The organism is Allobaculum fili (assembly GCF_020969955.1).
Lineage (GTDB): Bacteria > Bacillota_I > Bacilli_A > Erysipelotrichales > Erysipelotrichaceae > Allobaculum > Allobaculum fili.
This window is the reverse complement of the sequence record NZ_JAHDSX010000010.1, coordinates 1-57,671: the sequence shown is the minus strand read 5'-3', so window position 1 is coordinate 57,671 and position 57,671 is coordinate 1. Positions and strand designations below refer to the sequence as shown.

General features: G+C 51.0%; 51 protein-coding genes, 2 tRNA genes, 1 other RNA gene and 1 pseudogene (1 of these 55 running past the window's edge). 11 read left to right on the top strand and 44 right to left on the bottom strand.

What is annotated here, in order from left to right:
• From Afil_RS03965 to Afil_RS03900, 14 genes are all read right to left on the bottom strand, one after another.
• Window positions 1-160 carry the 5' end (the start) of a F0F1 ATP synthase subunit delta gene (locus Afil_RS03965; RefSeq protein ID WP_230267222.1) on the bottom strand. 374 nt of this gene lie to the left of the window's left edge, so 160 of the gene's 534 nt are visible here — the first part of the coding sequence; it begins with the start codon at window positions 158-160; its stop codon lies off the left edge, out of view.
• Window positions 154-669, bottom strand: a complete 516-nt coding sequence (gene atpF / locus Afil_RS03960; protein ID WP_230267221.1) for a F0F1 ATP synthase subunit B — start codon at window positions 667-669, stop codon at window positions 154-156. Before atpF ends, Afil_RS03965 begins: the two co-directional genes overlap by 7 nt.
• 17 nt (window positions 670-686) lie before the next feature.
• Window positions 687-932, bottom strand: coding sequence for an ATP synthase F0 subunit C (gene atpE, locus Afil_RS03955; protein WP_230267220.1), 246 nt, complete (start codon window positions 930-932; stop codon window positions 687-689).
• Window positions 933-1,085: 153 nt separating this feature from the next.
• Window positions 1,086-1,793: a FoF1 ATP synthase subunit A gene (locus Afil_RS03950; protein WP_230267219.1), complete on the bottom strand. Its 708-nt coding sequence runs from the start codon at window positions 1,791-1,793 to the stop codon at window positions 1,086-1,088.
• Window positions 1,790-2,170 carry a hypothetical protein gene (locus Afil_RS03945; RefSeq protein WP_230267218.1) on the bottom strand — a complete coding sequence of 127 codons (381 nt, stop codon included), beginning with the start codon at window positions 2,168-2,170 and terminating at the stop codon, window positions 1,790-1,792. Before Afil_RS03945 ends, Afil_RS03950 begins: the two co-directional genes overlap by 4 nt.
• A gap of 5 nt (window positions 2,171-2,175) precedes the next feature.
• A complete protein-coding gene (locus Afil_RS03940; RefSeq protein ID WP_230267217.1) occupies window positions 2,176-2,376 on the bottom strand; it encodes an AtpZ/AtpI family protein in 201 nt (66 codons plus the stop codon).
• 3 nt (window positions 2,377-2,379) lie between these two features.
• Complete coding sequence (gene upp / locus Afil_RS03935) at window positions 2,380-3,000, bottom strand: uracil phosphoribosyltransferase (protein ID WP_230267216.1); 621 nt, start codon at window positions 2,998-3,000, stop codon at window positions 2,380-2,382.
• 109 nt (window positions 3,001-3,109) lie between these two features.
• Window positions 3,110-3,472, bottom strand: a complete 363-nt coding sequence (locus tag Afil_RS03930; RefSeq protein ID WP_230267215.1) for a hypothetical protein — start codon at window positions 3,470-3,472, stop codon at window positions 3,110-3,112.
• 61 nt (window positions 3,473-3,533) lie between these two features.
• Window positions 3,534-4,559 (bottom strand): MBL fold metallo-hydrolase, encoded by a 1,026-nt coding sequence (locus Afil_RS03925; protein ID WP_230267214.1) that lies wholly within the window; start codon window positions 4,557-4,559, stop codon window positions 3,534-3,536.
• A complete protein-coding gene (gene dnaB, locus Afil_RS03920) occupies window positions 4,549-5,898 on the bottom strand; it encodes a replicative DNA helicase (protein ID WP_230267213.1) in 1,350 nt (449 codons plus the stop codon). Before dnaB ends, Afil_RS03925 begins: the two co-directional genes overlap by 11 nt.
• 6 nt (window positions 5,899-5,904) lie before the next feature.
• Window positions 5,905-6,357: a 50S ribosomal protein L9 gene (rplI, locus tag Afil_RS03915; RefSeq protein WP_230267212.1), complete on the bottom strand. Its 453-nt coding sequence runs from the start codon at window positions 6,355-6,357 to the stop codon at window positions 5,905-5,907.
• A 2-nt stretch (window positions 6,358-6,359) separates the two neighbouring features.
• Window positions 6,360-8,309, bottom strand: coding sequence for a GGDEF domain-containing protein (locus tag Afil_RS03910; protein WP_230267211.1), 1,950 nt, complete (start codon window positions 8,307-8,309; stop codon window positions 6,360-6,362).
• Window positions 8,310-8,462: 153 nt separating this feature from the next.
• Window positions 8,463-9,401 carry a hypothetical protein gene (locus Afil_RS03905; RefSeq protein ID WP_230267210.1) on the bottom strand — a complete coding sequence of 313 codons (939 nt, stop codon included), beginning with the start codon at window positions 9,399-9,401 and terminating at the stop codon, window positions 8,463-8,465.
• A 206-nt stretch (window positions 9,402-9,607) separates the two neighbouring features.
• The gene (locus Afil_RS03900) at window positions 9,608-10,096 is read right to left on the bottom strand and encodes a DUF5684 domain-containing protein (RefSeq protein ID WP_230267209.1); all 489 of its coding nucleotides are present in this window, start codon (window positions 10,094-10,096) and stop codon (window positions 9,608-9,610) included.
• A 376-nt stretch (window positions 10,097-10,472) separates the two neighbouring features.
• Here Afil_RS03900 and Afil_RS03895 point away from each other — a divergent pair, with 376 nt between their 5' ends.
• Window positions 10,473-11,837, top strand: a complete 1,365-nt coding sequence (locus Afil_RS03895) for an AAA family ATPase (RefSeq protein ID WP_230267208.1) — start codon at window positions 10,473-10,475, stop codon at window positions 11,835-11,837.
• Window positions 11,838-11,971: 134 nt separating this feature from the next.
• Here the strand turns inward: Afil_RS03895 and rpsR are convergent, their stop codons facing one another.
• The 4 genes from rpsR to Afil_RS03875 all read right to left on the bottom strand — a co-directional run bounded on the left by rpsR (window position 11,972) and on the right by Afil_RS03875 (window position 14,427).
• On the bottom strand, window positions 11,972-12,202 hold the full coding sequence (gene rpsR, locus Afil_RS03890) for a 30S ribosomal protein S18 (RefSeq protein ID WP_230267207.1): 231 nt from the start codon (window positions 12,200-12,202) through the stop codon (window positions 11,972-11,974).
• 27 nt (window positions 12,203-12,229) lie between these two features.
• Window positions 12,230-12,832, bottom strand: coding sequence for a single-stranded DNA-binding protein (locus tag Afil_RS03885; RefSeq protein WP_230267232.1), 603 nt, complete (start codon window positions 12,830-12,832; stop codon window positions 12,230-12,232).
• Window positions 12,833-12,847: 15 nt separating this feature from the next.
• Window positions 12,848-13,141, bottom strand: coding sequence for a 30S ribosomal protein S6 (rpsF, locus tag Afil_RS03880; protein WP_230267231.1), 294 nt, complete (start codon window positions 13,139-13,141; stop codon window positions 12,848-12,850).
• A 377-nt stretch (window positions 13,142-13,518) separates the two neighbouring features.
• A complete protein-coding gene (locus tag Afil_RS03875) occupies window positions 13,519-14,427 on the bottom strand; it encodes a hypothetical protein (protein ID WP_230267206.1) in 909 nt (302 codons plus the stop codon).
• A gap of 686 nt (window positions 14,428-15,113) precedes the next feature.
• Here Afil_RS03875 and Afil_RS03870 point away from each other — a divergent pair.
• Window positions 15,114-15,641, top strand: coding sequence for a hypothetical protein (locus Afil_RS03870; protein ID WP_230267205.1), 528 nt, complete (start codon window positions 15,114-15,116; stop codon window positions 15,639-15,641).
• Window positions 15,642-15,770: 129 nt separating this feature from the next.
• Here the strand turns inward: Afil_RS03870 and Afil_RS03865 are convergent, their stop codons facing one another.
• Both Afil_RS03865 and Afil_RS03860 read right to left on the bottom strand, forming a co-directional pair.
• A complete protein-coding gene (locus Afil_RS03865) occupies window positions 15,771-16,667 on the bottom strand; it encodes a DegV family protein (protein ID WP_230267204.1) in 897 nt (298 codons plus the stop codon).
• On the bottom strand, window positions 16,642-17,529 hold the full coding sequence (locus tag Afil_RS03860; RefSeq protein ID WP_230267203.1) for a DegV family protein: 888 nt from the start codon (window positions 17,527-17,529) through the stop codon (window positions 16,642-16,644). Before Afil_RS03860 ends, Afil_RS03865 begins: the two co-directional genes overlap by 26 nt.
• Window positions 17,530-18,135: 606 nt before the next feature.
• Between Afil_RS03860 and Afil_RS03855 the strand changes: the two genes are divergently transcribed.
• Complete coding sequence (locus Afil_RS03855) at window positions 18,136-18,837, top strand: ABC transporter ATP-binding protein (RefSeq protein WP_230267202.1); 702 nt, start codon at window positions 18,136-18,138, stop codon at window positions 18,835-18,837.
• Complete coding sequence (locus Afil_RS03850; RefSeq protein ID WP_230267201.1) at window positions 18,837-22,202, top strand: ABC transporter permease; 3,366 nt, start codon at window positions 18,837-18,839, stop codon at window positions 22,200-22,202. The genes Afil_RS03855 and Afil_RS03850 overlap by 1 nt, the downstream gene beginning before the upstream one ends.
• A 274-nt stretch (window positions 22,203-22,476) precedes the next feature.
• On the opposite strand, the gene Afil_RS03845 is transcribed toward Afil_RS03850, so the two are convergent.
• From Afil_RS03845 to Afil_RS03800, 11 genes and pseudogenes are all read right to left on the bottom strand, one after another.
• Window positions 22,477-23,832 carry a sodium-dependent transporter gene (locus tag Afil_RS03845; RefSeq protein ID WP_230267200.1) on the bottom strand — a complete coding sequence of 452 codons (1,356 nt, stop codon included), beginning with the start codon at window positions 23,830-23,832 and terminating at the stop codon, window positions 22,477-22,479.
• 402 nt (window positions 23,833-24,234) lie between these two features.
• Complete coding sequence (locus tag Afil_RS03840; RefSeq protein ID WP_230267199.1) at window positions 24,235-28,509, bottom strand: beta-N-acetylglucosaminidase domain-containing protein; 4,275 nt, start codon at window positions 28,507-28,509, stop codon at window positions 24,235-24,237.
• A 406-nt stretch (window positions 28,510-28,915) separates the two neighbouring features.
• Entirely contained in the window at window positions 28,916-30,847 is a 1,932-nt protein-coding gene (locus tag Afil_RS11345; protein WP_369413420.1) for a discoidin domain-containing protein, read from the bottom strand.
• A gap of 54 nt (window positions 30,848-30,901) precedes the next feature.
• Window positions 30,902-32,989: pseudogene (locus Afil_RS11110) on the bottom strand (beta-N-acetylglucosaminidase domain-containing protein); the annotation flags it as partial.
• Window positions 32,990-33,561: 572 nt separating this feature from the next.
• Window positions 33,562-33,804, bottom strand: coding sequence for a hypothetical protein (locus Afil_RS03830; RefSeq protein WP_230267197.1), 243 nt, complete (start codon window positions 33,802-33,804; stop codon window positions 33,562-33,564).
• A 35-nt stretch (window positions 33,805-33,839) separates the two neighbouring features.
• On the bottom strand, window positions 33,840-34,073 hold the full coding sequence (locus Afil_RS03825; RefSeq protein WP_230267196.1) for an InlB B-repeat-containing protein: 234 nt from the start codon (window positions 34,071-34,073) through the stop codon (window positions 33,840-33,842).
• A gap of 57 nt (window positions 34,074-34,130) precedes the next feature.
• Window positions 34,131-34,529 carry an InlB B-repeat-containing protein gene (locus Afil_RS03820; protein WP_230267195.1) on the bottom strand — a complete coding sequence of 133 codons (399 nt, stop codon included), beginning with the start codon at window positions 34,527-34,529 and terminating at the stop codon, window positions 34,131-34,133.
• A 76-nt stretch (window positions 34,530-34,605) separates the two neighbouring features.
• Window positions 34,606-36,024 carry a pyruvate kinase gene (pyk, locus tag Afil_RS03815; protein WP_230267194.1) on the bottom strand — a complete coding sequence of 473 codons (1,419 nt, stop codon included), beginning with the start codon at window positions 36,022-36,024 and terminating at the stop codon, window positions 34,606-34,608.
• Between the two features lie 70 nt (window positions 36,025-36,094).
• On the bottom strand, window positions 36,095-37,057 hold the full coding sequence (gene pfkA / locus Afil_RS03810) for a 6-phosphofructokinase (RefSeq protein WP_230267193.1): 963 nt from the start codon (window positions 37,055-37,057) through the stop codon (window positions 36,095-36,097).
• 203 nt (window positions 37,058-37,260) lie between these two features.
• Window positions 37,261-37,728: a peroxiredoxin gene (locus Afil_RS03805; protein WP_230267192.1), complete on the bottom strand. Its 468-nt coding sequence runs from the start codon at window positions 37,726-37,728 to the stop codon at window positions 37,261-37,263.
• Between the two features lie 413 nt (window positions 37,729-38,141).
• Complete coding sequence (locus Afil_RS03800; RefSeq protein ID WP_230267191.1) at window positions 38,142-38,825, bottom strand: Fic family protein; 684 nt, start codon at window positions 38,823-38,825, stop codon at window positions 38,142-38,144.
• Between the two features lie 726 nt (window positions 38,826-39,551).
• Between Afil_RS03800 and spx the strand changes: the two genes are divergently transcribed.
• Window positions 39,552-39,983, top strand: coding sequence for a transcriptional regulator Spx (spx, locus tag Afil_RS03795; RefSeq protein WP_230267190.1), 432 nt, complete (start codon window positions 39,552-39,554; stop codon window positions 39,981-39,983).
• A gap of 255 nt (window positions 39,984-40,238) precedes the next feature.
• Here the strand turns inward: spx and Afil_RS03790 are convergent, their stop codons facing one another.
• Together Afil_RS03790 and Afil_RS11105 are read right to left on the bottom strand one after the other, a co-directional pair.
• Window positions 40,239-41,231: a Type 1 glutamine amidotransferase-like domain-containing protein gene (locus Afil_RS03790; RefSeq protein ID WP_230267189.1), complete on the bottom strand. Its 993-nt coding sequence runs from the start codon at window positions 41,229-41,231 to the stop codon at window positions 40,239-40,241.
• 273 nt (window positions 41,232-41,504) lie between these two features.
• Window positions 41,505-41,966 carry a LexA family protein gene (locus Afil_RS11105; protein WP_288339064.1) on the bottom strand — a complete coding sequence of 154 codons (462 nt, stop codon included), beginning with the start codon at window positions 41,964-41,966 and terminating at the stop codon, window positions 41,505-41,507.
• Window positions 41,967-42,737: 771 nt separating this feature from the next.
• On the opposite strand from Afil_RS11105, the gene Afil_RS11100 reads away from it, so the two are divergent.
• Together Afil_RS11100 and Afil_RS03780 are read left to right on the top strand one after the other, a co-directional pair.
• Window positions 42,738-42,863: a hypothetical protein gene (locus tag Afil_RS11100; RefSeq protein ID WP_255658196.1), complete on the top strand. Its 126-nt coding sequence runs from the start codon at window positions 42,738-42,740 to the stop codon at window positions 42,861-42,863.
• 393 nt (window positions 42,864-43,256) lie between these two features.
• Window positions 43,257-43,466, top strand: a complete 210-nt coding sequence (locus Afil_RS03780) for a hypothetical protein (RefSeq protein WP_230267187.1) — start codon at window positions 43,257-43,259, stop codon at window positions 43,464-43,466.
• 174 nt (window positions 43,467-43,640) lie between these two features.
• Here the strand turns inward: Afil_RS03780 and Afil_RS03775 are convergent.
• The 7 genes from Afil_RS03775 to Afil_RS03745 all read right to left on the bottom strand — a co-directional run bounded on the left by Afil_RS03775 (window position 43,641) and on the right by Afil_RS03745 (window position 49,157).
• A tRNA-Ala gene (locus tag Afil_RS03775) sits at window positions 43,641-43,716 on the bottom strand.
• 67 nt (window positions 43,717-43,783) lie between these two features.
• Window positions 43,784-44,160: a transfer-messenger RNA gene (ssrA, locus tag Afil_RS03770) on the bottom strand.
• Window positions 44,161-44,298: 138 nt separating this feature from the next.
• The gene (gene smpB, locus Afil_RS03765; protein WP_230267186.1) at window positions 44,299-44,769 is read right to left on the bottom strand and encodes an SsrA-binding protein SmpB; all 471 of its coding nucleotides are present in this window, start codon (window positions 44,767-44,769) and stop codon (window positions 44,299-44,301) included.
• Window positions 44,770-45,051: 282 nt separating this feature from the next.
• Window positions 45,052-45,273 (bottom strand): helix-turn-helix domain-containing protein, encoded by a 222-nt coding sequence (locus tag Afil_RS03760; RefSeq protein ID WP_230267185.1) that lies wholly within the window; start codon window positions 45,271-45,273, stop codon window positions 45,052-45,054.
• A 577-nt stretch (window positions 45,274-45,850) separates the two neighbouring features.
• Window positions 45,851-46,288, bottom strand: coding sequence for a hypothetical protein (locus tag Afil_RS03755; protein WP_230267184.1), 438 nt, complete (start codon window positions 46,286-46,288; stop codon window positions 45,851-45,853).
• A 69-nt stretch (window positions 46,289-46,357) separates the two neighbouring features.
• Complete coding sequence (locus Afil_RS03750) at window positions 46,358-46,960, bottom strand: PTS glucose transporter subunit IIA (protein WP_230267183.1); 603 nt, start codon at window positions 46,958-46,960, stop codon at window positions 46,358-46,360.
• Window positions 46,961-47,366: 406 nt separating this feature from the next.
• A complete protein-coding gene (locus Afil_RS03745) occupies window positions 47,367-49,157 on the bottom strand; it encodes an ABC-F family ATP-binding cassette domain-containing protein (protein WP_230267182.1) in 1,791 nt (596 codons plus the stop codon).
• Window positions 49,158-49,506: 349 nt separating this feature from the next.
• On the opposite strand from Afil_RS03745, the gene Afil_RS03740 reads away from it, so the two are divergent.
• Both Afil_RS03740 and Afil_RS03735 read left to right on the top strand, forming a co-directional pair.
• Window positions 49,507-51,267 (top strand): ABC transporter ATP-binding protein/permease, encoded by a 1,761-nt coding sequence (locus tag Afil_RS03740; RefSeq protein WP_230267181.1) that lies wholly within the window; start codon window positions 49,507-49,509, stop codon window positions 51,265-51,267.
• Window positions 51,245-53,377, top strand: a complete 2,133-nt coding sequence (locus Afil_RS03735; protein ID WP_230267180.1) for a nitrous oxide-stimulated promoter family protein — start codon at window positions 51,245-51,247, stop codon at window positions 53,375-53,377. Before Afil_RS03740 ends, Afil_RS03735 begins: the two co-directional genes overlap by 23 nt.
• Before the next feature lie 180 nt (window positions 53,378-53,557).
• Here the strand turns inward: Afil_RS03735 and Afil_RS03730 are convergent, their stop codons facing one another.
• The 4 genes from Afil_RS03730 to Afil_RS03715 form a co-directional block, all read right to left on the bottom strand.
• Window positions 53,558-53,773 carry a hypothetical protein gene (locus Afil_RS03730; RefSeq protein ID WP_230267179.1) on the bottom strand — a complete coding sequence of 72 codons (216 nt, stop codon included), beginning with the start codon at window positions 53,771-53,773 and terminating at the stop codon, window positions 53,558-53,560.
• 614 nt (window positions 53,774-54,387) lie between these two features.
• Window positions 54,388-55,335 (bottom strand): DNA-directed RNA polymerase subunit alpha, encoded by a 948-nt coding sequence (locus Afil_RS03725; RefSeq protein ID WP_230267178.1) that lies wholly within the window; start codon window positions 55,333-55,335, stop codon window positions 54,388-54,390.
• 77 nt (window positions 55,336-55,412) lie between these two features.
• A complete protein-coding gene (gene infA / locus Afil_RS03720; protein ID WP_230267177.1) occupies window positions 55,413-55,631 on the bottom strand; it encodes a translation initiation factor IF-1 in 219 nt (72 codons plus the stop codon).
• A 173-nt stretch (window positions 55,632-55,804) separates the two neighbouring features.
• A complete protein-coding gene (locus tag Afil_RS03715) occupies window positions 55,805-56,776 on the bottom strand; it encodes a rod shape-determining protein (protein WP_230267176.1) in 972 nt (323 codons plus the stop codon).
• Between the two features lie 61 nt (window positions 56,777-56,837).
• On the opposite strand from Afil_RS03715, the gene Afil_RS03710 reads away from it, so the two are divergent.
• Entirely contained in the window at window positions 56,838-57,296 is a 459-nt protein-coding gene (locus Afil_RS03710; protein ID WP_230267175.1) for a hypothetical protein, read from the top strand.
• Between the two features lie 28 nt (window positions 57,297-57,324).
• Window positions 57,325-57,400 (top strand) — tRNA-Gln (locus tag Afil_RS03705).
• Window positions 57,401-57,671 lie beyond the last annotated feature (271 nt).

Below are 57,671 nucleotides of genomic sequence, written 5' to 3'. Positions count from 1 at the left end.
CAGAGGGGACTGCAGGATGAGAAAGCCAGGGCTCGAGCTCCGGGTTTTCATCCATCACCGTTTCCATCTGCTCAAGGTCATGGAAAACGGCATCTTCCTCATGATTTTCCTGGGCAAGAGAAATCAGAGCCTGAGCATAAGGAAGGGCGGTATCTACCATTTGCCTTCACCTGCTTCATCAATCAGATCGTCCAGAATCTTCTTCTGTTTATCGGCATCAATTTCCGAATCCAGGATCTGTCCGGCAGCGGCAATGGCGACATCGGTAATAGCGGCTTTCATTTCGCCCTGCGCACGCAGGCGTTCCTTTTCGATGTCTTCCTTGGCCGCCCGTTCTATGTTGGAAGCCTGTTTCTGTGCCTGATCCAGAATCGAATCCTTTTCCACCAGCGCTTCGCGTCTTGCCTGGTCAATGATTTCATTGGCACGGCTGCCCGCAGCAGCGAGCTGACGGTCGTATTCTTCCTTTTCCTGAAGCGCTTCTTTTTTCAGCGTCTCGGAACTGTCGATGTTGTCCTGAATCAGTTTCTGACGCTTGTTGATAAAGGCCAGAATCTTATCCCAGAAAAAATGTTTGCAGAAGAGAACGATGATGAGTGATGAAATGCATACCAGCAGAACATCCTGCCAGGAAATCCGCAGGTAGTTATCAATATTGAAATCAATCATCGGATCTCACCAGCGGCCTAGCCCTTCACGAAGATGAGCAGAATGGCGATGATCAGCGAGTAAATACCTGTGGTTTCAGCCAGCGCGATACCCAGTACCATGATGGACTGGATTTTACCGGAAGCATCCGGGTTGCGGCCTACGGCTTCCGCACCTTTGGAAGCGGCAATACCCTGACCGATACCAGGGCCAAGACCAGCGATCATGGCGATGCCGGCACCCAGGCAGGCCATTCCTCTTACGAAATCTGCATTGAATTCCATAAAACTGTATTCTCCTTTTCAAATTAAATGGATGGGGATCGAAAGCGCGATCCCGGGGCGGTTCATGCACAGCCATAAAGCTGTGCGCTTTTTCTGTATGTGTACTGTCGTATGTCTGCCCGTGTTTGTGCAGTCCTGACAGCCCTCAAAGGATCAGTCTTCCTGTTCAGCGGTCTGCTGACCGAGGAAGTACGTGCCCAGCGTAAAGAAGATATACGTCTGAATTACGCCGGAGAACACATCAAAGTACATGTGAAGGAACGGCGTAATGGTCAGGCCAAGATATCCCCATGGGGCGATCGATTTGATCAGCGTGTAAATCAGAAGCGAAATAATCGTTCCGGCCAGAATGTTGCCGAAAAGACGCATCGTCAGCGAAACCGGCAGGGCCAGTTCACCGATGATATTCAGCGGCGTAAGCAGCCACATCGGCTCGGTCAGTTCTTTTAAGCGGGCCTTGAGGCCAGCCTTGGTGATTCCGTGAAACTGAATCATCAGAAAGAACATCAGCGCGAGCGTTGCGTTGAAGGAAACATTGGAGGTCGGGTTCTGAAATCCGATCAGACCGGTGAGGTTGGACAGCAGCATGCAGACCATCAGGGTGCCGAACATCGGCAAATAGTGGATGGTCGTTTCTTTCAGGTTGCCCTGAATGACATACAGACACAGGTTGTAAAGCTCTTCAGACCAGTAAACGATGCCTTTTGGAGCTTTGGACGGGTCCGCTTTTTCAATTTTCTTTCCTGCGATCCAGGCGACAATGCCTACGATCAGGCAGATCACAAGCCATACGAGAATGGACTGGTGCAGGGAGAAGTTGAACGAACCGAAGTGAAAAACAATCTGACTGACTTCGCTCATTCAGTCTCCTTTCCGCCGCGCCTGGCGTAAAGCACCAGGGTGGCTTTCTGGATTGCGATGCCTGCCATCAGCCCGAGTACGGGAAGACCTGCAAAAGCCCCCGCAAAAAGCAGGACGGCATACATCAGATACCGAAGCATGTACGAGCCATAGCCTTTGCTCTTCTTGCCCGCGTCCGCACCGGAAAGGTTCCGGGTCGAGAGGGCAATCATGTAAAGGGAAAGCATGGCGCACAATGCTCCATAAAAAATCGCGAACGCGCAAAAAATCCATTGTCTTCCCTGGACAATGAAAAGACTGACTGCGCACGCGACGGCACAAAGAATCAGGGTGGCCTTCCCGCTGTAGCGGAAAAGCTGCCGAAGATCCGGGGACATGGCGTCTATTCCTTTCCGGAAGATTTCTTCTTGTCTTTTTTCTTGTTGCGATACAGCAGAACTAAGAAGCTGCCGATAATCGCATACAGCGTAAAGACAATAATCCAGACAGGGGACATGTTCGTCCAGGAATCAATCAGATACCCGAGCCAGATGCACACGAGCAGATTGACCAGGAGAAACCCGCCGAATTTCATCGGATTCATAGGCTACTTCGTGCCGAAAATACGGTCTCCCGCATCTCCGAGTCCTGGAACGATATAGCCGTTCTCATTGAGATGGTCATCGAGAGCGGCCAGATAAATGTCCACATCCGGATGATGCTTTTCCACCTCGGCTACACCTTCCGGCGCACCGACCAGGCACACCAGCTTGATGTTGGTCGCGCCCTGCCGCTTGACCATGTCAATCGCGGCACAGCTGCTTCCGCCGGTTGCGAGCATCGGGTCAACAACGATCGTCACAGCCTCCGGCATGTTCTTGGGGTACTTTTCAAAGTAAACATGCGGTTCCAGCGTCTTTTCGTCACGGAACAGACCGATGTGGGCCACTTTGGCCGTTGGAATCAGATCGAGAATGCCCTGAGTCATTCCAAGTCCCGCACGCAGAATCGGCACGACAACGACATCCTTGGCCAGCTTGTGACCGGTCATGGTCGTAATCGGCGTTTCGATTTCTGCGTCGTGAAGAGGAAGATCGCGGGTCATTTCATAGACCATCAGCGATCCGATTTCATCAAGGTTATCTCTGAAGTCTTTTGTACTTGTGTTTTTATCACGCATGATCGAAAGCTTGTGCTTGATCAGCGGATGATCAAAAACAGTAAGCAAAGTGAATCACCTTCCTTTATCGAAGACATTATACCAAAACCCGCTCAATTCCCCGGAGATAGCTCAGGGTAAGCAGAGTGAAATTCTTCCATCTCCGATACGGATATTTTTAATACGAATCCATTATGATTATTGCCAGTTTGCCTGTACTTAAATCGTTTTGAACTTTTCTGGAGCGATTGCGGCGCACTGGCCAGTTTCCGATTTTTGCCCAGAGGCAGACCAGCGCGGGGCAAAAGCGCTCGCCATCTCCGGTTTCCAGGCGAAAGCCCGACAAAATCCGCCCGGCTTCCTTCCGTCCAGACAAATCGGAAAAAGACAAAACGGGAAAAGACAAAGCAGGAAAGAACAGGCCGGAAAAGCCGGGGCGGACAAAGATACGGGCATTGGCGAACAAAGTCCGGCTATAAGAAAAGCGGCAGCCTTCTGGAAAACCAGAGACTGCCGCAAAACGGCAAGCCGCTTTAGACAAGCAGCTTTATGAACGAAAATGAGACGATTTCCTGTTGGAAAAGAAAGCATGCGATTTCGTTTCAGGCAGCATGTGACGATTCGCCATGACCCGCCAAAGCGGCTTTGGAACGTGAGCGTTTGGAAGCAGCTTTTTGAGGCGCAGGCAAAGCCGCAGGCGAAGCATCCTCTTTTCGATCCGGAAAAGACGTACTGTCCGTGTTTTTCGCTTTGTCTGCCGGGTCTGTCAAATCCGACAAATCCGACAAATCCGACAAATCCGACAAATCCGCCGAATACGCAGCCGCCGTTTCGTCAGCCGCCTCATCATCTTCCCGGATCTCGCCAAAATGGAGCGGTTCAAACTGCTTTGCAGCTTCAATCACAAGCTGATCGTGATGAACGTGCGCATACTCGAGCCGTTCAAACAGAGCGCCTAGCGCCAGTTCGGGCGTATTGGCTTCTTCGGAAAGATGAGCCAGAACGATATGGCGGGTGCGCCGGGTCATGCAGCTGCAGAGAATGCGGGCGCTGTCCTGATTGCACAGATGACCGGTATCGGAGGCGATGCGCATTTTCAGAGCGAACGGCCGGTCGGTCTGGTTGAGCTTTTCCAGATCGTGATTGCTTTCAAAAATGTAGTAGTCCGCATCCGAAAGATCGCCAAACAGCGCTTCAGGCACGTAGCCGGTATCGGTCATGTATACGAGCTTTTCGTGTTCGGACTTAATGACAAACCCCATCGACGGACCCGAATCGTGCGAGGTTGGCAAGGCGAGAATTTTCAGGTCCCCTACCTGAAAGCGGACAGGCGGCAGAACCTGACGCAGATCGAGAGTCACCGGCTGCTTTTTATAGTTTTTGGGATGAAGGGCGCAGCAGGCGTATACCGGCAGGCCGGTAAAATGCGAAAGCTGCCGGATATGGTCGCTGTGGCTGTGGGTAATGAGCAGGGCATCCAGATCGTCCGGACTTACCCCTGCATCATCCATGGCGTTTTTGAGATAGCGCCAGGACGGAGGTCCGCAGTCGATCAGAATCTTCGTATTGTTATGCCGGACCAGACAGGCGTTGCCTTTCGATCCCGAGCAGAGCAGATCAACCCGCATAGCCAGGCACTCCGTCATGCGCCAGAGAAGAAAACAGCGAATACGACTTTTCGAACACGAGCTGAACTTTACCGGTTTCACCGTTTCGATGCTTTTTCAGGGAAAGATCGACAACTTCGGTTTCCGTCTGCTGATCTGGATCCGAATTGTAGTACTGCTCACGGTAAATGAACATGACGATGTCCGCGTCCTGCTCGATCGATCCAGATTCACGCAAGTCGGAAAGCTGCGGTTCATGGTTGGTACGCTCTTCGACTTTTCGGGACAGCTGGGAAAGCGCGATAACCGGGCAGTCCATTTCCTTGGCGAGAATTTTAAGGTTTCGCGAAATGTCCGAAACTTCCTGCTGACGCGAGTCGGTACGGCCGCTTCCGCTGATCAGCTGCAGGTAGTCGATGACGATCAGAGAGAGCGAACCGGCCTGGTTTTTCAGCTTGCGGCATTTCGAGAAAATCTGGCTGACTTTGACCATCGACGTATCGTCGATAAACAGTTCCCGGTCTGACAGCTGAGCGCACGCATCAGAAAGGCCGTTCATTTCGCCGTCGTCGAGCTTGCCGCTGGTGAGCTTGCCGCCATCGATTCTGGATTCCGAGGCAATCAGACGCTTCATGAGCGAAGCCGCCGGCATTTCCAGCGAGAAAATGGCGACCGCGCCCGGGTTGCGTCGGGCAACCTGGTTGGCGACATTGAGCGCGAACGCCGACTTACCCATCGCCGGTCGGGCGGCGAGAATAATCAGATCACCGCGGTGCAGACCGTTGGTCATCCGGTCGAGATCGGTATACCCGGTCCGGATGCCGCTGATGCCGCTCTGTTCGCGCAAAATGGAAATTTCATTTTTTACTTCTTCGCAGATTTCCGCCGAAGAACGAAAGTCCGAACCGCGACGGCGCCGGGTGACGTCCATGATGGACCGTTCGGCGTCATCGAGAATGGAATCGAGTTCGAGCGAAGATCCCGAAGCTTCTTCCGAGATCCGATCCGCAGTACTGATCAGGCGGCGCAGCTGCGCCTTGGCCTGAATGGTCTCAATATAGCGGCCCGCGACCGCGCCGGAGACAGCACCGTCGACGAGTTCGGAAATATAGTCCATGCCGCCGCTGCTTTCGAGTTCTTCGTTTTCCTGCAGGCGGAGCACAATATTTTCAAAATCAACCTGACGGCCGGCGGACGCGAGCGCCAGCATGGCGGAATAAATCTGCTGGTGAGCAGGAACAAAAAACTCGGCTGCCGTAAGATCCTCGTCCCGGCACTTGGACAGGACTTCAGGGTCGATCAGTACGGCACCGAGCAAGGCCTGCTCCATGCGGCTCGCATTGGGCAGTTCCTGAATCATGACAGATTAAGCTCCTTTCGCGCTGACATGGACGTGAATGGTTCCGATGATTTTTCCTTTGTACAGATCCACTTTCACGTTCGTGGTGCCTAAGGAATCTACCGGCGTTTCCATCATGATTTTGCGCTTGTCGACGACAATGCCTTTTTCCGAAAGGGCATGGGCGATCTGCTTGGACGAAATCTGGCCAAACGTGTTGCCGCCTTTTCCGGTGTTGAGGGTGAACTCGAGCTGCATGTTTTCCAGCTCTTTGGCGATGCGCTCAGCTTCCTGACGGTTCTGGTCGTCTTCTTCCTTGCGCGCGGCGATGCGCTCGTCCAGGGCACGGGTGTTTTCCTTGGAGCAGACCACAGCCAGACCGTTCTTGATCAGGTAGTTGCGGGCGTATCCGTCCGAAACTTCCTTGACTTCATCTTTTTTTCCGACTTTGCGGACATCGGTTAACAAAATTACTTTCATTTCTACTCCTCCTCTTCATCGAGAAGATCCTGCAGCTGGGCAGCGACTTCTTCGACCGTTGCGTTTTCTCTCTCGAGGGCCGCGGCCGTGAAATGGCCGCCGCCGTTCATTTTTTCCATAATTTTCTGCACGTTGACGCTTCCGTCGCTGCGTGCAGAGACAGCTACGCTGCCGTTGTTTTCGTTGATTCCGATGGTGAATGCCGCGCTGCAGCCTTTGAAGCTGAGCAGCTCATCGGAAATTTTGGAGAGCATCGTCCGGCTGACCGGCTCATCCAGAATATCAATGAGATATTTATCGCGATACAGCTTTGCTTTTTCAATCATCTGCGCCTTGCGGCGATAGGCGGAATAATCCACCTGCAGAGCCTGTTCGGCGCGGTTGGCGTTCGCGCCCCAGGAGCGCAGCGTCGCGGCAGCCTGGAACGTCCGCTCGGACGTGTGCTGCTTGAAGCGGCTGGTGTCGACAACGATACCAAGATACATGATTGTCGCTTCCATTTCATAGATTGGAATGGAGACCGTCGAGGATTCCAGCAGTTCTGTCATAAGCTCGCAAGTCGAACTGGCTTCCGGTTCGATGTAGCTGACCAGAACATTTTCCTGGCTGGCTTCCGCGTTGCGGCGGTGATGGTCAATAATGACTTTTCGAATATCCCGCTTGAGCAGTTCCTTGCCCGATGAAATGGCCGGGTTGGAATGGTCGACCAGAACGAGCAGATCTTTCTTATCGTCCGCCATTTCCAGTGCCTGCTCTTCGGTAATGCAGCGATGCCGGCTGAGAATGGTGCTCGAGTAGGCGTTCATCGTATCGGACAGCTGCGAATCGCGCGGCACGTCCTTTAATACGATATACGGATCCTTGCCCAGCGCGCGAACCCAGTTGGAAGCGGCCAGCGCGGCGCCCATGGCGTCGTAGTCGGTGTTAACGTGACCCAGAATAAACACCTTCTGGGAAGAGCGAATGACATCCTGCAGGCTGGCGCCGACAGTGCGGACGCGCGCCTTGGAGCGCTGGGTGGATTTTTCGGAATTGCCGCCGATGAATTCGACCGGATTTTCCCCTTTTTTAATGGCGATCTGGTCGCCGCCGCGCGACTGAACGAGTTCGGTCAGTTCGTTGAGCAGACGGTCGATTTCCAGAAAGCTCGGCTGGTCGCTGACGAAGGCAGCGGAAATGGTCATCGACAGATCGGACTTGTTGGCTGCGTCCTTGATTTTCTGAAGAATCGGGAAGTTCTTCTTGCGCATGGACGTGAGGATTTCAGAGTCCAGAACGAGCAGATAGCGGTCCGAGCGCGTACGGCGCATTAAAATGTGCATCTCCTTGGCCCAGGCCAGAAGAGGCGTGCGAATGCGCGTGTTGATGTCGTTGATCAGCGCTTCGTTGTCGTAGGACAGATACTCGGAATAGTTGTCGAGTGTCAGCGTTCCGACGACGATGCTGTTTTGCGCAATCATCTTTTTATAGCGTTCGAGTTCCGAAATGTTGCGCGCAAACAGAACCGAACTGTCTTCCTTATGAATGAATTCGAACGTGTTGCCGTTATACATGCAGACGACCGAATCAATATCGCTCTGAAACAGGTCCTTAATGCCGTCAATCACCACGGTGAGCTTGTGATTGACCAGATTCGGGAAAAAGGGGCGCAGATAGTCCGAAACCCAGGTGGCTTCGTATTCTTCGTTGTAGGTGATGATGCCGACTTCGCCAATGGAGAGCGCCTCTTTGGCGTCGCGCCCCAGAATGCGGCTGATCTTGGCATCGGACTGGATGCCCTTCCTTCTTAACTGCAGCCAGAACGCGGTAATCAGAAACAGAAATCCCGCATCCAGCAGCAGAAGCAGGGCGAACATGATCCATTCTCCCGCAATCGCCTCGTAGACAGTCATGACACCGCCAAGCGCAAGCAGGAAATAGAAAGCAAACAGCCATTTCCCGTATTCTTTCATGATGTGCTCCTTTGTCTTTCCATACCTCCTGCAGGTTTCAAGAAGCCAGCAGCTTCTCTTGCCGCACACGGATCGATCGTTTTTCGAACAAAGAGCGTCTTTTTCAAAACAAACGGATCGAATCTTACTTTAGCGGGCGGTTGCGTGCAGGACTTACGAACCTTTCTTTCTGGCAAAGGTACGTAAGACTAAATTATACATCCCTGTCAATGCCGTATACACATTGAGCAGAGGCATCAGCGAAAGGAAGGTCATCCAGAACAGGCGGTTCTGAATGGCTTTTCTTTTCTTTTTCAGTTTCGACGGATGGTTTTGTACGGAGGGATCGTCACGCAGTTCGTCCATCGCCGTTCTGGCTTTTCGAAACTGCAGCAGATAGCCCTGCCAGACCATCAGTAAAAAATCAAGAATCAGAAGACCGAGCGCCAGATCGCGCCATACCGTGAGCGCCGGATTGTTCTGGTAAACCAGAATTTCCCATACGCCCCATAAAACGAGCAGCAGCCAGAAACACCACGGAGAAACGTCCCAGTTTTCCGGCAGCTTGAACGGCACCGGCCGGTGCAGAACCCGCTGGCAGAGAACGACGCAGCCCAGCGCCGCCACCAGCGTTTCCAGCAGACTTTCAATAAACGCCAGCAGGATCAGAATCATCATCGGCGAGACCATCCACAAAAACGGTCCCATGACGGACAGTTCTTCCTTAACGTCAAAACCAAAGACTGCGGCAAAGACGGTCATAGAAAGCAGATCCGTCACAAACAGAATGAGCATGGTCGCCAGACAGAGAACAAAAAGATTTTTCTGGCGTATGGCGCCGCGGCCAAACACATACCCGCATACCAGCATTGATCCGGCGACCAGCCAGGTCGTGATGCCGGAGAGCATGAACATAAGTAGAAACATGGCCAGAAACGCGCAGAGCGGTACTTTGGAATCCCGATCGCAGATCAGACAGCACAGCAGAATCGGCAGTCCGAAAAAATACGGAAAGAGCGATTCGACCCACAGTCCGCCAAGCGTGTTCAGAAACAGAAAGACGCCAAAAACCGCGGTGAGCATTCCGGCCCGGACAATAGACTGAATTTTCATATACACGTATATCTTAGGCTGATTTGGCTGTGCGCTCCATATTTCTGACAAAATCACATACTTGCCGGCCGTATTTCCCGGCGCACTTGCGGTAAGTCTGCGGTGTGTTTGCCATTTTCTTTTTACTGATCTTTGCCCTCGTCCATACAAAAAGACCCTCTGTTCAGACGGCCTTCCATTTGAAATAAATTGAAAAACAATTTCGATTACGAGCGGCTGCCGCTTGTATAGCCTTCGTAGCGGTTTCCAATGTAGCGGCTCGAACCGAAGCCGATGATCGGATAGAACAGGAAATCCAGCAGATAGATGCCCAGAAAATAGCCGATGCCATGGCCGTACGCCAGCGAAACGTTGTAGCAGAGGCAGGCCTGAATAATGGCCGCTACAATCGAAAGGCCATAGGCGAAATACAGGAATGCGGAATTGAACGTTCCAACCGCCAGATAGTAGAAAATACCAGCGAACAGTTCCGTTCCCAGGCCAAACCAGAACATCTTCGTCTGCCAGCTGATCTTGTAAAGCAGATACAGATTGTAAACCGGAATCAGCGCTTTCCAGCCAGCCACGTTCGCCTTTTCAAACATTTTCCAGAGGCCGACGACCTCCAGAATGATGCAGGCAATGCCCAGCCAGGCCGTAAGACCGATGTTGAAGTCGAGTCCATACGAATAAGGGGCCAGAATTCCAAATAACATAAAATCACCTCAATGCTTCCTTGCGAAGTCTTTCTATCCCTATTGTACGAAGCCTCGCAGTATTTCATTTTGATTTGCCCAGCCAAATATTTTGACAGACAAGGCCACAAATCGAGTGAAAAGTCATTCGGATTGCCCAAAGTGCGGCAGCTGCAGGCGAGACACGTTTTGGATCCGCCGGTCTGTATGCCCGCATAAGGCGGCAGGAAATACCGGCAGCGAAAATACCGCAGTGGAGATATGGAAAGAAGAAATGCGGGAAAGACAGGCAGAGACGATACGCCTCACTGACATACGGTGAAGACTGGCAGTGAAGACATACCTTGAAGACAGGCATAAGGGACGGTTTTCCTTTCTTCGCTTTTATAATGAGGGCATGACTGTTGAATCTTCTTTGCGCCAGAATCTGCTGACCGCTTTAGGAACGTGCGATTTCCTGCATGAGCTGACTGGCTGGGACATGCGCCGAAAACTGGGATATACGCTTATGATGGGCGTCTGGAACCGGACCCGCTCCGAAAGCGCCGTTCAGAAATTCATCGCCTTCTTTCCCAGAGAAAGCCGGCCGGAGAGCGCATGGATTCATGAGAATCCGACTGTGCTGAATACAAATGTTTTCGACGATTCTGTTTCACTCGATGAGGATTTTCAGTTTGCGGACCATTTCTTTCAGATTGCTGATCCAGACTTCCCCAATGCCAATCAGGATCTGCTTCACGCCATTCACGATCAGATCGATACGCTTTTCGATCCAGGTCGAACCGATTTGGATTCTTCGGATGCATCTATGTCGAATTTGTCTGCCAAACAATTCGCAGAGGTCTCACAGGCGCCCGCTGGAAACAAAGAAGACCAACGCGAAGACGAGTCTGCAACCGGCAAAAAAGAAACAAAGTCCTCGCCGGACGATTCTTCGCTTTCCTCCAGTGCACTGCAGGAAGATTTACGACAGCTGGATGCGCTGACCGGTCTGGAAGAAGCGAAAAACGAAATCCATACGCTTTGCGACCTGCTCCAGATCAGCCGGCTGCGTCAATCGCGCGGGCTGAAAAGCGCACCGGCCGCCCGCCATCTGATCTTCTCCGGCAACCCCGGCACCGGCAAAACGACTACCGCCCGGATTGTCGCCCGCATTTACAAGGATCTCGGCTTTCTTTCGCGCGGAACCTTTGTGGAATGCACGCGCGGCGATCTGGTCGGCGAATACATCGGCTCTACGGCGATGAAAACGAAAAAGGTCATCGATAAAGCCATCGGCGGCGTTCTCTTTATCGATGAGGCGTATGCGCTTGCCCGCTCGTCCGAACGCGACTTTGGACACGAAGCCATCGAAGTTCTTTTGCGCGAGATGGAAAATCACCGCGACGATCTTGTCGTTATAGCAGCGGGCTATCCGGCGGAAATGGACCGCTTTCTCGACTCCAATCCGGGGCTGCGCTCCCGCTTTACGACGTGCATTCACTTTGAAGACTTTCTGCCTGACCAGCTGTTTTCCATATTCGAACACATGGCCAGAGCGCTCGATTACACACTGAGTCCGGCAGCCGCAAAGAAAGCAGGCGCCTATTTCCAGCAGCTGACCCGTCCGGCCCCCAAAGGCTTTGCGAACGCGCGGGATGTACGGACGATGCTGGAAAAAGCCATCTCCCGACAGGCCGTACGGCTCGTCAGAAATCCGGATCTTCTTCAGCTCTCCAGCAAGGAGCTGCAGACGCTCGAAAGCGAAGATCTCCCCTTCTGAAAATCGAACATTCCCCATTCATGGAAAAAGGCCGTTCTGTTCTCAGCAGCAGAAAGGCCTTTTGTGCGGGATTGAAAAAAGACAGGCGAGCCGAAGCCAGCCTGTCTGAATGGGTATGGGTAAATTAACCGAAATTAGTCTGCAACGTAAGGCAGCAGAGCCATCTGGCGTGCGCGTTTGATGGCAGTAGCAAGCTGTCTCTGGTAGCGGGCGCGAGTTCCAGTAACACGTCTGGGGATGATTTTTCCGTTCGTGTTGATGAAACGCTTCAGCAGTTCAACATCTTTGTAATCAATTTCCTTGATTTTGTTTTTTGTAAAGTAGCAGACTTTTTTACGGCCCATGCGCTGTTTTTTGAATGCCATGTGTCGGATCTCCTTTCTTGAATTCGTTTAGAACGGCAGATCGTCGGAAGAAATGTCCAGGGTGGACGAATCGTCGACGATGCCGCTTGTGTCATTGTCGGGTGAAGCAGAAGCAGCTCCAAATCCTGTGTTTTCGCTCTTCGCGTAAGGATTGGATGCCTGCGAACCATAGCCGTAGCTCTGGTTCGAATAACCGCCAGAATAGTTCTGGCCTCCCGAAGCGTCCTGACTGCCGTAGCCGCCGTAGCTCTGGGAATTATCCGAATAACCGCCATTGTAGCCGTAGCCCTGATCCTGAACGTATCCGCCTCGAGCGTTTCTCGGTTCGAGGAACTGTACGTTGTCCGCAATGACATCGGTCGTGTAGACTTTCTGTCCCTGCTGGTTAACGTAGGATCCGGTCTGAATGCGTCCTTCGACGCTGATCAGCGAGCCTTTATGCAAAAAGCGAGCCATGTTCTCCGCTGTTTTGCCAAACGCCGTGCAGCTGATGAAGTCAGCTTCCGGCTGTCCAGGCTGTTTATAGCGGCGCTCTACAGCAAGAGTAAACCTGAGCATGTTATTACCTGACTGAGTCCGGCGAAGTTCCAGATCTCTCGTCAGTCGACCAATTAAATCAACGCGGTTCATCATAGACGGTACCTCTTACTTTTCTTCTTCTTTTTTGATAACCATGACACGAATTACGCTGTTGTTGATACGACACAGACGCTGGAATTCTTCAATTCCTTCGTTGTTAGCGGTGCAGTACATAACCACATAGTGGCCTTTTTTCATGTGATTGATCTCGTAGGCAAAATCTTTTACGCCCCAGTTGTCCACTTTGTCAACGGAGCCGCCGTTCTCAATGATTGGAGCATACAGTCTTTTTTCAAGAGCTGCGAACTGTTCGTCATCGAGCGATGCATTCACAATGTACATAACCTCATACTTTTTCATCATGTACACCTCCCTCTGGTCTGTCGGTCCTGTCATCAGGCAGGACAGGAAGCAAGATAGACTTGCCGAAATACCTTATCAGAAAAGGAGAAAATGCGCAAGTCTGTCCTTTTTTCAGATTCAAAACCGGGTAGTCTGACGATCTGTTTTTCAATCTGAATCTTTATACGGCTGCCCGACTGTCTTCAGGGAAATATTCCAGATGCCGTGCGGCCAGTCCGCTCTGCCGTCTCAAGCACCGGGATTCTATTCTCCTGCCTGTACATCGATATCCGCTCTTTTCCCATAAAAGAACCGGATCGATTAAAAGAACCGGCTCGATCTGTACGATCGGCCGGTCTAAAGTCATTTTTTTCGAATGCGGAAACTATTCTTCCTCAATAAAGCGTTCCATCGTCATACAGAGGCGTCCGAACGGCGTAAAAGGCAATATCGTCATCGACTTTCCATAAATCTCCATAGGCGCGCCAGTCATGGTACTTTGTTGTATACAGATGGCGGGACTTCCCGTTGATTTCTGCCGTCAGACAGTACACAGGAATGCCTTCTTCGGTATCGGAAGTCATTTGAGAAGCCTCTTCCGTCCATCCCTTTTCGAGCAGGCGATCTGCTTCTTCCGAATCGACCGTATAAATCCGATCGCCGTCTTCCGGATTGTAGAAAGCACGCACTTTCGTGCCCGAATCGGCTGACATCACAAACATTTCTTCCACCTGCTCCCATCCCTGATCGACCAAAGCGGTGCAGGCCGCACGATCATCCACGAGACGGTATTCTTCCGTTTTCGGATTTCGGAGCGTATAGACAGGATAGTCTTCCGTTACATACACATGGAACCGATCCGTCTTCGGCAGCTGCAGAGCGATATCCGGATCCAGACCTCTTTCCTTCATTTCTTCCAGATCCCAGTCCTGCAGCCGCGTAATACAGTCTTCTCCAGGTTTTACCGCTTTCCAGCTTCCGTCTTTCTTAAAGGAGATCGTTCCATTCTCCGAAACATAGTGCAGGTCGGCCGGTGCTTCAAAGCCATAATTCAGATCGGCATGGGTGATCATATGACCGCCTTCACCCGGGCGGCAGTACTGCAGCCTGGATGCGATCGTGTCATTTTCCATCACCCACAGCTCCCCTTCTGAGCTCGAAGAAATGGTCTGCATGGCGGTGCTGGAAGAAGAAGGCTGCACCGTGCCGGCAGTGCTCGATGAAGAATCAGTACAGCCCGAAAAAACAAGAATGCCTAAGCACACGCACAGAGCCTTTTGCAAACCAAATCGTTTTCCTGTCATATTCAACAGCTCCTTTCTCTGTTCCTTCACAGGATGCCGCTCAAAGGGCGGCCATCCTTTCGAATAAAGATCCTCCTGAAGCTTTCAAAATCTGAGAGCTAAAGCCTTATTCCATAATGAAAGATCCGGTTTCTTTCTTCCATTTCTCCATTCCATGAAAAATGCGTTCAATTTTTCTGTCTGGATTTGGCGCGTGCGGTGCTTTTCTCTCCTTCTGATTGTAGACAGGGAATGGTTTGCGAAATCTAAAGAAAAATCAAGTTTTGTTCAATCAATTTTCAAAGATGGTATTTGGAATTTACACGCGTTTTCAGTCGTCTGTGATCCGGAAGAAAGCGCTTTTCCAGTTCAGAACAGACAAAACAGGAATGGCTTCTGCATCCTTCTTTTTTTATGAAAACAGACGCTTTTCTTACACGCTTTCAGCGTGTCATTTTCATTACGTTTTCATCATTTTTGCGCTTGCCTTTAGCCGCAATCAGTGACAGTATTGTGTCTTGCGCAGAGGTCGTCTTTTTTTATTTTCTCCGGTCTTTCCCCGCATCTTTTGCAGACCGGTACCGTTATTGAAATTGGCTGCGCAAGGCAGGAACATCATGTATTTCAATCCGATTCAAGCACGCCGGGCCCGCTCGGCTAGAGCGCGTCGTCGATTTTATCAGAAAAAACGTCGTTTCTTACTTCATATGCGGCAGTCCCAGACGCCGCGTCTTGTACTCAGCTCCATTCTGGCGATTACTGTACTGGCTGTTTTTTCCAGTCTGTTCAACCCGCTCATGGCTTCCGAAGCGATTACCTTCAAAAAGGAAGTAAGCCCCGTCGAAGCCGGTTCGGACTATTCGCTGTATGACATGATCGATAAGATTCATTACGAAACTGAAAGCACACCCGTCTGCTCGACCAACCTCAACATCAATAAGGCCGGCAGCTATACCGGAGCCTGCACGATCGACGGGCACCAGTCCCAGGTCGACATTCAGGTTGTGGATACGACTGCGCCGAAACTCGAAGTGCAGAATCTGACCGTCGGCGTCAGCGACGAAGTGGACGCCCAGAGTTTTGTAACCAAGCTCAGCGACTGTTCGCGCTGCAAGCTCTATATTCTCAATCCGTCCATGCTGATCCACGAACCCGGATCGCGCATGGTACAGATTCGCGCGCTCGACGAATACGGAAACTTCACCGTACGAACCGCGCTGCTGACCCGCAAATAAATTCACAGACCGAGTTTCCTCGGTCTTTTCTTTTTGAAAAACGCGAAATGCCGCCGCAGGTTTTCCTCGCCTGCAGCGGCATTTTATTGTCTCTCCAATTTTTAATTTCGTTTTCGTACGAAAGTCGCATTAAATGCGGATCGTATCTTCGTCGGTATAAACCATGACCGGATAGCCGGCTGGATCAAAAACCTGAACCGCCAGGCAGTTGAGTCCGGTATGAATGCCGACGGCGCTGACCAGATCGATTACGCGAACCGTAGCCCCGTCAAAGTTTTCCTTGATCTTGCGGGCGAACGCCTTCGCGCTTTCGAGAGAATCCACGTGAGCGACGGTAAAGTCATAGTCCTTATTGGTGCCCATATCCTTGAGCAGGCTGATCGTACGATCCTGCGCGCGGGACATCGTGCGGACTTTATCGACCGCGTCAACGCGGCCTTCAGTCTTGCGGTTGACGTGAAGGATCGGCTTGATTTTGAGCAGTCCGCCAAGAGCGGCTGCTGTTGCGGTCAGACGGCCGCCGCGGCGCATGTGCTGGAGGTCGTCGCAAAGAACGAACGTATCGCAGTTTCCCGCAATCTGTTCGAGCTTTTCCATGATTTCCTCAATGCTCTTTCCCTGCTCATACATCGTTTTGGCGGTGATAATGCAGTGGGACTGGGTTACGGCTGTCGTTCCGCAGTCAAACCCGTAAAAGGCCAGATCCATCTGGTGCGCAGCGGACTCCATGGCATTCAGGGTGCCGGAAAGTCCGCGGCAGATCGGAACGCAGAATACGCCCTCATATCCGTCTTTTTTGAGCTGTTCAAAGAGATCTTCGATTTTTCCAAGCGAAGGCAGCGAGGTCTTCATCAGTTTCTGCTGGTGAAGGTTGTCAATGACCTGGGCATAGGAGATATCTTCAAACTCGTCGTAGGTGTTCTGTCCTTCTGTAATCTGCAGAGGTACGGAATAAATTCCATGCTTTTTCCAGTATTCACTGCTGAATCCGGTTCCGCTGTCAGTCACAAATGCGAGTTTCATCATATTCCACTCCTTCAATTTTCGGGATGTACTGTACGCCGACCGAGCCAAGTCCGGTGTGCGCCGCGATGACCGGGAACATGTTCAGCACATGAACCTTTGTTCCAGGACGCAGCGCCGCCATCATTTCTCTTGCCGCCTCTGCCGAAGCATCCGCGTTGCCGTTCAGAACGAACAGTTCGTAGTCGACGCCGTCCACAAGACCCTTGGCTACCTGTTCTACGCCGCGGCTGACCGCCTTATGGAAGGTGCGGACTTTTTCAAAGGAGTCGACTTTGCCCTGCGTATCTTTGGAAACGCGCAGGACCGGCTTAATCTTGAGCATGCCGCCAAGTTTGGCAGCAAGCGGCGTCAGACGTCCGCCTGCGGCGAGATGGTCGAGATTGTCGACCATCAGATAACCGGCTGAACCGTCGACTGACTTGCGCAGCGCGTCGACGATGGCTTCCGGATCCCTGCCCTGTTCGAGCAGCTGCTGGGCCGCAATGACCAGATACTGCTGCACGGCGAGGGTCGTATAAATATCGAGCGTATGCACGACGATATCGAAGCGTTTTGCGGTCGCCTGGATGATCTGGTTGGTTGAAGAGAGGCCGTTGGACAGATTGATGACAATCACGTCCGTTACGCCTTCGCTTTTCAGCCGTTCGAAAAGCTCTTCTTCAAGAAGAAGAGGCGGCTGGCTGGTCGTGGGCATTTTGCCTTCATCGAGAAGCTCATACAGCTTTTCGCAGGTCAGATCCACGCCGTCGAGATACTGTGTCTCGTCGACGAGAACCTGCAGGGGAAGAAATTCTATTCCTAAGGATTCGGCCTGCTTCTGCGTTAAGCCGCTGCCGGAATCCGTAATGACTTTTACTTTCATAATTGATCTGTTCTCCATTTTGCGGGAGCCATCGTTTCATGGTCCGCCTACATTTTAGCGGACCATGCTCCGTTTTCCACTAATCGGACATGACTGAAATATACAGATCGACAGCTGTGTGTGCAAATGGCTTTGGCAGGCCGAAAATACAAGGAGAGAACAGATCGACAGACGCCATAACCAAATCCGCACAGAAATCCATCCGCATTTCATTCGTCCAGAAAACATGGAGCAGAAACACAGGAAAACAGGATCTATTTAAGTAATTTGGAATATTCTTTCATCTGGTTTTAAAAGCAAGATGCCATTGCTTAGTATATCAGATCGTTTCATCCTGTCTGTACAGGCCGGCAACAGTTTCCTTTTTCGACAGTCTTTGCATCGTTTTGTCCGGATTTTTCCATTTTTCCTCTCGGGATAGAATCCGGCCTGAAAAACGCTTTCCAGCCGCTTTGGTCCTCTCTTTGGCCCCGGCTTTTCGTATTGCTGCCAAACGGTCAAAAGAGAGGCAGGAAATGAAGGTTTTCGCACAGTCCTGCTCAAAAGCAGGTCATAATAAAAGATAACTAACCTTCCCTATTTAGAGACTTCAGGAGGTGTTCTGCGATGAGTTTTATTGAATTCAAGGACGTCCGCAAGGACTATCAGATGGGTGAAGTATGCATTCATGCCCTGGACGGCGTCAGCTTTTCGATTGAAGAAGGCGAGTTTGTGATTATCGCCGGCGCCAGCGGGGCTGGAAAATCCACCATTCTCAACCTGCTTGGCGGCATGGATACCGTCAGCTCGGGAACCATTCGCGTCGGCGATAAAATCGTCAGTGATTTTGATTCGAAGCAGCTGACGCTCTATCGGCGCGATGACGTCGGGTTCGTCTTCCAGTTTTATAACCTGATTCAGAATCTGACCGTCCGCGAAAACGTCGAACTGGCGGCCCAGATTTCCAAAAGCCCGCTCGATATTACCGGAACGCTGAAATCCGTCGGACTGCTCGACCGGGAAAACAACTTCCCTTCCCAGATTTCCGGCGGGGAACAGCAGCGTGTCGCAATCGCCCGCGCGATTGCGAAAAATCCGCGCCTGCTCCTTTGCGACGAGCCGACCGGCGCGCTGGACTACCAGACGGGCAAGCAGGTTCTCGAAGTCCTGCAAAACATCTGTAAAAAGGAAAAGACGACAGTCGTCGTCATTACGCATAATCTGGCGCTGACACCGATCGGCGACAAGATTATTCGAGTGCGTTCCGGAAAAATCGAAAGCATTACCCGCAACGAGCATCCGATGAGCGCACGGGAGATTGAATACTGATGACACCCGCACTATGGAAAGACCTGTTCCGTGAAATCCGCCATTCCCTGGGGCGCTACCTGTCCATCCTGGCCATCACCGCTCTGGGCGTCTCGTTTTTTGCGGGCATCAAAGCCAGCGCGCCGGATATGAAAAATTCGGCCGACGTCTACTTTGACCGCTACAACCTGCAGGATATACAGGTGTACTCCACCGTCGGCTTAAGCGACAAGGATCTCGAGGCGCTGAAAAAGGAACCTGGCGTGAAGGACGCGCAAGGTCAGTTTTCCGCCGATTATCTCTGCCGCAAAGGCAGCCGGGAAATGACCGTTAAAGTCCTCTCCTATACGGACGGACAGACGATCAATACGCCGCGTCTGGTCGAAGGCCGCCTGCCGCAAAACGACAGGGAGTGCATGGTGGAAGGCGACAGCGCCACGGGAAACATTTTCGGGTCTTTTGAGATCGGGGATACGGTTCATCTGTATTCCGGAAACGACACGCCGGTCAGCGACGATCTCAAATACGACACCTACACCATTACCGGCAAAGCCTATTCTCCAAACTACCTGTCCTACGTACACGGCTCTTCTTCGATCGGTTCCGGTACAGTCGATACGTATTTCTTTATCCCGCAGTCCGCGATCAAGGCCGACTACTTTACGGAAATCGATCTGACCGTCGACGGGGCCAAAGAAGCGGATACGTATTCCGACGCCTACTTCGATCTGACCGATCCGGTCGTCGATGAAGTCGAAACGCTCGCCGACAGCCGAACCGTCCTCTGGAAAGACGAACAGCGTCAGAAAATTGACGACCAGGAAAAGGAAGCCCAGGACAAGCTCGCCGATGCGAAAAAGAAGCTCGACGACGCGAAAAAGAAACTCGAGGATGCCGCGCTGCAGATTGCGGATGGCGAAAAGCAGATTTCCGATAACGAAGCGCTTCTGGCCAGTTCAAAAACGCAGCTCGATCAGGGACGCAGCGCGCTCCAGTCCGGAAAGCAGCAGATCGCCGACGGCCTTGCTCAGATTGATGCCGGGCTGGCTCAGCTGCAGGGCATCGATACGACCGCCAGCGATCTGATTGCCAGGCGAGATGCGCTCACGCAGGCCATTCAGGGCGTCCAGTCCATCGATCAGGCCATTTCCGGAATCGAATCGCTCGATCAGGGTATCCAGACGCTGAGCCAACAGATTGCCGCGCTCGAAAGCGCCGATCCCCAAAATACGCAGCTGCCGGCTTTAAAAGAACAGCTTGCGGCGCTGCAGGCACAGCTGCAGGGCGTACTGGCCCAGGCAGTGCCCGGCGCGCCCGACGCAGCTTCCGCTCTAGCTGCGCTGAACACGCAGAAAAGTTCTATTCTCACCTCGATTGGCGGATCGCTCGATGCCGCAAACGCCTCTCTTACTGCCTTAAATGACGGAATTGCTCAGGCGCAGAGCGCCATCGTACAGCGCGACGCCTTAGTCAAACAGCGTCAGGAACTTGCGGCCCAGCAAAATGAGCTGGCTGCGAGTGAAACGCAGCTGGCCGCAAACCAAAAAACGTATGACGATGGCGTAGCCCAGCTCAATCAGGCCCAAAACGATCTGGCAAAAGCCAGAAGCGATTACGCCAGCGGTCAGAAAGAATACGAAGACGGTCTGGCCGAATACAATACGAACAAAAAAGAAGCCGAAGACAAAATCGCGGACGCGAAAAAGCAGCTCGACGATCTCGAAGCCAAATGGATCGTGCTCGATCGCAACTCGCATTATTCCTATAAAGACTACGAAGCCTGCGCCGACCGCATGGACGGCATCGCCTCCGTCTTCCCTGTCTTCTTCTTTCTCGTCGCCGCGCTCGTCTGCATGACGACAATGACGCGCATGGTCGATGAGCAGCGCAACGAAATGGGAACCCTCAAGGCCCTTGGCTACTCCCGCCGGCAAATCGCCGCGAAGTACCTGCTCTACGCGGGATCCGCTTCCGTTCTTGGCAGCATTCTCGGCTGTGCCGTCGGCATGTACGTGTTCCCGATGATCATCTACTCCGCCTGGAACATCATGTACAACCTGGAAGCCATTCAGTTCCGCTTCCAGCCGGGTCTGATGCTCTTTGCGTCTTTAAGCGTTACCGGCGTCGTGCTGCTCGCTGCGCTCTTCTCCATTATTAAGGAACTGCGCGAAGTGCCGGCCCAGCTCATGCGGCCAAAAGCCGCAAAGGCCGGCAAGCGGATTTTGTTAGAACGCGTCGGCTGGTTCTGGTCAAAGCTTTCGTTCATGCATAAAGTCACATTGCGCAACCTCTTCCGCTATAAGAAGCGCTTTTTCATGACCGTCATCGGCATCGCGGGCTGTTCCGCCCTGCTGGTCGCCGGCTTTGGTCTGAACGACTCCATCAGCGATATCGTTCCGCGCCAGTTCCAGGCGATTTACCACTTTGATGCTGCCGTGGATGCCAAAGAAGAAGACGGACGGCAGCTGGCCGCCGATCTGAAAAAGGAAAAGGGCATCGAAGATACGTTCAATCTCGAAACCCTTCCTGTTACCGTTCACTATGACGATAAGGATGTGTCCGCCACGCTCAATATTGTCGAAGATCCTGAAGCCTTCGAAGAGTTCATGACGTTTATCCCGATGGACGGTTCCGAACGTCTGTCTTTAAACGACGGCGTTCTCGTTTCCGTCAAGACGGCCGAGAAAATGCACCTGTCCAAAGGCGATACGATCCTCTTCAAAACGGCGGACGATGAAGAAGTAGATCTTCCGATCGCCGGCATTTTCGAACAGTACACCGGCCACATGCTTTACGTAACGCAAAAGACGTTCGACCGTCTCCATGTTCAGGAAGAGCCGGACGCGCAGATTCTGCTGCTTAACGACGATACGTCTCCGGAATTTGAAAGCGAGCTGGGCAGCTGCGTTCTCCAGCACGAGGGCGTCCGGTCCGTCACCTTCTATTCGGCGACAATCGACAACTTTGAAAACATGATTTCCTCGATCAAGTCGATCGTAGTCGTTCTCGTTCTGTCGGCGGCGATGCTGGCGTTCGTGGTACTTTACAACCTTTCCAACGTCAACATTTCCGAACGTCTGCGTGAAATTGCGACCATCAAGGTCCTTGGCTTTACCGAAAAGGAAGTCAACGCCTACATCAACCGCGAAAGCATAATCCTTGCCCTCATTGGCGGACTCGTCGGTCTGCTGCTGGGCATTTACCTGCACGATCTGATTATGAACCTTGCCGAACTCGATACGATCCGCTTTGGCCGCACGATTTTCTGGCAGTCCTATGTCTATTCCATCGGTCTGACCATGCTTTTCGCTCTGCTCGTCAACTGGATCATGAAATACCGTCTGCGCAAGATTCAGATGGTAGAATCGCTCAAAGCGGTCGAATAAATCCGATCGCCTTACCGGCTATTTCCTGTCTCTCAGACGGAGCCCCGGTAACACGCATGCCTCAGACATACCTCTGGCACGCCTCAGTCCTGTTTTCCCAACGGCGAAGCAAAACCGCCTGCCAGCAAAGTTTTAAAACTTACGGCAGGCGGTTTTCTTATGTCCCGCAATACGCGCCGCTCGCTTCGGGCCATACAAAAACGCCGCCCGCAATACGGTTAGCGGTCGGCGAAATGATTTTGTAAAAAAGCAGCTTCAGAACATATGCGAAGGATCAGATCAGACCGATCACCAGAATCACCAGAATGATGACCGGCAGAACGTACTTGCAGTAAGGGTGCAGCCACTCAGGCACTTTGGCGCCTTTTCCTTCGTTGGCTTCCTTGCGGAAGTTTTTCCAGCCCCAGCCAAACTTGGTGCAGCAGAACAGAACGAAAATGAGCGATCCGCCAGGCAGCAAAATGTTGGAAACCAGGAAGTCTTCAAAATCCAGGATGGTCGTTCCCGCTCCTAGCGGTGCCGCGCCGGACAGAAGCGACCAGCCCAAAGCGCAGGGCAGCGACAGTACGAAGACTGCCGCCATATTGACCAGACACGCTTTTTTGCGGTCCCAGCCAAACAGGTCCATGCAGCTCGAAAGGATGTTTTCGAAAACCGCCAGAACGGTTGAGAACGCTGCAAACGTCATGAACAGGAAAAACAGCGCGCCCCACAGACGGCCAAACGGCATCGCGTTAAAGACGTTGGGCAGCGTGACGAAGATCAGACCCGGACCGGCATTGACATCGACCGAATAGGCGAAGCAGGCTGGAATGATGATCAGGCCGGCAACAATCGCGACAAACGTATCCAGAACGGCGACGTTGATCGATTCGCCGAGCAAGGCACGATCCTTATTAATGTAGGAGCCGAAAATCGCCATGGCACCAATACCGAGCGAAAGGGTAAAAAACGCCTGGTTCATCGCCGCGACGATGACATTCCACGGTCCGATTTCCATGAAGCGGTTCCAGTCCGGCAGCAGATAGTAGCGAAGACCGGCGTTGGCGCCTTCCAGAAACAGGGAGTTGATCGCCAGGACGCTCATTAAGATGAGCAGCGAAATCATCATCACTTTCGTTACGCGCTCGAGGCCTTTCTGCAGACCGAGCATGCAGATCAGAAAACCGGCGACGACAATGACGCCCATGTAAAATACTTCGCTGCCTGCATTGGCCAGCGTGGCATCAAACGCCGCACCGATCCCGGCGCCATCCAGACCTTCAAACCGGCCCAGACACATATCGACAAAGTACTTCAGCATCCATCCGGCGACGGTCGTATAAAACATCATGAGCAGGTAGTTGCCCGCAATCGCAAAACCGGTATGCCAGTGCCACTTGCTTCCTTTCGGTTCCAGCGTCTTATAAATTTTGGCTGGACTTTTCTGGGCGGCACGTCCCATCGCAAACTCCATCGTCATGACGGGGATGCCCAAAACCACGAGGAAGAACAGGTAAATCAGAATAAAAATTGCACCGCCGTTCTGTCCGGCGATGTAGGGGAATTTCCAGACGTTTCCAATACCGATCGCGCATCCGGCGCTCAGCAGGATAAAGCCCAGACGGGACCCCAGCTGTTCTCGTTTCATATGTAATTCCACTTTCCTTTTCTCTTGCGGCTTCTTCCCGGCCTTTCGCAAGGAAGCTTTCGCATTTTCTGCGATCGCTTGCGTCGGGAGCAGCCGTAATTTTTTCAAAGATTCCGCCTGTCGGATGCGGACGGAATCAGTGTTTTCATTTTAGCGAAAATCGAAAAAAAACCATAGATTCCCGAAAATCCCCTCGGCCATACGCGGGGATTGATACGTTTTCCTGCCGGTTTTCGACCGTTTTTTTCCATTTTTCAAGCCGCTTACAGCGCGCGAACGAGTTTTGAACGATCTGGACTGCACGCAAAAACACCGCAGCAGCCGCAGCGTATGGCTGCGGTTTACTGCGGCGTAATGGGTTGAGAAAGACGATGAATCCTGATGACCTGGAAAGAACTCGTCTTACTTCAGACCGTTCAGGCGGTCAGCTTCCGGTGCAATGCGCATCGTCAGCAGTGCACTGTTCAGGGCTCTGGCGGCTTCGTTAATCTCGTTCTGGGAAGCGGAAGCAGCGTTGATGACTTCATGCGCCTGCGTGATCGCTTCTTCCAGATCGGATCCGTTCACAAAGGAAGACTGCTGCGCGGTCGCCTTGTTCCAGGCCAGAAGAAGCTGGGAATAATCCAGATTCTGCACGGTCGGATTCTCGCTGGTGAAGCGGATGATTTCCGAAATTTCCGGCGCGTTTCCATCCGTCCATTCGATCTTCACGGACAGAATCTTATCGATATCGTTCGACCCCATCGTGTTCAGCGAACGTACCAGATGACCAAGAGTTTTCCATTCAATCTTGCCGTCTGTATTGACCGCGCGAACCGAAACGGTGGCATTGCTCAAAGTGCCTTTCTGAATGATGTTCAGCGTATTGGCATCGAGCTCGTCGGAGAAATCATACTGTACCGATCCGGCCTGGCTGGAGGCTGGTTTGTAGGACGTGGACAGATCGCTGTCGAACATGTTGAGCGCGCTGTGGTTTTGCGCTTCTTCCACAGCAGCCGTTACGGCTGGATGCGGAACGGATTTGTATTCGCCGTCGTTGATCAGAATTTCATTGAACAGTACGGCCCGGCTGGCGTTGCCTGCGGTGAAATAAATGCGGATATAGCGGGCGTCCTGCGCGGTTTCGAGCGTTCCGACTTTGGTAACCTTGTTCGGATAGCGGCTGCTGGCCATGTAGCCGGCATCGGCATCCTTGGCCGTTACGTCTGCGTCATCCGTGTTTTCCACACCGTCACCGATTTCCATAACGTCCGTCCAGTTTTCAAGGTCGCTGGAAATCTGGATTTTCGCGTCGCGGATATAGTTGACGGCGCTGTCCTGGTTTACGATTTCCAGTTTGGAAATCGAGCGGTTCTGACCGAGGTCATAAATAATTTCGGAGCCTTTTGCGGGGAGCGTGGCGAATTCGGTGGTGGTATCCACATCGCCGTCAAACGCCGCTCCATTGTCACGCGTATCTTCGCTCGCCCAGCCGGCGGACGTAATGCCGACCGTATCCGAGAGACGGTACGGACCGCTGATCTTCGTTACCGTTACCGAAAGCGGCGTACTGAGATCTGCGGAAACGGAAGCATCCGTCGTATTGATCAGACGTACATAGCGGGCATCTTCTGCACTGGACGCATCCGCTGCAACGCTTACCCATTCGTATCCGTTGCGGGAAACTTCCAGTGACAGGCTGCCCAGGTCTCCGTGCGTAAGCGACGCGATTTTCGTAATCTCGCCAAGATCAACGCCGGCGTATTCCCCAGCTTTGAGGACGAGATTCTGACCATCGCTGGTCAGCAGCTGGCGGCCGTTTTCGATTTCCGAAGTTACCGCGCTGGTGCTGTCCGCATTGGTGATCAGATGTTCTGTATCGTAATCCGAACCGTCGCCTGGAACGACGTTGAATTCGGCAATCTGGAGCCATTTGTGGACGCTTTCCAGGTTATTAATGCGAATGGCTTTTACGCTTGCACCATGAAGTTTTACACGGAAGGTACTTTGCGCCGACTCCGGTTTTGGATCGGTATACTCGCCGGCGGTTTTCCATGTGGTACCGTCTTCGGAGTATTCCAGAGCGAAATGCGTGAGCTTATCGTTTTTCGCGCCGCCGTTGACAAAGACGATTTCGTTAAGCTGAACGGCCTCCGAGAACGTACGGGTTACGATCGGGCCGACTGGTGCGTAATCGCCTGGCGTTGAAATCCAGGCGAAGGTGGACGTATCGCCATCCGTCATCTGATCCGCCGTGCTCTGCTGATAGTAGGCGCAGCCGTCTCCCAGCGTGAAGGTGGAAGAAGGCAGTTCGATCTCACTGCTCCCCCCCTGCTCCGGATTGATTCGAATGTCGCGAACGCCAAGCCAGGTGTTGGTTTTGTCTTCGGTAGAAAGAACACGGACTCCTCGCACGCCCTTCAGATCGAGATCACTCAGATGGATTTCCTGCGGCGTTGTATACACGGTGTCATTCAGATCGGTCCAGGTTTTACCGTCCGCGGTGATCTGCACTTTGGCTTTGGAGAACGTATCATTCAGGTTGCCGGACTGACCGAGCAGGAACTGAATTTCGTAAATGTCTTTCGGCTGGGTATATATGACACCAACGTAGTCGCCTGCAGAAAGGGTGCTTGGCGTTTTGAAAACGATCTGCGTCGAGGCATTGCCGTCAAACACATTGTCCAGCGATCCTTCCGGCGTATCCGAACGGCTGGTAATGAACGTCGCCGTATCCAGGTTCGGGTCGATCAGCGGAAGAATCCGTGCGGAAAGCGCCGAATCCAGTGCGTTCATGAACGGCGTGATGTGAATGCGGCCCGCCTTGGCGTATTCCGTATGATCCACGTAATGGAAGCCATGGGTTCCCGCCTGGGTCTTGGCGTTCTGGGCGCTCGCAAAATGATCCCATACCGCCGCGGTGGATTCGCCGTGATTCAGTGCGCTGAGGGCATCGAGATAGCCGAGCACCGCGCTGGTCGTATCATCCCATGCGTCAATCCAGTAAATGATCTGCGAGAGCGTCCGTTTGTTTCCGGTTTCTTCGCGATACGTTCTTGCGGCATCACGCAGCTTCTCAAATTCAGCGCGGATTTCGGCGATGTCTTCGTCCGTAATCGTCTGGTTTCCAGTCAGCTTTGCTTTAAAAGCGTCCAGCTTCGGACTGAGTTCTTCGGATTCGCTGTTGCCGATCTGCTTCGAGTTTTTCATGTGCTTGGAAAGCTCGCGATAGGCGTTCGAACCCGCGGTTTCTTTACCGGTTCCATGGTCGATATAGGCGAAGGAGTCGTTCCATACCTGAGTGTAGTGATCCGCGTCGCTCCAGATATTCCACGCATAATCGGCGTTGGTGAACAGACCCTGCTTGCTGGGCTCCGACTGCTGCATCGGGTTCAGAACGATGCCGTTAACCGTATTTGGATTGGTATTGGGCTTGAGTACCGCTTCGGCACCGCCCATGATCAGGCCGTCTTTCGTATTGTCGGAGCATGGCCAGTTGATCCACATGAACGCCGGGCGTCCCATTCGTTCATAAAAAGGATCGTTGAACGAAGGTCCGACTTCGCCCCAGATCCGGCCGCCGGTCTGCACGATGGAAACCGAATCCGGCAGCTGCTTGAGCGTCTGCATTTCCGCGCTCGAGCCGTTGCCCATGTAATCCGCCGGGCAGAAAATCATGTCGGATTTCAGACCCGGATATTCGGACTGCTTAGTTTTGATCCATTCGGTCAGATCCGTCATGAGCGTGACGTAGTTTTGCGGATTGCCGCCAGGCACCGCGGCATCGTCTGCCAGAATTGCGAACTGTTTTACGCCGACCTGCATCAGCTGTTCGAATTTGTCCTCGATGATCTTCAGATCGCGCGCATAGTTATCTCCGAAATTCACGGCATTATGCATGAAGGGGTGCAGCGCGTAAATGTAGTAGCACTTGGATTTGTTGCCGGCTTCTGCAAGCTCTTTATGCTTCTGCAGCTCGTCTTCCGTATACAGTTCCCGCCATTTGGCGTTATGCTTCGGGTCATCTTTTGGCGCATAGAAGTAGCCGTTGAGCTTATAGTCGCCGCCAAATTTCATTAAATCGAGACGGTCTTCGTGGCTCCACGGGTTTCCGTAGTAGCCTTCAATGAAGCCGCGGGTTTTGACGTCGGCAAAATCTTCGATGCGCAGGCTGCGGACCTCACGGTTTTCCACCTGCGAGAAAATATGCTTCAGCGACGTCAGGCCGTAAAAGGCCGCATCGGTCGATACGCCCAGAATGGCAATCGTTCCCTCGCCGATTTCCAGCGCATAGCTGTCGGTCTTTTCAAACAGATCTTTGGCTGCAATCGTATGGGTTTCAAAATAATCCGCTGCGGGGGATTCCTCGCCCTGGATTCCGACGAGCAGATTGGTTTTGCCCTCTTCTGGCGTGTCGCCTTCGCTCAGGGTTACGTCCTGACCGAGCAGAGCGAATACCTCTTTGGCATGGTCTTTTGTGAACTGGTCAATTCCTGCCGAATACACGACATGGACATCCTTAGAAACCGTCGTCGCGCCTGTTCCGTACACAACAGACTGCGGCGTCGGATAAATTTTATATTCAGCGCTTGCGGCTCCCGTATCCGGTTCGGATGCGGCAGCGGGCAGGCTGAATGAAGGAATCAGCATTGCGGCGGCTAAAAAGCTGCTCGCAATTTTCCTGGAAGTTTTCCTCATTTTTCCTCCTTATGACACCATTCAAAATGGTGCAGCGGATTAAGCGTACCATTGAGAGCGTATTCACTCAAGCGTTTTCAAGGAATTCTTTCAGATCAAGGAATGATACTTTTTTCACTCAGATCCTATCCGTGTCGGATAGGATCTTGCGCTGTTTCCAATATTTATTTTCTATTTATTTTCTATTTATTTTCCTGTCTTTCTGTGCGAGTGCCGGAATTCTATGTACTGGGTTTCTATTCAGCGCGTTTTAAACCGCGTTCCGATCTCGTTCTGTCGTGCCCTCTCCTGCACAAAAAACGGCCCCGGATTTGGAAGCCATCCAGGCATCGTCCAAATCCGGGACCAGATTTATATTTCATCATTCCGTTTTCACAAAATCGAATCTGTGCGTTCGGGGTAAAACTTAGATTTCTTCGAGTGCAGAAGCCGAAGGGGTCTTTCGGGCTTCGAGCAGAACATCGTTCAGGCTCTTGGCTGCTGCATCGACCGCTTCCTGACTGCGCTTATTGCGGTAAGCCGCTTTTGCGCTGTCAAGTCCGGCCCCAAGGGCACTCTGGGACGCTTCGTTGAAATCACTCAGCGTGAGACCTTCGCCTTTATCGATTGCGGCTTTCAGCAGCGTCGTATCGATTTCTTCGAGGGATGCCTTGTAGGCGATGATTTCCGAAACGACTGGCTGTGTGCCTTCCGGCCAGCTGATCTTCACGGTCAGCACTTTATCGATATCGACTGCGAACTGGCTGAGCGAATGGTCGAGCGTTCCGAGGTCGTACCATTTCTTTTCGCCGTCTTTAACGCCAAGAACGGAGAAGGCAGCCTTGCTGGCGTCGCCTTTGGTGATGACGTTGAAGTGGTTCTTTTCGAGGCCTTCGGAGTAGTCGTATTCGATGAATCCGGCTGCATCGGTATCCGGTGTCCATGCGGTAGCAAGACTGCCGTCAACCAGGTTAGCTGGAATATAGTCTTCGCGCTGTGCGGAATCCGTACGGAATGCGGCGTTGTAAACCGGAACGTACGCGCCGTCATTAATTTCAATTTCATTGAAGCCAGCGAAGCGAACGTCGTTATCGGCAGTGAACTCAATCTTCACGTAGCGGGCATTCGTCGAAGTAATTTCGCCGGAAGCCATGACTTTGTTTGGATAGGTGGAAGACGCGGTAAAGAGTTCGGAGTTTACCGCATTGACTGTCAGCTCATTGGTATCGGGCTGACCATCACCGATTGTAAAGACTTCGGTCCAGTTTCCCTTATCGGCAGAAACAGAGACTTTGAAGTCGGTCAGGTAGTTGGTTGCGGAATCCTGCGTGTAAATCGTCACTTTGGAAACCGGACGGAGCTGTCCAAGATCGTAGATGATGTTCTGGCCCGCTTTCGGGTAGTCCGCAAAGAGGGTTGTCGTATCTACGTCGCCGTCAAAGGCTGCGCCGTTATTGCGGGTATCCTGATAGCCGTACTCGTCATCTTTGCCCATCGTCGAGGAATCCAGCTTGATCACCGCTTCGGTCTTGCATGTAACGGTCATTACATCGTCGATGGTGAAGGTTACCGGCTGGTCGGTATTGTTGATCAGACGGACATAGCGGCCAATCGGATCTTTGGCATCAAATGCCTGCCATTCGTAATCGTTGCGGCTTGTCTGAACGCTCAGACCTGCTGCATCAGTTCCTGGATCAATCGATTCCATCTCAACGATGCGTTCCAGATCCATACCGAGGTATTCGCCCGGCTGGAGCGTAATGCTGCCTTCCGCCTTCAGTTTGCTTTCGGCTGCGGTGAAGAAGACGCCGGCTTCAATGTCGGTGTTGGTCATCAGATGGCTGGCGTTGTACGGATCGCCAGCTTCGGTTTCTACAGTAAATTCAGAAAGCTGAACCCAATTTTCTACCGCTTCGAGGTTGCGCAGACGCACGTATTTTACCGATGCGTTCTGCAGGTCGAAGTTGTATTCATCGGCGCCTTTTGGCGTACTGGTGAACGTTTTGTGTTCGGTCCAGTTCGTTCCGTCTACAGACGTTTCGAGAACGAAGCTGGTCCATTTATCGGCGGAAGAGCCGTTGCCCATAATGATATGGACGTTGCGTGCGCGGACTTCTTCGCCGTATGTCCAGGTAAAGGTATCGCCGACAGCGGCTTTCTGGTTGGTCCACAGGTACGTGGAAGCATCGCCGTCATAGGCTTTCTCTTTCGTGTTCGTCTGATATGCGCCATTTCCTGCAGGGAGGGAGAAGGAGCCTTCTCCGGTTTCCCCGCTGTCGCCTCCGGCTTCTGGATTGAGGACAAAGTCACGGACGCCAAGCCAGATGTTCGGGTTACTGCCTGTGCACAGAACGCGCATGCCCAGAACGTTTTTCAGGCCAAGGCCAGTCTGGCTCATGTCGGTGGTACTGCTCGTTTCTTCTCCGATATCGATCCAGTTTACGCCATCCTGGGTGTACTGCAGTTTGGCGGACGGGAATGTATCGTTCAGGTTTCCGGACTGACCAAGAAGGATGCTGACAGAATCGACATCAATCGGGGTTGTGCGCATGACACCGATGTAATCGCCAGGTTCTACTTTGCTTGGGGTTTTGTAAATGATTTCCGTATTCGGATTGCCATCGGTGGCGTTGGCCATGGAGCCGGTCGGCGTATCGATACGGTTGGTAATGATATGAACGCGGTCTGCACTCGGATCAACGAGCGGCAGAATCTGGTCAGACAGAAGCGTGTCCAGACGGTTCATGAACGGAGTGACGTATTTCGTTCCGGCTTTCGCATATTCCCAGTGATCGATGTACCAGAGTTTATGCGTTTCGGACTGGTCGCGGGCAGCCTGTGCTGCGGAGAACGAATCCCAGATTTCCGACAGCGGTGCGCCGCTTTCCAGCTTGTCGATGGTATCGAAGTAGCCAAGAATCGCATCGGTCGTATCTTCCCAGGCATCAATCCAGTACGTGATCTGGCCAAGGGTACGTTCGTTGCCGGTATATTCACGGTAATCCAGGGCGGCCTGGTGCAGTTTTTCGAATTCAGGACGGAGCGCTTTTACATCGTCGACGACGGTCGCGTCGCCGGCTGCCAGCTTATTGCCCAGAGCGCTCATGGCATCCTTGATTTCAACGGATTCTTCCGTGTTCACAGCTCTCGAATACTGCATGTGCTTGGACAGTTCACGATACGCGGCAGAACCGATGGTATCTGTGGAATCGCCATGGTCGATATAGTTAAAGGAATCGTGCCATACGGAATCGTATTTTTCTTCCGAAGTCCAGATGTTCCAGGCGTAGTCCGCATTGGTGAAGATCGCCTCTTTGGACGGTTCCGACTGCTGCATCGGGTTCAGAACGATACCGTTCACGGTTTCCGGATTCGTATTCGGTTTCAGGAAGGTCAGCGCGGCACCCATGATCAGGGAATCCTTGGTGTTGTCCGAGCAAGGCCAGTTGATCCACATGAACGCTGGACGCCCCATGTTGGAATAGAAACGGTTGTTAAAGGAAGGACCGACTTCACCCCAGACACGTCCTCCGGTTTCGATGATCGAAACGGAATCCGGCAGCTGCTTGAGCGTCTGCATCTGCTGGCTGCTGCCGTTGCCCATATAGTCGTTCGGACAGAAAATCATGTCGGTTTTCAGGCCCGGATATTCGGACTGCTTGGTTTTGAGCCAGTTGGTCAGATCGGTCATGAGCGTTACGTAGTTCTGCGGTTCGCCGCCTGGAACACCGGCATCGTCAGCCAGAATGGCGAACTGTTTTACGCCCACACCCATCATCTGTTCAAACTTGTCCTTGATGATCTTCAGATCGCTCTGGTAATTGGAACCGAAGCTGATCGCATTGGTCATAAAGGGATGAAGCGCGTAAATGTAATAGCATTTGGATTTGTTTCCCGCTTCCGCCAGCATGGCGTGGTTTTTCAGTTCTTCTTCGGTATACAGTTCACGCCATTTTGCATTGTGCTTGGGGTCGTCTTTCGGGGCGTAGAAATAGCCGTTGAGCTTATAGTCGCCGCCAAATGTCATCAGATCCGCACGGTCTTCAAAGGACCACGGGTTTCCGTAGTAGCCTTCGATAAATCCGCGGGTCTTAACGTCCGCGAAGTCTTCCATGCGCAGGTTTCGAACTTCCTTGTTTTCCACCTGTTTGAAGATGTGTTTCAGCGAAGTCAGGCCATAGAAGGCGGCATCGGTAGAAACGCCCAGAATGGCAATCGTTCCATCCTGAATTTCAAGCGCATAGCTATCGGTCTTGGAAAAGAGATCCTCAGCCGTAATGGTATGCGTGTCAAAGTAGGTTTTCGCCGGAGAATCCTCGCCCTGGATTCCGACCAGCAGGTTTGTTTTTCCCTCAACAGCAGCATCGCTCGTCGTGAGTTTTACATCCTCGCCAAGAAGCTTGAAAACATCTGCTGCATGATCTTTCGTGTACTGGTCAATGCCTGCAGAGTAGACAACGTTCACGTCATTGCTGATTGTCGTCGTTCCAGTTGCGTAAACAACGGAATGAGGGGATCAGCATAGCAGCGGCTAAAAAGCTGCTTGCGATCTTTCTGGAAGCTTTCCTCATGTTTCCTCCTCTTTCCATCCATCACAGATGGTCTCATGATTTCAGGTTAGCATTGTGCACGCTTACACTCAAGAGCACCCCGCTTGTTTTTCCGCGATGAAGTGAGTGATTTGCGCATAAAACTGAAGGGAAATGATTATGAATTGATACTGCCTATCTATTTTTATATCTGCCTGCGATCTCTGTCCTGAGCGATCTTCATTACTCTTCTTTCCGCGTTTTCCTGGATGGTCAGCAGGCAGCCCTGCACGGCAGCATGGGCCTGAAACCGGACCGGGCGCAGAACCCAGAACCCAATCCGAAGAACTTACGCCGGAAGAACACGAATATACCCATTCCCTGACGAACTCGAACATAACCATGTAACTCGAACATAACCATATAAAGAAAGGCGGCTGCAGATTTCGCTCTGCAGCCGGCCTTTTGAATTCTTTGGCAATTCGGTTTCCATTGTAAATCGGGAAGAATCCGACTGCCTTGATTTCCTGCTCGATCAGCCGGATTATTCAAGGTTCAGCAGATCTTTACTGGATTTCAGACGAAGAACAAGTTCTGCCGAAGCGAGTTCTCTGGCCATGCGGTCAATTTCCGACTGCGTGACCTCTTCTGCACTTCTGAGCGCTTTTGCGCGTCCAAAGGCTGCGGAGAATTCACTCTTGTCTTTGTCCTGATAGCTGGCCAGCTTCGTATTGACGTTCTGGCCTTTGGCAATGGCCTGATTCAGAAGCGTCCAGTTCAGTTCCACAACCGGTTCTTCTTCGGCCCACTAGGCGTACAGGGTCAGGCTCTGCTCCGGTTTGCCTGCGCAAAATCGAATTTGTTCGTGCAGCTTTCCTCTGTAAACCAGCCTTCAGACGTGTAGCCGGTGGGAACCGGATCGCTCAGCTTCGTGATGGAAGATGCACAAAGGCAGAGAACATCTTCCGATTCTTCCTCGATCTGCGCATCGAAGGTGACGCGGACGGTCAGCGTTGCCGATTGGCTGTCGCTCGAACCGTTTTCTTCGCTGCCCACTGCGGTAACGGTAATTGTCCAATCGCCTTCTTTGGTCAGAGCCGTCGCAAACTCGGTTTACGTTCCGGCCATGCCGCCCTGCGTCCAGTCGATTCCATCCGGATCCGTCAGCGTCACGCCATACCCGCTGACTTTTCCTTCACCCGCTTCTACTGCATCCCAGCGGAATGTTCCGCTCAGTACGCCGGTTTCACTACGGGATGTGCTAACTCTGAGTTTAGCCGGGGCATCCAGGGCTGTGAGGATCCGCGTACACCTGGCGTAAATCACGGTATCGGTTTCTGGTTTTGCCGTTTCGAAGTTAAAGGCGTTTTTGCCTTCGGAATCCGTAAACCAGCCCTCAAACGTATAGCCTTCACGAACCGGATTGGCCGGTTTTGCGATGGAAGAACCGGACAGATCGCCCCTCTCCTGGCCGGACGCAAATAAATAAGCAAAAAATAAAAATAAATGCATAAAAAAACAGGAGCCACAGAGTTTTATTGCAGCTCCTGAAAGGAAATCAAATTAAGCGGAAGAATCGTCAGTCGGTTTAGACAGTAACGATTTTCATCATGTTGGTCGATCCGCTTCCAACTGGATAGCCGGCTACAACGATGATGTTGTCTCCGTGATGCAGACCGTTTTTCAGAGCGATGTTGCGAGCGAGCTGAACGTCGTTCTGCTGGGTGTTCTGCACGTCGGTAACGACAGGCTGTACACCGAAGACAGGAAGCAGAGAGCGCTGAACTTTTTCATCGAAAGTTACCGCAATGATCGGTGCTTCCGGACGGAATTTCGCCAGACGTTTAGCGGTCAGGCCGGACTGTGTGAAGGCAATGATGGCCTTGATGTCCATGGCCAGAGCGGTTTCCGCAGCGGAAATGGCGATGGAGTCGCTCATGTTGCGCTTGGAAGAAGCAATACCATCAGCCAGACGTTTCTTGTAGTCAATCATCGGTTCGATGGCATTGGCAATTTTTGTGAATGTATGAACGGCTTCTGCTGGATAGCTTCCTGCAGCTGTTTCAGCGGAAGTCATAACCGCATCGGTGCCATCCATGATCGCATTGGCAACGTCACTGGCTTCTGCACGAGTCGGACGCGGGTTGCCCTGCATGGATTCGAGCATGTGGGTAGCGGTGATAACCGGCTTGCCGGCATCGTTTGCCATTTTGATCATCTGTTTCTGGTAGATTGGTACGTATTCGAGTGATACGTTCACGCCGAGGTCACCGCGGGCAACCATGATGCCGTCGGCTACTTCCAGAATGTCAGGCAGGTTGTCGAAACCTTCCTGGTTTTCGATTTTCGCAATGATCTGAATATCATCCTTGCCTTCGGAAATGAGAACATCCCGAACCGCAAGAACGTCTTCTTTACGACGTACAAAGCTCAGAGCTACGTAGTCGATATCGTTTTTCGCACCAAAGCGCAGATCCGCTTCATCTTTCTTGGAAAGGAAAGGCATGGAAAGAATGATTCCTGGCAGGTTGCAGCCCTTCTTAGACTTCAGGAAGTGGGGGTTGGCTACAATTCCTTTGAATTCCTTGCCTGGAGTAACTTCCGTAATATCCACGCGCATTTTACCGTCATCCATCAGGATGAAGTCGCCGGGTTTTACATCGTTAAAAACTTCCGGTACGCTGATCGCAAATCTTTCGCGGTTGCCGAGCAGTTCCGCATCGTTGACGATGGTCACTACGTCGCCTTTTTCAAACTGGACGCCGCCGTCTTCAAATTTGCCAAGACGAATTTCCGGGCCCTTGGTATCGAGCATGATACCAATCGGTTTTTTCATTTCCTTGGAAACCTGGCGGATGCGCTCGATCCGTGCTCCATGTTCCTCATAATCGCCGTGAGAGAAGTTCAGACGGCAGATGTTCATACCTTCTTCGACCAGCTTTGCGATCATTTCAGGGTTTTCGCTGGCTGGGCCGATCGTACATACAACTTTTGTTTTTTTATCCATACATACACCTCTAGAGTTGAATCCGTTGAGATTTTAAACCATTCCCCTCGCAATTGCACGAATGATCTCTCTATCCGAGACGTTCGAACAGGTTGGTGAGCGGTTTTTTCGATTCAGACGGCATAACAAGTGCTTTTTCGATCGGGAAAGACGTGATCTTGTTATTCCGGATAGCGACACACTGTCCGCCGATGCCCTGCATCAGCAAGTCCACGGCCTTCTCGCCCATTTGGCTGGCGAGCATACGGTCAAACGGGCAGGGCGAGCCGCCGCGCTGGATGTGACCAAGAACGGTAGCCCGGCCGGAGAAGCCGGTATTGAGCGTAACTTTTTTCGCAAACTGGTGAACATCGGTAATTTTTTCCGAAATGATGATGATCGCGTGCTTTTTCTTTTTAATCTGATCGAGATCGCGCAGACGATCGAGAATATCCTGCTCATCAAAACCGCTTTCGCTGGTAACAACGATTTCCGCTCCGCAGGCGATACCTGCCCACAGGGCGAGGTCGCCGCAGCGGTTTCCCATGACTTCTACAATGGAGCAGCGGTGATGCGAGTTGGATGTATCCCGCAGTTTATCGACTGCATCGACAATTGTTTCGAGAGCTGTCATGAATCCGATCGTAAAATCCGTACATGTAATATCATTATCAATCGTTCCCGGCAGACCAATGCAGTTAATGCCCATGTGAGTCAGTTCAAGCGCGCCTCGGTAAGAACCGTCACCGCCAATAACAACTACAGCGTTAATGCCGCGGCGTTCAAGCTGCTTGATGGCTTTTTTACGGACTTCCACATCCTTGAATTCCGGCAGACGGGCAGACCCGAGAACGGTTCCGCCCCGGGTAAGAATTTCGCTGACGGATTCGGAAGTGAGCGGCTCGATATAGCCTTCAACCATTCCTTTATATCCGTTGAAAATTCCATAGACTTCCAGTCCGGCATTGATGCCTACACGAGTGATGGCACGTACCGCTGCGTTCATTCCGGGGGAATCGCCGCCGGAAGTAAGAATGCCAATTCGTTTAATCATCTTATCCTCCCTCATCCGCAACTGATTTTTTGTTTAAACGGTGCCTCGCAGTGCCGCTCGATGATAAACCTTCCCTTTCGCTTAATAAGGAATGGCGGGCAATGGAAGCGCTGGGCAGAATTCGTCCTCCGTTCTACGGATGAATCTGTATCAATTTTAACATAGTCAGGCACAAGCAGGATTTGTGCCTTGCACGGTTTGGCTTAGAGCTTTGCGTTTTCAATATCCTTTAAAACCGTCTCGCTGTCGGTTTCCGGCTTGACCTTCTCATAGGCTTTGAGAATGATGCCGTTTTCATCGATCAGGTACGTTGTCCGTACGGTACCGAGAACCTTTTTCCCATACATGGTCTTTTCCTTTACGACATCGTATTCATGGAGAACCTTTCGTTCCGGATCGGCGAGCAGCAGAAACGGAAGCTCATATTTGGCTTTGAAGTTGGCGTGGGAGCGGATCGTATCCTTGGAAATGCCGATGACGACCGCGCCTTCCTTTTCAAAGTCTTCAAAATGGTCCCGGTAACTGCAGGCCTGTTTTGTACAGCCAGACGTATTGTCTTTCGGATAAAAATACAGAACGACTTTCTTTCCTCTATAGCAAGAGAGCGTGTGCAGATTTCCATCCTGATCCGGCAGCGTGAAATCCGGAGCCGGTGTTCCTGGAGTAAGCATGATTTAAATTCCCTTCTGCGCTTTGCGCGCTTCCCCCTATTGTACCTGTAAACCGTTTTCATGCATCGGAAGAATGCAAAATTTGTATCCGTTTTCCAGACCTGCTGCCGGCCTCTTTGCATTCTTTTCTGCCGATCCGTACCAGAGGCCCGCTTCCCCATATATCTTCCCCATATATGGATATACAGGGATATGGTTTCAGGGATCTGTGCCGTGAGAAAATTTTGCGTCTCACTTTGCCCTTCCTATGTATCTTTTGTTTGTATCTTTTGTTTCTTTCTGTGGGCCTCCTATCTATGTCCCTTCCTGTCTATGTTCCTTCCTATGCGCATCTCCCGTTCCCCGCCCAGCAAAAAAGCAGCCCGAAAGCTGCTTTTCTGATTTCTGATAATGGGTAAAGCGAAAAGAGAAGACTACTGCAGATCCGCGAACGTTTTCAGACGTTCAGCTTCTTTTTCCTGAAGGCCGGTGAACATCTTGGCCATGTCTTTTACATTGTTGGTTTCCAGCAGTTTGATGTAGTCATTGCGCATCTCGAGAGGGATGACAATCGGGGTCTGGTTGTTGGCGATCAGCATAGAGTTGATCAGAATGCGGCCGGTGCGTCCGTTTCCATCCGAGAACGGATGAATGTTCTCAAACGAAATGTGCATGTCCGCTACGTCTTCCATCGTAAATCCGTTTTTAACGAGGTCATTATATTTGGCAATGAAACGGTTCAGGAAGGATTCGATTTCATCAGGTCCTGGGAATACCTTGGTCGATCCGGATACGATAGCCGGATCTTCACGATAGGCTCCGCCGAACATGATGTTTTCGTTGATCGTATCGTTGACGGACATCAGATATTCGGCCGTCAGCGGTTCGCCGGCGTTCAGACGCTTTAGCATCTGCATCATGGCACGCTTGTGGTTGATCGCCTGATGAATCTCCTTGGCATTGGCGTTGATGGCGCAATGGTTGGAGTCAAAGGTCAGCGCGTAGGTTTCATTACGCGTCAGGGTACTGCCCTCAAGAGCGTTCGAGTTGTAGACAACCCGGGTGATGAAATCTTCGAGGTAACTCTGGTTATTGTTAAGTACTTCAATAATTTCCATTTTGTTTCTCTCCTTGCTGGGTCACAAATCATTATAGAGGATTTTATGGATGCCGTTTCAATTTTTTGCCCGCTGGAGAGCGGATATTATGCATATCGTCATTTTATTTCATCTGATTCGGATTTATATTCCGTCTTATATTAATGGGATATTTATCCTCATAGAATGAATGTGCCCCAGAGCAGCCTGAATCTGGGCAAATCGCAAGAAAATCATCGGACATATCCGCAAAAGGAATGCGGCTTTTGAGTATCAAAAATTAAAAAATCCTTAATTCGTATAAAGATAATGTTAAGGCTAAGAAAGAATATAAAGATTCATGAGAGCCATTTCACGCAACGAATGTACAAATTTGATTGATTTTTATCTTCATAAAAAAACAAATTGTACAAATTATCCGCTCTGCGTTTAAACCGAGAAAGGGCAAGACTAGCTCTATTTGCCACTTTTCTCATCAATTTAACGCTTTCGCCACAATATTAAGAACTCAAATGTACCTCAATGAAAGCGCGTTCAAATTAGTTATTATTGATTCCCCCTTTATTTAAAGGACGATTGCTGCAAATAAAGTTTTCGGATTTTCTTTCTAAAAAAGGTTGCATCTTTACTCGGGTAAGACATAAAATAAAGATGCAATTAAGAAATGCATTCCTTCAGGAAATGCAAATCTAAGACACTGACCTATCAAGAAAAAAGGAAACAATTATGTTTCGGAGGAAAAATAATATGAAAGATGCCGTATTGTTCTACACGTCGCCTGGATGCGCAAGCTGCCGCAAGGCAAAAAGATGGCTCGAAGATAACCACATTAATTTTGTTGAAAAGAATATCTTCTCCAACCTGCTTTCTGAAGCTGAGATCAAATATCTGCTTTCCCGTTGCGAAAACGGTACAGAAGACATTATCTCGACACGTTCAAAAGCGTATCTCACACTGAAGGAAGAAATCGATGAAATGTCACTGACCCAGCTCACTCGTTTTATCCAGAGAAACCCGTCGGTTCTGAAACGACCGATCATGTTATCCGAAAAGAATATGGTCGTTGGCTACGATGATGACGAAATCACAGCCATGATCCCGGTTAGCCGTCGTAAAGAAGAGCTTCGCCGGATCGAACGTTCCATCTTGGAATCCACACTCGAACTTCGTACGTTTTAACTTAGACTTGTAATTCACGGATCTATCCTCACCCATGAACTTCAAAGGGCGGCCTTCGCAAATCAAAGCAAAAGCCGCCTTTTTCTTTTGCCAAAAAAGCCAGGGCATGCCCTGGACTTTATATTTCGGAATTTCATCATCGACAGGCAGGCGGTTTTTAAAGAATAACGCGTAACTATACGTCATCCTATGTCACGTCATTCTGTGCCGCCCGGATTGTCTCTTTGTCAGTTTTCTTACTTTCCGTTTTCCTGCTTATTTGGTTTTTGGATCGAAGCATGTCACCGCTCCGAAGAAGCTTTTTGTTCCATCGGGCTGAACAATCATGCCGCCTTTTTCGTCGATCGCATAAACCGGACGGTGGCGTTCGCTCAGTGCCCGCTCAATATGCCGGAGCTGATGGGGCGTGTTCTGAAAATGCACTTCCACATCGAAGTCCGTGAGATAGCCGAGTCCGTTTTTCCAGCAGAACTGCGGATAATCTTCATCCGGGGTAATGTGGTATTCCCCAAGCTGGATCATGGCGCCGGCGGAATAGCCGATCACCAGACCCTGATAGCGCCGAAGCAGGCCGGAAAGCTTCTTTTCCCGAATGCGCCGATACATCAGATCCGGCGCGCCGCCAGTCAGAAGAAGCACACTGGAATTAAGAATGGCTTCTTTCATCTGCGGGATGGAGTCGGTGAAGTAATTGACCCAGTGAATCTGTTTTTCTTTCAGGCCGTAGGCGAAAAACACATCCGTATTCGAGCGGTACCAGATGCCCTGGCCCTTCTTGTACTGACGGTTCCAATCCTCAAGCGTTTTCGTATCGTCAAAAAAGCTGAATGCCAGAACGCAAACTTCGTCATCCGGGGCAAGGAGCGGCTTCAAAGCCGGTCGAACCCATTTTTCATCAATCATCGACGTGTTCATCAGTACGCAGGTCCGCTCAATTGAAGCCGCAGGCCGTATGGAAAACGCGTGCGGATGGCGAAGCGGCGTGTCTTTCACACTCGTCCAGGTCCGCACAAGATCCGTTTTGCCTTCCACGGGATTTTTGAGATTTTGTCTGTCCACTACAATTTCCAGATCTTCCGGCTCTGGTCTGGACCAGAGCGCATCTGCGCCATTGGGCATGCAGAAAACCAGTCCACAAAGATCCTTTTCTTCCATCGTCTGCGTCTCGTTCCACTTTTTAGCAGAGCGGGTGTCATTCTCGATACCAGTTTCATTTCCGTTTTCTCTCCTGCAGCTGCGTCTGTCCATCCTGCCGGCAGTCCCGCACAACCGCGCGTAATATTCACCTTATCGTGCGCCGGATTCCCCGTTTTGTTTCGCGGTAAATCTTCCCGCCGTTTTTAAGTGTCGCCTGCAAAGCGACCGGTCAGCCTGCCAGCTTTAGCAGGATTCGCTCGTCCCATTCAGACTGAGTGGACAGCTCCTGAATTTTAACAAATCCGGAGCGAACGCTCGACTCAACGCGGACAGGATAGGGAGAAGATACGGCAGAAACGGTTAGAACGTACCGTTCAAAAGCATTTAATGAAGCACCTTCTCTACCGAAACCGCAACCCCAAGAATTTGAAACTTCGGATTGAAGAAATCTTCGTAATCCGGATTGTCAGCCCGCAGCATCGTCACGCCGTCTTTCTGAATCAGGCGGCGCACGACGATGGCGCCATTCACATCCGCTAGAACCAGATCGCCGCTCTGCGCAGCGGAGGTCTTGTCCAATTTCACAGTATCGCCGGCGTCGATTTTATTCATGACATTATCCCTGGCTGTCCAGGTAAAGGACTGGCCGTTGAGATCATTCATGTCGGATTTGCTGAGAAGGTAATCGCGGGTGGTATGCAGAGCTTTTTCCCACGCCTCAATGTTGTTGAGCGGGAAATTGTTCTCGCCGCGTTCAATGCGGCTGATCGCAGCTTTGCTGGTGTAGCCAAGACGCTCCGCCAGTTCGCTTTGCGTAAGACTAATTTCTTTTCTTCTGCGCTTAATACGTTCTCCCTCGTTGTCATATGCGATTCTCCTAACCTTTGAATGATCTGTTTTTCAGAAAGACTGAGCAGCAGATGCCTGCACCTGGAAATGCGGGATTCACTTGCCAGCATTCTCAGTCCGATTCAGGAAGCGTAAATCAAAAATCATCGCTGGTACAGGGCGGAAGGATCCGCGAAGACGGGTAAAATTTCCATTTTGAAAGTTTTCCACGTTCTCCAGTGCTCTGTCCGCATTTCTTTTTCATTTTTTCATCCATTTTCTCGGGCGCATCCTGAAAGCCCGGATTCTGCCTTTTCGGATTCGGGTGTTTGGGAATCCTCAATCTTCTGAATTTCTTATTCTTCATCTTTGGACTTCAAGTCTGCAGAAAGCGAGGTAAAAACCGATGTACCATGAATCGAATCCCGATTTGACTGAAGATCGCTCCTGCAAAAGCAAATCACGTACCCGATCCAGAATCAAAAGAGCTCTGGAAGATCTTCTCTACTGTTCCCTGCTTCTTTCCGCTCCCCAATTCCTTGTGGATCTGGTCAGTTCACTAATCGCCCTGCTGCTGTAAGCGAGCGGGTAAATCGACACACCGCCTTTGGAATGGATTCGAATGTCTTTTCTGCACATGGTAACCAAAATTCATGCACAGCACGCATTACTATCTGATTCAGGCGATATCCAGCCTCATCGTGATTGTCCTTATTGGAGTCTTCCTGCACTGGTATATTTCCAAAAAGAAGAAAGACGTAAATCCCGAAATCATCATCAAATGTTTGTATGCCGCTGGATTTATGCTATGACTTCCATTGCGCCTGCCGCGACCAGGGCATTTACGAGAATGACGCCATTGCTCAGGAGATGGAAAAATTCATTCCGCAGCACGATTCAGAGAGCGCTGCCTAGCCAGCGCTTTTTTTGTCTGTCCAAGGAGGTGCAATTTCTGATGCAAGCGACAAGCGGTCTGATCTTCCTGTTTTGCAGACACAGGATCTCATTTCTGTTTCAGAAAATTCAGAAACCTGCTTTATATTTAAATATGGTATATATCCATCAATCTTGAACAGGTCGTATTTCTCGTGCCTTAACAAGAAAAGTGGCCTGATGTATTCACCCGGAAGAGCAGGGTTCCGATAACTATGACAGGGAGGCCCCCCTTCCGACCAAAGTGGAACAGTTTTCAATTGATAAAAACTAAAATTGGAGAGTATATCTCAAAGACTTCAAATGAAGATACAGATACTGTTGTGATAAATTTTTCCAAGACAGGAGCACATCTAGTTCCGGGGAGACCATCAAATGAGTTTAGAAGACGTAATGAACAGAGTAAAAATGAAAACAGATAAGCCCATTTCGGTGGTTTGTACAGATAGCCCGCCGGTTAACGGCATATTCATTCAGATTTTAGATAAAGATGATTTTGACAATTATGATGATGCTTTGCTTATTGAAGGGATAGATGGCAACCTAATCGAAATACCAATTCAATCTGTTTCAGCGATTTATTAAGATCCCTGACCGACTCTTTTCTTTTTCCGGAAAGGAATAATCGGCCACCTGGTCGACAGATCAGAAGACGATGTTCTGTCGGCACTGCATACGACCAAGAAAAAATCGCACACAAATCGCACATAACAAAAAAAAAGGCCCTTTAGGCGCTTTACCTAAAGGGTTATTTCCATATGGTGGAGCGTAGGGGGATCGAACCCCTGACCTCATGGCTGCCAGCCATGCGCTCTCCCAGCTGAGCTAACACCCCATATTTGATGAAGACGGATAGACTTGCACTATCTCTGCAGAGGACTTGCATCACTGTGGTCTTCATTTGGTGGAGATGGCGAGAGTCGAACTCGCGTCTAAGCAATGTCCCACGAATCAGTGTTTACAGCTTAGTCTGTCATTTGACCATCAGACTTGGACAGACACAATTTCTGATGGGGTGACTGTTGGATTTTCGTCCGGCGAAGCCAGTCGCTTCGTCAGCTTATCTTCTTTACGCCATCTGTTCAGACGATAAGAAAGCGAACTGATCTGAACAGGCTGCGATCACGCGTAGTGAATAAATTAAGCAGCGAAGGCCATGGCACCAGTGTTGGTGCGGCCGAAGTTAAATGTGTTAGCGTTTATTTTGAATGATTTTAACGGAATCACCCGGCTGTGACTGAGTCCAAACAATTACTCATCGAATGCCAGAAACATCCCCGGCATGTCGTCCTCGATTAAATATTCTAGCAAAATTCAAACTGTATGCAAGCAAAAGATTTTCGATTTCAATTTTTTTAAGCGGCGGCCGGTTTTGACCGTTTTCCAGGCGGTACAGATCCAGAGCGGTAAAGCGCGATCAGGACCAGCTGCCTTTGAGCGCCTTGCGAATATCGCGTTCCGCATCGCGCTTTTTGGCGGTTTCCCGCTTGTCATGAATGTTCTTGCCTCGGGCCAGCGCAATTTCCAGTTTGGCCAGACCATGGGAAATATACATGGACAGTGGAACCAGAGTCAGCCCTTTCAGGCGGACTGCCTGATCGAGTTTCAGAATTTCGTTTTTGTGAAGCAGCAGACGGCGGTCCCGGGTTTCATCATGGTTGAAGCGGTTGCCAAATTCATACGGGGAAATATGCATATCCTTCACCGTGGCCTGTCCATTGCGAATGGAAATATAGGAGTCCTTCAGCTGCACTTTTCCTTTTCGTACGCTTTTGATTTCGGTTCCCTTGAGTTCAATGCCTGCCTCGTAAGTTTCGAGAATTTCATACTCATGCCGGGCGCTCCGGTTGTAGGCGATGACTTTTTTTCCGTTGTTAGCTTGCGACATGGTATTCCTCCGTATTCTTGATGCCGTTTCCTGCATGGCTTCTGGAATTGTTTCGAACTCCTCTCTTTCGAGATTTGCAGGAGAAGCACTTTAATCGATCTTTCAGCAGGAGCGGATCGGGCTCGTTTTTCAGTATAGCAGGATTCCCTCACGCTTTTATGGGCGGGTGAAATCTTCCGCTTTTCCAAAAATCCAGGTAAAGAAAAAAGAAACAGAGAAACCGCGCGGATCTCTCTGTTTTTCTATGATCAGTTCGTCGATGATTGTACTTGCTCGAGATTATTAATTGTCGTGATTCTCGCAAGGGACATAAACCAGTTCAATATCGTAACCAAGAGCCTCCATCATCTGAATAAAGGTCTTGTTCAGAAGGCCCTCTTTCTTCTTGATGATGCGATTAACGTACTGGGAAGTAGTTCCAATTTTGGTGCCGAGACGTTCCTGGGTATATCCCCCTTCGAGAATTTTAACTTTAATGTCCACTTCGATGTTGTTCTTGACCATAAAGATACCCTTCTATTTCTTCTACGTTCTTTATACTACCTGTAACGATTGAAAAATCAACATTCCCTGATTTGTAAACCTCAAATCGTTAGAATTTCTTGCCGCATGAGGCGTTTTTTTTCGAATATTCCTGTAGGCATATCCGCTTCGCCTGACATATGCAATCGTTTCAGATATAGCTATAACCTCTTATTGTTGATTTTAACAAGCTTATAGGGAATCCGACAACAATTTTAGCCATCGATTCCATACAAAAATGTCAAGTGCAAAAAGACAAACATCTGATCAGAATTCTTAACTTTTTTCATCTCAGAATCCAGCTTTTTGCCTTTCAAATCCCGGTTGAAGGAGCCGTCCGGTCCCATCGCATTCAGATCATTTCTGATGCTTTGCGGGCACTTTTTTCAATGATTTTTCGCCTCGGTTATCCCCTGGAAAAATGCTTCATTTTCCCGTTTTCCGACTGACCGGTTCTTCGTAAAGGCAGCCGGTCCGTTACGGAACAAAAAGTTTTCAGCAGGAAAAAGGCCGGAGTTATCCGGCCAGATAATTATTCAGTTTTGGGTATGCCTGGGGACTACTTTTTGAGTTTGTCTTCTGCTTTTTTCACGTCGGCTTTCACATCTTTGTTGAAAGCTTCGACTTTTTCTTTCGCATCGGCTGTGTCTTTTTTTACGTCAGCTTTTGCTTTGTCAGCAGCGTCTTCGACTTTGTCCTTGGCGTCGTCATAGCCTTTTTTCACATCGCTGGCAAATTCTTCTGCACCGGCTTTGACTTTTTCGTTGAAGGCTTTGGTATCGGCTTTTGCCTTGGCATCATCCTTGGCAAGATCTGCCTTGCATTCAGCTTCTTTGGCTTCGGTCTCTTTTTTTACGTCTGCGGCTTTTTCCTTGGCTTTTTCCTTGTCGCTTTCGAAGTCAGCTTTCAGCTTTTCCGCTTCCTTTTCTACAGAGTCGGACATTTTGTCCCAGCCCTCTTTCACATCTTTTCCCAGATCTTTAAAGAAATCACTCATGATTCAGACCTCCTTGATTGACTTCATTATATCGAGCCCTGTCATGGGCCCTTTTGGATATGCCCGTCTTTACGCCTTGTACACTTTTGCCTTCGGCTGGGTGGTGATAATAATTTCGTTTCGTCCGATGACGCCCGGTTCATGGTTTGGAACGTAGCCGGCGCCTTTAAAATCCGCAAACGTCTTCGGTTCCGCCAGCATCAGCTTCGACTTAGCTTCGATCGGATGGGCGAAGCGAACTAACGGCTGGCCGGCCTGTACATCCTGACCGGGATGAACGAGAATCGTCGCATCCTTTTCAAAGGAAACAGTGCCGACGCATACTTTAATCGCCAGCGTATTCACAGGACTGGTCTTGATCACAATCGTATTTTGCGGCAGATCGATTGATTCAATCACACCGTCCGCTGGCGCACAGATCGACTGATCTTTCACTGCCATGACAGCCAGCGTCCGCATTTCCTGGTCTTTCTGCGAAATTTCCTTCTCGTCAAACGGAAGGGCGAGCAGACTGCCGTCTGCCCAGGCAAACAGATCATGGTAGGAATCCAGTTCCGCATTTTCTGCAGCGGCATCGGCTTCAAAAGATTCTTTGGCATGATGCCATACGTCCTTGATTTCTTCGCCGCCCTTTTCGACATCTTCTTTTAAATGATTCAGAAAATCACTCATCGCTATCCACTCACTTTCTGCAGGCTCCAACAAATTTCTGTCGATCAGAAGGTCGGCCGCACTCTTGAGCGCCCTGGGCCCGAGATCTTGCCCTAATTTGAAAGCATTGATCCGTTCCATCTGGCTTCTGCTCGAAAAAGAGACCTGCTGTGCATTCATTATAGAAATGCTCCCCAGAGGCCAGGCTGCCTTATGCCCGAAGGCCCTGCAGATCCAGAGCGTCCATGCGAAAAGCCGGTCTGGACAGACTCGAATCCAGACCGGCTTTTCGCATCGTTTTAAGTTTTCAATTTTTCGAACGAATTCTTTCGAGAGAAGCGTTTTTGAGCGAGCTCTTCGGGCTTTCCTCTTTTTTCTTGTTTTTCCTGTTCGTCTTCTTACTCGTCTAGTATTCTTACTCGTTTTCTTATTTTTTCGCGGCGTAAAGTTTTGCGGTTTCTTCCCGCTTTTCTTCGAGCTCCATCCAACGCTCTTCAAGCTGTTCATTGGTCTGGCTAAGGGCTTCGCGTTCATCGCTCAGCTCGGCCACTTTTTTATAATCCGTTTCCGACTCGAGAAGATTATCGATTTCTTCAATGCGAGCCGTATTGGCTTCCAGTTTCTGTGGAATTTCTTCCAGCTCCCGTTTCTCTTTGGAGGAAAAGGAAATCTTCTTTTCCTTTGGACGGGCAGAAATGGCTGCACTGGCCGGTCTGGCTTTGTCCTGGCGGCGTTCTTCTTCCTTGAACACCTGCAGATCGGAATAGCCTCCGCTAATACGCAGGAAGGTTCCGTCGCTTTGCAGTTCAAACAGCTCGGTCGCGGTACGGTCGATGAAGAAACGGTCGTGAGAAACGAACAGCACTATGCCGGGGAAATTATCGAGATAGTCTTCGAGAACTTCCAGCGTTTCGATATCCAGATCGTTTCCCGGCTCGTCGAGCAGCAGGACGTTCGGCGCTTTCATCAGCACGCGAACGAGTTCGAGACGGCGCCGTTCGCCGCCTGAAAGCCGGTTTAACGGAAGATACTGCCTGGTCTTATCAAACAGGAATCGTTCGAGCATAGCCGAAGCGCTCTGTGCGCCGTCGAGGGTAACGACTGCCTTGGCTTCTTTTTCGATATAGTCCAGAACACGAAGGTTTCCATCCGCCGGATCGGGGATCTGTCGGAAATAGCCGATTTTTACTGTGGAGCCAAAATTAAAGGCGCCGGTGAGCGGCGTCAGATCGCCGTCGACCAGATTGAGGAACGTCGATTTTCCGCAGCCGTTCGGTCCGACGAGCGCGATGCGGTCCGTTCTTTTGCAGTGGTAGGAAAAGTCATGAAACAGAATTTTCTCAGGCGTATAGCCAAAGGAAAGGTTCTGCCATTCGAGCGTCTTCTTGCCCAGGCGTTCGCTGGGAAAGCGCAGTTCCATCGTCTTGTTCTGCCGGCTGGTTCGCTGCGCGCGCAGTTCTTCAAACCGGTCGAGACGGGACTTCTGCTTTGTGGAACGCGCCTGCACGCCAGCCCGTACCCATTCGAGTTCGTGACGGTACAGGTTTTCCCGTTTGGCGGCTCTTGCCTGTTCATCCGCTTCCCGTTTTTCTCTGGCTTCCAGGTATTCGGCGTAGGAGCCGGGATGACTGTACAGATGACCGTCGGTCAGCTCCAGAATTCGGGTGCATGCCTGTTCCAGAAAGCGGCGATCATGCGTAACGGTAATGACAGTCGCCTTCGTTTTGGAAAGCCAGTTTTCCAGCCATTCAATCATTTCAATATCAAGATGATTGGTCGGTTCATCCAGAAGAAGCAGATCCGCCCGGTCCGCCAGCGTCAGGGCCAGCGAAAGACGGCGCTTCTGGCCGCCGGAAAGCGGTTCGATCGGCGCGTCAAAATCGTCCAGCTTGAGACGCGTCAGAATGGCCTTGAGTTCATAGTCATCGCGCGGATCGCTCAGTGCGTCGTTGGCCGCTTTCATCTCCTGCCAGATCGTCTTTTGCGTAAAGACGGGATTCTGTTCCAGAATGTGGGTTTTCATTCCGGACTTGCGGATGATTTTGCCCGCTGTGGTCTGGGGATCCGCCAGGATTTTGAGCAGAGAGGATTTCCCTGCACCATTGCGGCCCACCAGTCCGATTTTTTCCGAAACTTCGGCGTCCATCGATTCATCGTCGAGAATTGGTGAACGGCCGTCTCCATAGTCCAAATGCAGATGGGATGCCGATATCAGCATATAATCGCTCCTCTCCTTACGGCCATGCGGCCTTTTTCATTTTCTGCTCATTTTTTTGCGTAGACGATAAATTTTCTATTCTTTCATCCGCTCTCCTGTCCGTCAGTCCGGAAAGCGAATTCATACAAATTGGATCCCTTTTTGTTCGAAAAGCGAAAGGAATGGCTTGCACACGGGAAAATCCATCTGTATAGTTAGTCGGCGCAAACCGTTAATCCACGCTAACTTTCTGACTCTCCCCCGCCTTTTGAAAACAGACCGGGTCAGCGCGGCAGCATGGATTGCGACCTTTTTCATTTGGAGACGGAATGTCCGTCTTTATGCAAGGAGCATCAGAAAGGAGCCCTTTATGCTGAACAAACGTCTTCTGAAAGCCTTCCCGGATACGTTTCCTTATATTAGCAGAAACATTTTCTTTCAGTGGATTTCCCTGCTGGCTTCGAGCCTTTCCACGATCGCGCTGTGCGTATGCGCAGCCTCCATTTTCGGGACGCCTTCCCTTTCCGTATGGAATACCGCTTTACTCGTTCTTGCCTGTCTGATTGTGCGCCAGATGGCTTTAAAAATGGCCTCCCGTGCTTCGTTCCAGGCCGCGGCCCTTGTTCGCCGGCAGCTGCGCGAACGTCTTTTTGACAAGCTCAGCCAGCTTGGCAGCAGCTATCGCAACCGATGGAGTACCTCGGAAATTTCCCAGCTGACCAGCGAAGGCGTTGAACAGCTCGAAGTCTGGTTTGGCCAGTATTTGCCGCAGTTCTTTTACGCTCTGCTCGCTCCGCTCACGCTGTTTCTGATCGTCGGATTTCTTTACTGGCCGGCAGCCCTTGTGCTGTTTGTCTGCGTTCCGCTTATTCCTGTTTCCATCATCGCCGTACAGAAATTTGCCAAAAAACTGCTTTCCCGCTACTGGGATCAGTACACGGGGCTGTCGGATGACTTCCTGGAAAACCTGCAGGGACTTACCACCCTCAAGCTTTACGGAACGGATGGCCTCTATCACGAAAAGATGAACCGTCAGGCGGAAAACTTCCGCCGCATTACCATGCGCGTTCTCATCATGCAACTCAACTCGATTTCCGTCATGGACCTTGTTGCCTACGGCGGAAGCGCGCTGGGCATGGGTATGGCGCTTTACGGCTGCCTGCACGGACAGATCGGTGCCTCCACAATGCTTTCGATCATCCTGCTTTCCGCGGAATTTTTTCTGCCGATGCGTACGCTGGGCAGTTATTTCCATATTTCCATGAATGGATCCGCGGCAGCCGATAAAATGTTCGCAATTCTCGACACTCCCGTTCAGGACGGCAGCGAGGAACTTTGTCTGGACTCGGCTTTTCCGGCTCTGGATATCGAAGCCAGAGATCTGTCCTTCACGTATCCAGAGGCGACAAAGCCAGCGCTCGAACATGTATCCTTTTCGCTTCAGGGAAACGGTCTGTATGGCATCGCAGGCGAATCCGGTTCGGGAAAAAGCACTCTGGCTTCCCTGCTTTATGGACGCCTGCGTTTTGACGATGGAACGCTGACGCTCAACGATCAGCCGCTGGAAAGTCTGTCGAGAAAAAGTCTGGCTCGTCACATCGGCGTTCTGAACAGCCAGCCGGTCCTCTTTGCGGGAACCGTCCGCGAAAACCTGTGCGGATCAAGAGAAATCGATGATCCAACCCTGATCGAGATTCTCAGAAAAACGCTGATCTGGCCGCTCATCCAGAAGCGGGGCGGCCTGGATTTTGTCCTGGAGGAAGGCGGATCCAACCTATCCGGCGGACAGAAACAGCGGCTGGCGTTCGCCCGGCTTCTCTCCAGCGAACCCTCCGCGCTTCTGCTCGATGAAGCAACTTCTTCCATTGATGCTGCCAGCGAAGCCATTCTCGTTCATTTAATCGAGGAATTTTCCAAAGAGCATCCCGTCTTCTTTATTACCCATCGCCTTTCCAACGTGAAACGCGCGAAGCAGATTCTCGTTTTCGCCCATGGAAAACTCGTTGAACAGGGACGATTCGAAGATCTGAAAGAAGCCGGGGGCGAATTCGAACGCATTTATTCTGCCCAGCAGAAACTGGAACAGTACGTGAAAGGAGAAAGTCTGTATGAACGCGAAGAAAACGAATAAGAATCTCTCCACCTTTGGCGTACTGCGCAGTCTGCTCAAGCTGGTGCACGGCATGGAATGCTGGATGATTCTCGCCATTCTGGCCGGAACCGCCGGATTCGTGTGTGCTGCCGGAATCGGGATGATGGCCGTCCTGGCCGCATTCTCCCATATACCTGGCTCCATTTCGATCTCCTTCGGGACAGCCTGCCTTTGCATGGGACTGTTCGCCGTTTTGCGCGGCGTCCTTCGCTATGGCGAGCAGGCGTGCAACCACTACATTGCCTTTCGTCTTCTGGCCACGATTCGCGATAAAGTTTTCGGTCAGCTGTGCCGGCTCGGTCCAGCCCGGCTGGACGGGCGTAAAAAGGGCGATCTGATCGCTCTGATCACTTCGGATGTGGAACTTCTGGAAGTGTTTTATGCCCACACGATTTCTCCGTTCTGCATCGCGATCTGCTGCGCCGTCCTCTTTGGAGCTGCCGGTTTCTGGATTCACTGGTCCATCGGCGTCCTGCTTCTTTGCAGCTACGCGCTGGCTGCCTTTGGCATTCCGCTGATTTTCGGTTCTGCCGCACAGAAAACCGGCATTGCCCGTCGTAAGGCTGTCGGCGATCTGAGCGCGACAGTGCTGGAAAACGTGCGCGGCGCGGACGAAATCATTCAGTACGATCTTGAAGGCGTCCGCAAAGCACGAATGAACGAAAAGACGGAAGAACTGCTCGTGCTGGAAGACGAGCAGAAAAAACAGACCGTGGCCGCTTCTTCTGCCTCTCTGGCTATCGTTACTCTCTCGATGCTCTTCATGCTTTTTCTTGGTCTCTATCTTTACCGGCACGATCAGATCGGTGCACAAAGCTTCCTTGCGTGTCTCGTGCTCCAGTCCTCAACCTTTGGACCATTTCTGGCGCTGGCCAATCTGTCGACCGGTCTGTCCTCCACGCTTGGGGCCGCTCGCCGCGTCCTGACGCTGTTTGATGAAGAAGTTACCGTCAGGGAAAACGAAAAAGGGGCCTGCCCAGAATCGAGCGCCATGGCGGTGGAAAATCTCGCCTTTGCCTATGACGATCAGGCGATCCTGGAAAGTCTTTCCCTGTCTTTTCCGGAAGGAAAAATCACCGGAATCGAAGGCAGAAGCGGCTGCGGACAATCCACTCTGCTTCGCCTGCTCATGCGCTTTTTCGATCCGCAGGCCGGGACAGCCCGCCTTGGCGATGAAAATCTGAAAGACGTACAGACGGATTTCCTGCGTACAAAACAGTCTGTGGTTTTGCAGGAGAGCGTTCTGTTTACCGATACCCTTCGCAATAACCTTTTAGCCGCCAAACCCGATGCGACAGACAAAGAAATTCGCAGAGCGTGCAAAAAGGCCAGCATCGATACCTTCATCGATTCCCTCGATCAGGGGCTGGATACCATGCTGGCGGAAAGCGGAAGTTCTCTTTCGTCCGGCGAAAAGCAGCGCAGGGCTGAAAAGAAACGGGCCTTTGAGGCACGTGTCGTCCAGGAAATGATCGCCCTCTACTACAAAAAGTATCCCAATCCCCATGAAGAAAAAGAGCTGCTGGAATACGCCGTTGTGCGCATTTCCAAATGCCCGTTCATGGAAACGAAAATATTCTGTTCCCAGTGCCAGGTGCACTGTTACCGAAACGAGCGGCGCAAACAGATTCGTCAGGTCATGCGCTATTCCGGCCCGCGCATGCTTCTCCATCATCCAGTCATGGCTCTTCGCCATCTGTACTACGACAACCAGAACCGCATCGAAAAGCCGCTGTTTCTGCTGATCGGCTTCGTCGGACTGTTTCTTTGCGTTCTTGGAGCCATCCTGCCCGTTCTGCCGTCCTTTCCTTTCGCGCTGATGGCCGCCTTTGGCTTTGGGCGAAGCAGCGAGAAGCTGCACGATCGCTTTGTCGCATCCCGGCTGTATCAGGACAATGCCAAAGACTGGGTTGAACACCGTGCCATGCGTCCGCAGGCTAAGAAGCGCGTTCTGATGACGATCTCGCTCGTGCTTCTCTGCAGCTGGCTGATGCTCTTCCATCTGCCCTGGGTCCAGTGGATTCTTGTGGCCGTCTGGATCGGCCACGTCCTTTACTTCCGCTTTGGAATCCGCACACTCGAAGACTAAGCCTGCCCATACATCCCTGTACGAAAGCGGCCCGTACCGCAGAGCCTTCCCCTCAAGGGAACGTTCTGCGGTACGGGCCGCTTTTTCGTTTTAAATACGTTTTGTGCTTTTTTTAGCAAGCCTGTCATACAGCCTGTCCTCGAACGTCATACGCTGCGCGAGAAAACAGGCTTTTGGCGATTACGCTTTGGAAGCCTGCGGCACTTCTTTCCAGGTGCCTTCTTCCTTTGTCAGGTAGCGGTAATCATCGCAGACCATTACCTTGGCGGTTTCACCGTCCACGTCGAGAATGTCGATCGTGTAGTATTTGGACTCATCGAATTCATTCGAGCCCTGCATGTTATCGAGAATCGTGCTGATAATCGCTTTGCGATCTTTGAAAAAATCTTTTGCCATAAATATGCAATTCCTCACTTTCTGTACTTACTGTATGTAAATGCATGCGGCGCGGCCGAAGCATTTTCGGGATTCGATTTGTGAAAAGTCTGGGCTTTCTTCTCTGGATTCTGGGTATCCGGAACGCCTGTTCTTGTTCTGCCTGTTTTGTTCACTCTGTACTGCCCTGCAGATTGAAAAAACGGGAGTAAACGCAAACGCTGAAAGCTGTTTTCATACTGTTCATTTCAAATCATTTGGTTTCATTTCTATAAAAATATCATAGCTAAATCGAAAATCCAGATCAATTGCCCTATACTTACATTTTTCTTAATGCAATGTACAGACGTTTTTCAAAGGGACGGGATCCTTTTCTTCACGATAAATCCAGCCGCTTGGGATGGTATTTTTCCGCCTGTCGAATATCGGTGGATTTCGTCCTTTTATACGCCGATAACGCCCCTGAAAGCAGAAAAAGAGGAGGTCCGATTCGATCCGGACTTCCTCTTTCTGTATCGATAATGGATTTCGTGCTGGCTGACAGCGCGCTTCGTGTTCTGAAATTCCGTTCCCGCTTTGCGGGCTGAAATTTCTCCCTCTTCTCAGGGAATACAGCGCAGCCTGCTTGCCTGGAATCAGTCGTACTGCCGGAAACCAAGTCCCATGGCTTCGAGACGGTCCTTGACTTCCTGAAGCGACTTCTTGCCGAGGTTTTTCACGTGCATCATTTCATCTTCGGTCTTCTGGGTCAGCTCTTCTACAGTCTGAATGCCTGCACGTTTGAGGCAGTTGTAGGAGCGGACAGACAGCTCAAGATCTTCGATCATCATTGTCGAAGACTTCGCCACTTCTTCCGTAACCGGCGGCTGAACGGTGAAGCTTTCTTCGAGTTCCATCTGCGCAGCCGGATAAATATTATCGAGATAGCCGATGACAATACGCGCAGCTTCCGTAACGGCGTTCAGCGGCGTAATGCTTCCGTTGGTATGAATGTCGAATGTGACTTTGTCATACTTCGTATCGTGACCAAGCAGCGTCGGCTCGGACAGATATTCTGCGGATTTAATCGGTGTAAAGGTTGTATCGAGGCAGACCGTTCCTTCGGGAAGGTCGTATTCTTTTTCAATTTCGCCTGCTGTCTTGTAGCCGCCGTCGGTCGCCGCAAACAGCGTCATGTTCAGTGTCTGGTTTTCCTTAACGGTGCAGATCACCTGATCCGGATCGGTAATCGTTGTGTTTTCCGGGCAGATCAGATCGCCGGCGGTTACTGTGCAAGGGCCGGTTTTCACTAACTGCAGTTCGGTGATTCCCGTATCTTCGGTTTCAAGCTGGATCTTTTTCAGATTCAGTTTCAGACGAATAATATCTTCTTCGATTTCATCAAGTTTAGCGGCATCGGCAGGAGCGCCTTCCACTTTATAAGCCATAACGGCTGTGCTCGGAAGATCCGAGAGCAGAGTTCTGCAGATGGCGTTGCCAATGGTGGTTCCAAACCCGCGTGCGAGGGGTTCAAATGTAAAAGAGGCGCGAGTATCCGTGCCGTCAGGAAGCTGATTGAATGCTGCCCGGGTAAAAACTTCCATGATGTACCTCCTTGTTCAGAATTCGCTGACTCTGAACTTTCCTGTCGTATGTATCCTGTTTATTCAGGCGGTATACCTTATTTGTAGCGGAAGGTGATGCGTCCGCGTGTGAGGTCGTAAGGGGAAATATCCACTCTTACTCTGTCGCCGGGAAGAATACGAATGTGGTGCAGACGAATCTTTCCAGAAACATGAGCCAGAATTTCGTGTCCGTTTTCCAGTTTTACTTTAAATGCGGCGTTTGGAAGTGTATCCGTTACCAAGCCATCAAGTTCGATCATGTCCTGTTTAGCCATGTATGCTCAAGTTCCTCCTGTTTAGTTTCTATTTTCAGCCAATTTTTAGCGAATCCTGTTCGCAAATTGAAGCAAATTTATCGTGAATTGTATAAATAGCCATCTATCAATATATTCAATTGTCACTTTGTTTGCAAACGAAAAGTCCGAAAGCCTGAAAGGTATGCCCTTTCTCAGCGTCCAATGGTTTCGAGAAGCGCTTCCATGCCCCGGGAGACCGTTCGATCGGGCTCATCGGTGCAGTAAACGGGACATCCGGCCAGCGCGCCGATCTGATCGGCCAGGCCAAGCATCTTCATCGTACCGCCGCTGGCGACAATTCCCCGTTCCGAAAGATCGAGCTGAATGTTTTCCGGCAAGCCGCGCACAAACGAAGAAACCCACAGACCGAGTTCTCTGGCAAACGGTGCGAGTACCGCAGCCATTTCATTCTGGCTGACCGGGATTTCAATTTGCTTTTCGGTATCCCGCAGGCGCCCTTTGATGCGCACGTACTGATCCTTAGATGAAAGACGTACCGCGCCGATGGACTGAATCAGCAAATCGAGCGTCTGCTCATCCGGAATCAGATCGTGATGGCGAAGCAGGTACTTTGCTGCCAGCTCGCTGGCTCTGCGGCCATTGAGCGAAGGGTTCGAAGCGTGATAAATGCGCTGTCCCTGACGGAAAATGGCGATATCGCAGTTGGAAAAGCCGACCGAAAGAACGCAGCTCGAAACCGGCAAGAACAGATCCAGGCCGGATCCAACGGCTGCCATCCAGATTTCCGGATCGAAATAAATCTGACTGGCGCCCAGATCGAGAAGCGTCTGTTTCAGATGCAAAATATCTTCTTCCGAAAACGCAGAAGAATAGCTTAACAGAAGCGTCGTTTTCTGGAACAGTCGAAACAGCCGGAATTCATAGCACAGTTCGTTGAGCATGGCTTCGAGCGCTTTTGTATCCACGCCCTGATCACGGATCGGGCGGACTAAACGGATCGTCCGGTCCCTGGACGAGCGCAGATCGTACGCCTGCTCCCCGATGGCCAGAACATCTCCCTTTTCATTGAACGCGACAACAGAAGGCTCATCAAATACAACGCCCTCTCCGTCCACAATCAGCCGCAGACTGTGGGCTCCTAAATCTATACCCGCTCGAACCATTAGACGATGCCTCCCTGAGTTGCTAATATTATATCGTACAGAACCACGGATTTAAGAGAGTATGAAAGACCTGTTGAAAGACCACCCGCTTGTTTTAAACATTCTGATTGCTTCTTCCACGGCGGACCTGCTTTCCAGAAAGCTCGTGCTGCTGCAGGAGTGGTCAGTCTGGTTTGGCGTACTGAACTGCCGGATCCATCTTGTCCTTTGCGGCAAGGACCCCGACAGCTCTGTCAAAGCCATTGTTTCCACGTTTCACTGCCATACGTACCTGTCGTTTGATCCCGATTACCGGATCGCTTCGGAAGCCGGACTGCTTCAGATGCGCCCTGTATTCGGACGGCAGATCAAGAGCGCCTTCAATTCCATTTCCTTATTTGAAAACGATCAGATTCGTTTTGAAAGCCGCCGGATCAACGATTCTGCGCTGGAAAAAGTCGTTTCCAAATGCCTCTCTTTGCAGCACAAGTGGCTTCAGTCGCACATTCCTGCGTTCGTTGACAGGAAAATTCGCGGTTGATACAATACCTTTGCTTTTTTGTGCGCCTTGGGGTATAGCCAAGCGGTAAGGCACAGGACTTTGACTCCTGCATTTCACTGGTTCGATCCCAGTTGCCCCAGCCATCGCAAATTCATGTCCAGCTTATGGACTCAAATAAAGGGACATCGTCTGGCGATGTCTTTTTCTTTATTCTGGCCGGATCCCGTCCTTTCTTTCAGACTTTGACGGACCGGCTTTTCCTTTGCTTTCAGGCTGAGAATTCATGCTTCGTAAGCGTCAAATAAAAGACGGGTATTTTCTCGACCGCCTCCTTGGGATAATTCCTTTATTCAAGGAGGCTTTTTCATGGAATCAATCATCCCTGCAATCGATCTCGGTATCGATTTCTCCAAA

Coding starts and splice junctions, on each gene's coding strand:
- Afil_RS03840 (WP_230267199.1), bottom strand. CDS start 28,509: ATGAGGAAAACTTCCAGGAAAATTGCGAGCAGCTTTTTAGCCGCCGCA.
- dnaB (WP_230267213.1), bottom strand. CDS start 5,898: ATGATTCAGGAACTGCCCAATGCGAGCCGCATGGAGCAGGCCTTGCTC.
- Afil_RS03735 (WP_230267180.1), top strand. CDS start 51,245: ATGAACGCGAAGAAAACGAATAAGAATCTCTCCACCTTTGGCGTACTG.
- Afil_RS03745 (WP_230267182.1), bottom strand. CDS start 49,157: ATGCTGATATCGGCATCCCATCTGCATTTGGACTATGGAGACGGCCGT.
- Afil_RS03940 (WP_230267217.1), bottom strand. CDS start 2,376: ATGAATCCGATGAAATTCGGCGGGTTTCTCCTGGTCAATCTGCTCGTG.
- rpsF (WP_230267231.1), bottom strand. CDS start 13,141: ATGAAAAAGTATGAGGTTATGTACATTGTGAATGCATCGCTCGATGAC.
- Afil_RS03885 (WP_230267232.1), bottom strand. CDS start 12,832: ATGAACCGCGTTGATTTAATTGGTCGACTGACGAGAGATCTGGAACTT.
- Afil_RS03755 (WP_230267184.1), bottom strand. CDS start 46,288: ATGAGTGATTTCTTTAAAGATCTGGGAAAAGATGTGAAAGAGGGCTGG.
- Afil_RS03860 (WP_230267203.1), bottom strand. CDS start 17,529: ATGAAAGTAAAAGTCATTACGGATTCCGGCAGCGGCTTAACGCAGAAG.
- smpB (WP_230267186.1), bottom strand. CDS start 44,769: ATGTCGCAAGCTAACAACGGAAAAAAAGTCATCGCCTACAACCGGAGC.
- Afil_RS11345 (WP_369413420.1), bottom strand. CDS start 30,847: ATGCGCGTTCTGTGCACAGGCAGTAACCCGAACATCTGGCTTGGCGTC.
- Afil_RS03875 (WP_230267206.1), bottom strand. CDS start 14,427: ATGACAGGAAAACGATTTGGTTTGCAAAAGGCTCTGTGCGTGTGCTTA.
- Afil_RS03870 (WP_230267205.1), top strand. CDS start 15,114: ATGCGGCAGTCCCAGACGCCGCGTCTTGTACTCAGCTCCATTCTGGCG.
- Afil_RS03760 (WP_230267185.1), bottom strand. CDS start 45,273: ATGGTCAAGAACAACATCGAAGTGGACATTAAAGTTAAAATTCTCGAA.
- pyk (WP_230267194.1), bottom strand. CDS start 36,024: ATGGATAAAAAAACAAAAGTTGTATGTACGATCGGCCCAGCCAGCGAA.
- Afil_RS03715 (WP_230267176.1), bottom strand. CDS start 56,776: ATGGTTCGAGCGGGTATAGATTTAGGAGCCCACAGTCTGCGGCTGATT.
- spx (WP_230267190.1), top strand. CDS start 39,552: ATGAAAGATGCCGTATTGTTCTACACGTCGCCTGGATGCGCAAGCTGC.
- Afil_RS03905 (WP_230267210.1), bottom strand. CDS start 9,401: ATGAAAATTCAGTCTATTGTCCGGGCCGGAATGCTCACCGCGGTTTTT.
- Afil_RS11100 (WP_255658196.1), top strand. CDS start 42,738: ATGCCGCTGGATTTATGCTATGACTTCCATTGCGCCTGCCGCGACCAG.
- atpF (WP_230267221.1), bottom strand. CDS start 669: ATGATTGATTTCAATATTGATAACTACCTGCGGATTTCCTGGCAGGAT.
- Afil_RS03725 (WP_230267178.1), bottom strand. CDS start 55,335: ATGGAAGTTTTTACCCGGGCAGCATTCAATCAGCTTCCTGACGGCACG.
- Afil_RS03950 (WP_230267219.1), bottom strand. CDS start 1,793: ATGAGCGAAGTCAGTCAGATTGTTTTTCACTTCGGTTCGTTCAACTTC.
- Afil_RS03820 (WP_230267195.1), bottom strand. CDS start 34,529: ATGCATTTATTTTTATTTTTTGCTTATTTATTTGCGTCCGGCCAGGAG.
- Afil_RS03865 (WP_230267204.1), bottom strand. CDS start 16,667: ATGATGAAACTCGCATTTGTGACTGACAGCGGAACCGGATTCAGCAGT.
- atpE (WP_230267220.1), bottom strand. CDS start 932: ATGGAATTCAATGCAGATTTCGTAAGAGGAATGGCCTGCCTGGGTGCC.
- pfkA (WP_230267193.1), bottom strand. CDS start 37,057: ATGATTAAACGAATTGGCATTCTTACTTCCGGCGGCGATTCCCCCGGA.
- infA (WP_230267177.1), bottom strand. CDS start 55,631: ATGGCTAAACAGGACATGATCGAACTTGATGGCTTGGTAACGGATACA.
- Afil_RS03945 (WP_230267218.1), bottom strand. CDS start 2,170: ATGTCCCCGGATCTTCGGCAGCTTTTCCGCTACAGCGGGAAGGCCACC.
- Afil_RS03740 (WP_230267181.1), top strand. CDS start 49,507: ATGCTGAACAAACGTCTTCTGAAAGCCTTCCCGGATACGTTTCCTTAT.
- Afil_RS03900 (WP_230267209.1), bottom strand. CDS start 10,096: ATGTTATTTGGAATTCTGGCCCCTTATTCGTATGGACTCGACTTCAAC.
- Afil_RS03845 (WP_230267200.1), bottom strand. CDS start 23,832: ATGAAACGAGAACAGCTGGGGTCCCGTCTGGGCTTTATCCTGCTGAGC.
- rplI (WP_230267212.1), bottom strand. CDS start 6,357: ATGAAAGTAATTTTGTTAACCGATGTCCGCAAAGTCGGAAAAAAAGAT.
- Afil_RS03780 (WP_230267187.1), top strand. CDS start 43,257: ATGAGTTTAGAAGACGTAATGAACAGAGTAAAAATGAAAACAGATAAG.
- Afil_RS03800 (WP_230267191.1), bottom strand. CDS start 38,825: ATGGAAATTATTGAAGTACTTAACAATAACCAGAGTTACCTCGAAGAT.
- Afil_RS03925 (WP_230267214.1), bottom strand. CDS start 4,559: ATGCGGGTTGATCTGCTCTGCTCGGGATCGAAAGGCAACGCCTGTCTG.
- rpsR (WP_230267207.1), bottom strand. CDS start 12,202: ATGGCATTCAAAAAACAGCGCATGGGCCGTAAAAAAGTCTGCTACTTT.
- Afil_RS03710 (WP_230267175.1), top strand. CDS start 56,838: ATGAAAGACCTGTTGAAAGACCACCCGCTTGTTTTAAACATTCTGATT.
- Afil_RS03910 (WP_230267211.1), bottom strand. CDS start 8,309: ATGAAAGAATACGGGAAATGGCTGTTTGCTTTCTATTTCCTGCTTGCG.
- Afil_RS03895 (WP_230267208.1), top strand. CDS start 10,473: ATGACTGTTGAATCTTCTTTGCGCCAGAATCTGCTGACCGCTTTAGGA.
- Afil_RS03750 (WP_230267183.1), bottom strand. CDS start 46,960: ATGAGTGATTTTCTGAATCATTTAAAAGAAGATGTCGAAAAGGGCGGC.
- Afil_RS03805 (WP_230267192.1), bottom strand. CDS start 37,728: ATGCTTACTCCAGGAACACCGGCTCCGGATTTCACGCTGCCGGATCAG.
- Afil_RS03730 (WP_230267179.1), bottom strand. CDS start 53,773: ATGGCAAAAGATTTTTTCAAAGATCGCAAAGCGATTATCAGCACGATT.
- Afil_RS03855 (WP_230267202.1), top strand. CDS start 18,136: ATGAGTTTTATTGAATTCAAGGACGTCCGCAAGGACTATCAGATGGGT.
- Afil_RS03850 (WP_230267201.1), top strand. CDS start 18,837: ATGACACCCGCACTATGGAAAGACCTGTTCCGTGAAATCCGCCATTCC.
- Afil_RS03790 (WP_230267189.1), bottom strand. CDS start 41,231: ATGGACAGACGCAGCTGCAGGAGAGAAAACGGAAATGAAACTGGTATC.